Source organism: Streptomyces sp. SS8, assembly GCF_054072955.1.
Map to the genome: position 1 here is coordinate 1 of NZ_JBSVCZ010000004.1, position 55,401 is coordinate 55,401.

55 protein-coding genes, 1 tRNA gene and 2 pseudogenes (1 of these 58 only partly in view) are annotated in these 55,401 nt (G+C 73.3%); 35 read left to right on the forward strand and 23 right to left on the reverse strand.

All coding sequences use genetic code 11. From position 1 onward, the window contains the following. The first annotated feature begins 425 nt into the window (after positions 1–425). The 19 genes and pseudogenes from ACW69E_RS05285 to ACW69E_RS05375 all read left to right on the forward strand — a co-directional run bounded on the left by ACW69E_RS05285 (position 426) and on the right by ACW69E_RS05375 (position 19,034). Positions 426–1,718 (forward strand): annotated as a pseudogene (locus tag ACW69E_RS05285) (IS256 family transposase). Between the two features lie 219 nt (positions 1,719–1,937). Then, entirely contained in the window at positions 1,938–3,095 is a 1,158-nt protein-coding gene (locus tag ACW69E_RS05290) for a polymorphic toxin-type HINT domain-containing protein (protein WP_457497004.1), read from the forward strand. A 1,936-nt stretch (positions 3,096–5,031) separates the two neighbouring features. Then, on the forward strand, positions 5,032–5,952 hold the full coding sequence (locus ACW69E_RS05295) for an alpha/beta hydrolase (RefSeq protein WP_457497221.1): 921 nt from the start codon (positions 5,032–5,034) through the stop codon (positions 5,950–5,952). Between the two features lie 340 nt (positions 5,953–6,292). Beyond that, a complete protein-coding gene (locus ACW69E_RS05300) occupies positions 6,293–7,072 on the forward strand; it encodes a serine/threonine protein kinase (RefSeq protein ID WP_457497005.1) in 780 nt (259 codons plus the stop codon). Positions 7,073–7,077: 5 nt separating this feature from the next. After that, positions 7,078–8,448, forward strand: a complete 1,371-nt coding sequence (locus tag ACW69E_RS05305) for a serine/threonine-protein kinase (RefSeq protein ID WP_457497006.1) — start codon at positions 7,078–7,080, stop codon at positions 8,446–8,448. Between the two features lie 26 nt (positions 8,449–8,474). Further along, a pseudogene (locus ACW69E_RS05310) lies at positions 8,475–9,334 on the forward strand (IS630 family transposase); the annotation flags it as partial. An 834-nt stretch (positions 9,335–10,168) separates the two neighbouring features. Continuing rightward, complete coding sequence (locus ACW69E_RS05315) at positions 10,169–11,296, forward strand: DUF4185 domain-containing protein (protein ID WP_457497007.1); 1,128 nt, start codon at positions 10,169–10,171, stop codon at positions 11,294–11,296. 85 nt (positions 11,297–11,381) lie between these two features. Further along, complete coding sequence (locus ACW69E_RS05320) at positions 11,382–11,819, forward strand: tyrosine-type recombinase/integrase (RefSeq protein WP_457497222.1); 438 nt, start codon at positions 11,382–11,384, stop codon at positions 11,817–11,819. A gap of 433 nt (positions 11,820–12,252) precedes the next feature. Next, on the forward strand, positions 12,253–12,762 hold the full coding sequence (locus ACW69E_RS05325; RefSeq protein WP_457497008.1) for a DUF6907 domain-containing protein: 510 nt from the start codon (positions 12,253–12,255) through the stop codon (positions 12,760–12,762). After that, on the forward strand, positions 12,759–13,067 hold the full coding sequence (locus ACW69E_RS05330) for a hypothetical protein (RefSeq protein WP_457497009.1): 309 nt from the start codon (positions 12,759–12,761) through the stop codon (positions 13,065–13,067). Before ACW69E_RS05325 ends, ACW69E_RS05330 begins: the two co-directional genes overlap by 4 nt. Next, positions 13,064–13,267, forward strand: a complete 204-nt coding sequence (locus tag ACW69E_RS05335; protein ID WP_279948210.1) for a hypothetical protein — start codon at positions 13,064–13,066, stop codon at positions 13,265–13,267. The genes ACW69E_RS05330 and ACW69E_RS05335 overlap by 4 nt, the downstream gene beginning before the upstream one ends. Continuing rightward, the gene (locus ACW69E_RS05340; protein WP_457497010.1) at positions 13,264–14,283 is read left to right on the forward strand and encodes a conjugal transfer protein; all 1,020 of its coding nucleotides are present in this window, start codon (positions 13,264–13,266) and stop codon (positions 14,281–14,283) included. Before ACW69E_RS05335 ends, ACW69E_RS05340 begins: the two co-directional genes overlap by 4 nt. After that, positions 14,280–14,603: a hypothetical protein gene (locus ACW69E_RS05345; protein ID WP_457497011.1), complete on the forward strand. Its 324-nt coding sequence runs from the start codon at positions 14,280–14,282 to the stop codon at positions 14,601–14,603. Before ACW69E_RS05340 ends, ACW69E_RS05345 begins: the two co-directional genes overlap by 4 nt. Positions 14,604–14,688: 85 nt before the next feature. Next, a complete protein-coding gene (locus ACW69E_RS05350) occupies positions 14,689–14,898 on the forward strand; it encodes a hypothetical protein (RefSeq protein ID WP_457497012.1) in 210 nt (69 codons plus the stop codon). Positions 14,899–14,966: 68 nt separating this feature from the next. Continuing rightward, positions 14,967–15,170 carry a hypothetical protein gene (locus tag ACW69E_RS05355; protein WP_457497013.1) on the forward strand — a complete coding sequence of 68 codons (204 nt, stop codon included), beginning with the start codon at positions 14,967–14,969 and terminating at the stop codon, positions 15,168–15,170. 33 nt (positions 15,171–15,203) lie between these two features. Continuing rightward, positions 15,204–15,365, forward strand: a complete 162-nt coding sequence (locus tag ACW69E_RS05360) for a hypothetical protein (RefSeq protein WP_457497014.1) — start codon at positions 15,204–15,206, stop codon at positions 15,363–15,365. Beyond that, positions 15,362–15,685 (forward strand): hypothetical protein, encoded by a 324-nt coding sequence (locus ACW69E_RS05365; protein ID WP_279948205.1) that lies wholly within the window; start codon positions 15,362–15,364, stop codon positions 15,683–15,685. Before ACW69E_RS05360 ends, ACW69E_RS05365 begins: the two co-directional genes overlap by 4 nt. An 86-nt stretch (positions 15,686–15,771) precedes the next feature. Then, on the forward strand, positions 15,772–17,967 hold the full coding sequence (locus ACW69E_RS05370; RefSeq protein WP_457497015.1) for an FtsK/SpoIIIE domain-containing protein: 2,196 nt from the start codon (positions 15,772–15,774) through the stop codon (positions 17,965–17,967). 242 nt (positions 17,968–18,209) lie between these two features. Next, entirely contained in the window at positions 18,210–19,034 is an 825-nt protein-coding gene (locus ACW69E_RS05375; RefSeq protein ID WP_237876158.1) for a GIY-YIG nuclease family protein, read from the forward strand. On the opposite strand, the gene ACW69E_RS05380 is transcribed toward ACW69E_RS05375, so the two are convergent. The 12 genes from ACW69E_RS05380 to ACW69E_RS05435 form a co-directional block, all read right to left on the reverse strand. Next, positions 19,031–19,333, reverse strand: coding sequence for a hypothetical protein (locus tag ACW69E_RS05380; RefSeq protein ID WP_237876156.1), 303 nt, complete (start codon positions 19,331–19,333; stop codon positions 19,031–19,033). The two genes, ACW69E_RS05375 and ACW69E_RS05380, sit on opposite strands and share 4 nt — an antisense overlap. After that, a complete protein-coding gene (locus ACW69E_RS05385; RefSeq protein WP_305853118.1) occupies positions 19,333–19,731 on the reverse strand; it encodes a phage terminase small subunit in 399 nt (132 codons plus the stop codon). Before ACW69E_RS05385 ends, ACW69E_RS05380 begins: the two co-directional genes overlap by 1 nt. 209 nt (positions 19,732–19,940) lie before the next feature. Beyond that, a complete protein-coding gene (locus ACW69E_RS05390; protein WP_457497016.1) occupies positions 19,941–20,315 on the reverse strand; it encodes a holin in 375 nt (124 codons plus the stop codon). 191 nt (positions 20,316–20,506) lie between these two features. Then, complete coding sequence (locus ACW69E_RS05395; protein WP_237876153.1) at positions 20,507–21,292, reverse strand: hypothetical protein; 786 nt, start codon at positions 21,290–21,292, stop codon at positions 20,507–20,509. After that, positions 21,289–21,429 carry a hypothetical protein gene (locus ACW69E_RS05400; RefSeq protein ID WP_237876151.1) on the reverse strand — a complete coding sequence of 47 codons (141 nt, stop codon included), beginning with the start codon at positions 21,427–21,429 and terminating at the stop codon, positions 21,289–21,291. Before ACW69E_RS05400 ends, ACW69E_RS05395 begins: the two co-directional genes overlap by 4 nt. A 9-nt stretch (positions 21,430–21,438) precedes the next feature. Next, complete coding sequence (locus tag ACW69E_RS05405) at positions 21,439–21,837, reverse strand: helix-turn-helix domain-containing protein (protein WP_237876149.1); 399 nt, start codon at positions 21,835–21,837, stop codon at positions 21,439–21,441. Beyond that, complete coding sequence (locus ACW69E_RS05410; RefSeq protein WP_457497017.1) at positions 21,834–22,358, reverse strand: DUF6009 family protein; 525 nt, start codon at positions 22,356–22,358, stop codon at positions 21,834–21,836. Before ACW69E_RS05410 ends, ACW69E_RS05405 begins: the two co-directional genes overlap by 4 nt. 285 nt (positions 22,359–22,643) lie before the next feature. After that, positions 22,644–24,401 carry a DUF927 domain-containing protein gene (locus ACW69E_RS05415; protein WP_237876146.1) on the reverse strand — a complete coding sequence of 586 codons (1,758 nt, stop codon included), beginning with the start codon at positions 24,399–24,401 and terminating at the stop codon, positions 22,644–22,646. After that, positions 24,398–25,246, reverse strand: a complete 849-nt coding sequence (locus ACW69E_RS05420; RefSeq protein WP_457497018.1) for a bifunctional DNA primase/polymerase — start codon at positions 25,244–25,246, stop codon at positions 24,398–24,400. Before ACW69E_RS05420 ends, ACW69E_RS05415 begins: the two co-directional genes overlap by 4 nt. Continuing rightward, positions 25,243–25,491 (reverse strand): hypothetical protein, encoded by a 249-nt coding sequence (locus ACW69E_RS05425; protein WP_237876141.1) that lies wholly within the window; start codon positions 25,489–25,491, stop codon positions 25,243–25,245. The genes ACW69E_RS05420 and ACW69E_RS05425 overlap by 4 nt, the downstream gene beginning before the upstream one ends. After that, complete coding sequence (locus tag ACW69E_RS05430; RefSeq protein ID WP_237876139.1) at positions 25,488–25,718, reverse strand: helix-turn-helix domain-containing protein; 231 nt, start codon at positions 25,716–25,718, stop codon at positions 25,488–25,490. The genes ACW69E_RS05425 and ACW69E_RS05430 overlap by 4 nt, the downstream gene beginning before the upstream one ends. Then, positions 25,715–25,924 (reverse strand): helix-turn-helix transcriptional regulator, encoded by a 210-nt coding sequence (locus tag ACW69E_RS05435; RefSeq protein ID WP_237876137.1) that lies wholly within the window; start codon positions 25,922–25,924, stop codon positions 25,715–25,717. Before ACW69E_RS05435 ends, ACW69E_RS05430 begins: the two co-directional genes overlap by 4 nt. A 142-nt stretch (positions 25,925–26,066) precedes the next feature. Here ACW69E_RS05435 and ACW69E_RS05440 point away from each other — a divergent pair, with 142 nt between their 5' ends. Together ACW69E_RS05440 and ACW69E_RS05445 are read left to right on the forward strand one after the other, a co-directional pair. After that, positions 26,067–26,600, forward strand: a complete 534-nt coding sequence (locus ACW69E_RS05440) for a helix-turn-helix domain-containing protein (RefSeq protein WP_237876136.1) — start codon at positions 26,067–26,069, stop codon at positions 26,598–26,600. Continuing rightward, the gene (locus ACW69E_RS05445; RefSeq protein ID WP_237876134.1) at positions 26,593–27,792 is read left to right on the forward strand and encodes a site-specific integrase; all 1,200 of its coding nucleotides are present in this window, start codon (positions 26,593–26,595) and stop codon (positions 27,790–27,792) included. Before ACW69E_RS05440 ends, ACW69E_RS05445 begins: the two co-directional genes overlap by 8 nt. Before the next feature lie 122 nt (positions 27,793–27,914). Here ACW69E_RS05445 and ACW69E_RS05450 read toward each other — a convergent pair. Then, a tRNA-Pro gene (locus ACW69E_RS05450) sits at positions 27,915–27,988 on the reverse strand. A 339-nt stretch (positions 27,989–28,327) separates the two neighbouring features. On the opposite strand from ACW69E_RS05450, the gene ACW69E_RS05455 reads away from it, so the two are divergent. Continuing rightward, positions 28,328–29,647 carry an NAD(P)/FAD-dependent oxidoreductase gene (locus ACW69E_RS05455; protein WP_457497019.1) on the forward strand — a complete coding sequence of 440 codons (1,320 nt, stop codon included), beginning with the start codon at positions 28,328–28,330 and terminating at the stop codon, positions 29,645–29,647. Positions 29,648–29,656: 9 nt separating this feature from the next. On the opposite strand, the gene ACW69E_RS05460 is transcribed toward ACW69E_RS05455, so the two are convergent. Beyond that, positions 29,657–31,096, reverse strand: coding sequence for a lipase maturation factor family protein (locus ACW69E_RS05460; protein ID WP_457497020.1), 1,440 nt, complete (start codon positions 31,094–31,096; stop codon positions 29,657–29,659). 95 nt (positions 31,097–31,191) lie between these two features. Continuing rightward, positions 31,192–32,388 (reverse strand): thiolase family protein, encoded by a 1,197-nt coding sequence (locus ACW69E_RS05465; protein ID WP_457497021.1) that lies wholly within the window; start codon positions 32,386–32,388, stop codon positions 31,192–31,194. Positions 32,389–32,560: 172 nt separating this feature from the next. On the opposite strand from ACW69E_RS05465, the gene ACW69E_RS05470 reads away from it, so the two are divergent. The 4 genes from ACW69E_RS05470 to ACW69E_RS05485 all read left to right on the forward strand — a co-directional run bounded on the left by ACW69E_RS05470 (position 32,561) and on the right by ACW69E_RS05485 (position 35,996). Continuing rightward, on the forward strand, positions 32,561–33,670 hold the full coding sequence (locus ACW69E_RS05470) for an NAD-dependent epimerase/dehydratase family protein (protein ID WP_457497022.1): 1,110 nt from the start codon (positions 32,561–32,563) through the stop codon (positions 33,668–33,670). Positions 33,671–33,796: 126 nt separating this feature from the next. Then, the gene (locus ACW69E_RS05475) at positions 33,797–34,462 is read left to right on the forward strand and encodes a glycosyltransferase family 2 protein (protein WP_457497023.1); all 666 of its coding nucleotides are present in this window, start codon (positions 33,797–33,799) and stop codon (positions 34,460–34,462) included. A gap of 50 nt (positions 34,463–34,512) precedes the next feature. Beyond that, entirely contained in the window at positions 34,513–35,172 is a 660-nt protein-coding gene (locus ACW69E_RS05480) for a TIGR04282 family arsenosugar biosynthesis glycosyltransferase (RefSeq protein ID WP_457497024.1), read from the forward strand. Continuing rightward, positions 35,169–35,996, forward strand: a complete 828-nt coding sequence (locus ACW69E_RS05485) for a methyltransferase domain-containing protein (RefSeq protein ID WP_457497025.1) — start codon at positions 35,169–35,171, stop codon at positions 35,994–35,996. The genes ACW69E_RS05480 and ACW69E_RS05485 overlap by 4 nt, the downstream gene beginning before the upstream one ends. Before the next feature lie 64 nt (positions 35,997–36,060). Here the strand turns inward: ACW69E_RS05485 and ACW69E_RS05490 are convergent, their stop codons facing one another. Then, positions 36,061–37,467, reverse strand: coding sequence for a hypothetical protein (locus ACW69E_RS05490; protein ID WP_457497026.1), 1,407 nt, complete (start codon positions 37,465–37,467; stop codon positions 36,061–36,063). 182 nt (positions 37,468–37,649) lie between these two features. Here ACW69E_RS05490 and ACW69E_RS05495 point away from each other — a divergent pair, with 182 nt between their 5' ends. Beyond that, positions 37,650–38,630 (forward strand): acetylxylan esterase, encoded by a 981-nt coding sequence (locus ACW69E_RS05495; protein WP_457497027.1) that lies wholly within the window; start codon positions 37,650–37,652, stop codon positions 38,628–38,630. Positions 38,631–38,858: 228 nt separating this feature from the next. Here ACW69E_RS05495 and ACW69E_RS05500 read toward each other — a convergent pair whose 3' ends face one another. Further along, positions 38,859–40,124 carry a sugar ABC transporter substrate-binding protein gene (locus ACW69E_RS05500; RefSeq protein WP_457497028.1) on the reverse strand — a complete coding sequence of 422 codons (1,266 nt, stop codon included), beginning with the start codon at positions 40,122–40,124 and terminating at the stop codon, positions 38,859–38,861. Between the two features lie 274 nt (positions 40,125–40,398). On the opposite strand from ACW69E_RS05500, the gene ACW69E_RS05505 reads away from it, so the two are divergent. From ACW69E_RS05505 to ACW69E_RS05525, 5 genes are read left to right on the forward strand one after another with little or no spacing between them, the layout of a single operon-like run. Beyond that, the gene (locus ACW69E_RS05505; RefSeq protein ID WP_457497029.1) at positions 40,399–41,997 is read left to right on the forward strand and encodes an ABC transporter substrate-binding protein; all 1,599 of its coding nucleotides are present in this window, start codon (positions 40,399–40,401) and stop codon (positions 41,995–41,997) included. Positions 41,998–42,032: 35 nt separating this feature from the next. Continuing rightward, a complete protein-coding gene (locus ACW69E_RS05510) occupies positions 42,033–43,001 on the forward strand; it encodes an ABC transporter permease (protein ID WP_206349543.1) in 969 nt (322 codons plus the stop codon). Next, positions 42,998–43,912, forward strand: a complete 915-nt coding sequence (locus ACW69E_RS05515) for an ABC transporter permease (RefSeq protein ID WP_457497030.1) — start codon at positions 42,998–43,000, stop codon at positions 43,910–43,912. Before ACW69E_RS05510 ends, ACW69E_RS05515 begins: the two co-directional genes overlap by 4 nt. Beyond that, complete coding sequence (locus ACW69E_RS05520) at positions 43,909–44,877, forward strand: ABC transporter ATP-binding protein (protein WP_457497031.1); 969 nt, start codon at positions 43,909–43,911, stop codon at positions 44,875–44,877. The genes ACW69E_RS05515 and ACW69E_RS05520 overlap by 4 nt, the downstream gene beginning before the upstream one ends. A 16-nt stretch (positions 44,878–44,893) precedes the next feature. Beyond that, entirely contained in the window at positions 44,894–45,589 is a 696-nt protein-coding gene (locus ACW69E_RS05525) for an ABC transporter ATP-binding protein (protein WP_457497032.1), read from the forward strand. Between the two features lie 54 nt (positions 45,590–45,643). Here the strand turns inward: ACW69E_RS05525 and ACW69E_RS05530 are convergent, their stop codons facing one another. After that, the gene (locus ACW69E_RS05530) at positions 45,644–46,240 is read right to left on the reverse strand and encodes a LysE/ArgO family amino acid transporter (protein ID WP_457497033.1); all 597 of its coding nucleotides are present in this window, start codon (positions 46,238–46,240) and stop codon (positions 45,644–45,646) included. A gap of 70 nt (positions 46,241–46,310) precedes the next feature. On the opposite strand from ACW69E_RS05530, the gene ACW69E_RS05535 reads away from it, so the two are divergent. Next, a complete protein-coding gene (locus ACW69E_RS05535; RefSeq protein ID WP_457497034.1) occupies positions 46,311–47,222 on the forward strand; it encodes a LysR family transcriptional regulator ArgP in 912 nt (303 codons plus the stop codon). A gap of 55 nt (positions 47,223–47,277) precedes the next feature. On the opposite strand, the gene ACW69E_RS05540 is transcribed toward ACW69E_RS05535, so the two are convergent. After that, entirely contained in the window at positions 47,278–47,940 is a 663-nt protein-coding gene (locus tag ACW69E_RS05540) for a GOLPH3/VPS74 family protein (RefSeq protein ID WP_457497035.1), read from the reverse strand. Between the two features lie 126 nt (positions 47,941–48,066). Between ACW69E_RS05540 and ACW69E_RS05545 the strand changes: the two genes are divergently transcribed. Beyond that, entirely contained in the window at positions 48,067–49,107 is a 1,041-nt protein-coding gene (locus ACW69E_RS05545; protein ID WP_457497036.1) for an MsnO8 family LLM class oxidoreductase, read from the forward strand. Between the two features lie 96 nt (positions 49,108–49,203). Here ACW69E_RS05545 and ACW69E_RS05550 read toward each other — a convergent pair whose 3' ends face one another. Together ACW69E_RS05550 and ACW69E_RS05555 are read right to left on the reverse strand one after the other, a co-directional pair. Then, entirely contained in the window at positions 49,204–50,613 is a 1,410-nt protein-coding gene (locus ACW69E_RS05550) for a carboxyl transferase domain-containing protein (protein ID WP_457497037.1), read from the reverse strand. Then, positions 50,606–52,090 carry an acyl-CoA synthetase gene (locus tag ACW69E_RS05555; protein ID WP_457497038.1) on the reverse strand — a complete coding sequence of 495 codons (1,485 nt, stop codon included), beginning with the start codon at positions 52,088–52,090 and terminating at the stop codon, positions 50,606–50,608. Before ACW69E_RS05555 ends, ACW69E_RS05550 begins: the two co-directional genes overlap by 8 nt. Before the next feature lie 116 nt (positions 52,091–52,206). Here ACW69E_RS05555 and ACW69E_RS05560 point away from each other — a divergent pair, with 116 nt between their 5' ends. Beyond that, a complete protein-coding gene (locus ACW69E_RS05560; RefSeq protein WP_457497039.1) occupies positions 52,207–52,776 on the forward strand; it encodes a hypothetical protein in 570 nt (189 codons plus the stop codon). A 58-nt stretch (positions 52,777–52,834) separates the two neighbouring features. Here the strand turns inward: ACW69E_RS05560 and ACW69E_RS05565 are convergent, their stop codons facing one another. Together ACW69E_RS05565 and xylB are read right to left on the reverse strand one after the other, a co-directional pair. Further along, positions 52,835–54,091 carry an ROK family protein gene (locus ACW69E_RS05565; protein ID WP_457497040.1) on the reverse strand — a complete coding sequence of 419 codons (1,257 nt, stop codon included), beginning with the start codon at positions 54,089–54,091 and terminating at the stop codon, positions 52,835–52,837. Between the two features lie 98 nt (positions 54,092–54,189). Beyond that, positions 54,190–55,401 carry the 3' portion of a xylulokinase gene (xylB, locus tag ACW69E_RS05570; protein WP_457497041.1) on the reverse strand. Its footprint extends 216 nt past the window's final position, so only the last 1,212 of its 1,428 coding nucleotides appear in the window; the start codon falls outside the window, past its right edge; it ends in the stop codon at positions 54,190–54,192.

The window sequence follows — 55,401 nt, forward strand, 5'->3', positions numbered from 1 at the left end:
GCGCGACTTGGCCGACTTCATCGGCTGAACCCGAGTGCCGGTCGCGGAACGCGACCGACCGAGCACCCCGGCTCCGCCGTGAACCGGCCTCGGCTGAATTTCAGCGAGCGTCGGGAAGCACCGGCGCTGTTCGGCGTCCCTGACCGGTCCCGCGCCGTGTGTCACGGCCGCAGACGGACGCGCCTCCCCCGACGGACCTGTCCGCCCGGCCTCCGGCCCCTCAGAGGGTCTGTCAAACGTTCGGCTCTGGCCCGTAGTCGGTGGTGACACCGAGTAGCTGTCAGGACAGGAGGATGCGGTGCCGGAGGAGGTCGAATCCGGCGCGTTTGTGTATCTGTCTCATGATCCTCTTGGTGCGGGTGTTGGCGCCTTCGGTGGGGACTGCAAGACGTTCGGTGTAACTCCTGATCAAGGAAGATGCACCGATGACCAGTGAGAGCGTGACCGAGCCCGAGACCGTCAGGGCCACTGAGCCGCAGCCGTCGAAGGCCGTGGACGACCGGCTGATCGACGAGCTGGTGGGGCGGGCCCAGGCCGAGGGCCTGCGGCTGACCGGCGAGGGCGGGCTGCTGCAGCAGCTGACCTAGCGGCTGCTGGAGTCCGCCCTGGAGGGCGAGATCACCGACCACCTCGGCCACGACAAGCACGAGGCGGCCGGGAAGAACGGCGGCAACTCCCGCAACGGGACCCGGGCCAAGACCGTGCTGACCGATGTCGGCCCGGTGGAGACAGCCGTGCCCCGCGACCGTGAGGGCTCCTTCGAGCCGAAGATCGTCAAGAAGCGGCAGAAGCGCCTGACCGGCGTGGACGAGATGGTGATCTCCCTGTCCGCGAAGGGTCTGACCACCGGCGAGGTCCAGGCCCACCTGGCCGAGGTCTACGGCGCCGAGGTCTCCCGGCAGACGATCTCCACGATCACCGACAAGGTTCTGGACGGCATGGCCGAGTGGCAGAACCGGCCGCTCGATGCCGTCTATCCGGTGGTCTTCATCGACGCGATCCACGTCAAGATCCGGGACGGCGCGGTGGCCAACCGGCCGATCTACGTGGCCCTGGCGGTCACCGCCGAGGGTCGGCGGGAGATCCTGGGGCTGTGGGCCGGCGACGGCGGCGAGGGCGCCAAGCACTGGCTGCACATCCTCACCGAGCTCAAGAACCGCGGCGTGGGCGATGTCCTCATGCTCGTCTGTGACGGCCTCAAGGGCCTACCGGACGCGGTCGAGACCGGCTGGCCGAAGACGATCGTGCAGACCTGTGTGGTCCACCTGCTGCGGAACTCCTTTCGGTACGCGGCCCGCCAGGACTGGGACAAGATCGCCAAGGTGTTGAAGCCGGTCTACACGGCGGCGACCGAGGAGGCCGCGCTGGAGCGGTTCGCCGAGTTCGCCGACACCTGGGGCCGGAAGTATCCGGCGATCGTGCGGCTGTGGGAGAACGCCCGGGAAGAGTTCACGCCGTTCCTCCGCTTCGACACCGAGATCCGCCGCATCGTCTGCACCACCAACGCGATCGAGTCGGTCAACGCCAGGATCCGGCGGGCGGTCAAGGCCCGCGGACACTTTCCCGAACGAGACCGCCGCACTGAAGTGCGTCTACATGGCCGTCATGAGCCTGGCCCCCACCGGCCGGGTCAGGCCCGCTGGACCAGCCGCTGGAAGACCGCACTGAACGCCTTCGACATCACCTTCGACGGCCGACTCTCCGCAGCCCGCCGGTAACCCCAACCACCCTGGTTGCACCGCTCGTTCGACAGACCCCGGGCGGCCTCTTCGAGGGGGGCATGGACTGGCTCGGCCAGCGGCTGTCCGGCCGCAAGGTCGACTGGGGCAGCGTGGCGACCTCGGCGGCCACGGGCTGCGCGTTCGGCATGCTGGGCGCCCGCATCGGACCCAAGCAGTGCCTGCGCCAACAGCTTCACTCCCGACACTCCGGTCCTGATGGCCGACGGCACCCGCAAACGCATCGAGGACGTGGAAGTCGGCGACGAGGTCCTCGCCATCGATCCGGAGACCGGCGAGAGCGGCCCCCGGAAGGTCACCGCCCTGATCGAGGGCACGGGGGTGAAACACCTGATCGACCTCACCGTCGACACCGACGGACCCGCCGGCACGGCAACCGGCACCCTCACCGTCACCGACGGCCACCCCTTCTGGGTTCCCTCCCTGCACCGCTGGGTGGACGCCGCCGATCTCCGGCCGGGGCAGTGGCTGCGGACCTCCTCCGGCACCTGGGTCCAGATCACCGGGGTGAGTGCCCGGACCCAGCGGACCACGGTCCACAACCTCACCGTCGACGATCTGCACACGTACTATGTGCTGGCGGGCGCCACACCGGTCCTCGTCCACAACTGCAACGCATCGCTGGCGGAGTACGCAGACAGTCTGCGTCCGGGGTTCAATAAGGTAGACGGTCCTTTCTTTGCGGCGAAATACACCTCTCCGTCAGGGCGAACCTATTTCGGTCATTCAGGTCATGGCCTGACTCCAACTCCTGGTGGGGAAGTGGATTCGCTTGTTCGGCGGTTCACGCCGGAAGGCGGCCGTTACCATGCGGGATGTGCTGAGACGATGTGCCTCATTCAGGCTGAGGCCGCCGAGGGTGCCGCTGGGGTCAGAGGAGGGGCGTTCGAAGTGGTGAAGGTCAGAGGATTGAACTCTCCGCCGGGGGCGCCCACGGCACTCCTGCCAGCCCGTGCCCAGCGGTCTGCCGCCCCAGACTGGATCATCAGGGAATCAGCTACTGAGGGAAATGATGTGAGTAGGCGGCACCTCCGAGTGAATCGCTTCGGTTTCGCCGAATACGAAGATATGATTGAGATTTCCAGAAATGTGGACATCTCTGAACTGAAAGGCGTCCTCGAATCAATCGTCGAGTTCGCCCTCTCGGAGGATTCCGATCTTATAGATTCACTATCGGACGGCGCTCAGTCGGACTTCATGGTTCCTTTGGGGGTGTCCGCGAGAATGCTGTCAGGTGGAGACTGTTCGGAGATTGAGTTTCTCTCTGCCGTCTGCACTGTGAGGTACTGCGCCGAGCCGCACTTGTCGGAATTTCCTGATGAGCTCGTGCAGATGCTATCTCGGCTGCCTCGGTAGCGACAGAAAATCGAAAGCGTCGTCAGGTGTGTTCTGGCGGGGCCTTCGGGCGCTGGGACGGCAGTAGTTCGCCGCCATTGCCGTGTGTGGGTCAGGATCGGTCGAGGGCGTTTTCGAGGGCAGTCATGACTCCGCATTGGAGGCGGGGGCGTACGTGGACGTAGACGGTGGCAGTGATGCCGATGTGGGTGTGGCCCAACAGTTGGGTCTGGCAAACGTTCGGCTCTGTCTCACTTCCGGTTATTACGGAGCGTAAGAGTTGGGCGGCGTTGCTTGCAGAGAGTGCGGCCGGCACTCCGACCTCGGCAGTTCGAACGGAGGGCAGCACGCTGAGGTCGCTGAGCTTGGCGCGCCTCCCTCACGGACAGACGCCGAGCCGATCAGCCGGACCGGAGAACGACCGCTACGGTGCGCGGACCCGCAGGTTCTGGCCGACGGCCTGCTCATCATCACGGTTCCTGTCCGTCATCACCGGAAGTGAGACGGAGCGGAGGTGCTGCGACCACCCTGCGACCACCAGGGCCCGGAAACGGCGAAGGCCACTCCCGCCGTCCGGCGGAAGTGGCCCTGCGACCTGCGATATCGCTGGTCGGGACGACAGGATTTGAACCTGCGACCCCTTGACCCCCAGTCCAGCCGAAGGCCGCTTTTCCAGGGATGATCGCCGCTTTCCGGCCCGGCGCTGCGTGAGGAACGCCCCGGTCGTTCGGGTGCGCGCACACCGTGTGGTCCCCAGCCGGTCCCCAAGGAACCGTTGTACGAGGGCAGTTGGGGCCACGGCTCTGGACGCACTCTCCTGTGTGTTCCTCACAAGGAGCCTTCACGGTCCGGGTATGGCGCGAACGATGGACCCGGGCATCCCGCTGCGGTGGTGTTTCGGGCCTGAGCAATTTCAGCGACCGCAGCCGCTCCTCGCCCACCACTGGCCCTGGATCAGGCAGGTGTTCTCTCTCCGTCCAGGCAGACTGTGGGGGCTCCGCCCACCCCGTTTTCGAGCCCCCGCCGAGCCCCCGCCGAGCCTGCGTAGAGCCACGGCGTCTCCTCGCTCGAGGTCGACGATCGCCTGAACGGCCCCGAGGGATGCCTTGCAGCCGACCGCGACAGTTGACGCTGAGCTTGCGCAAACACGCACAGCGAAGCGTGCTGCCATGTGCCCGGGCCTGCCGGAACTGCGAGTTCGTGTGGATGTGAGCCCTCGAAGTCCCGGAACGTGAGGTGTGGAGGAAGCCCGGCGAGCAATGGGGTGGTGGAAGGAGACTGTTCGGCTGTGGCGCGGGTGAGTGGCGATTCCGTATCGAAACGTTGCTGTTCGTCCGGAGGATCGTGCTCCTCGGCAAGATGGAAGCTGGACGATCCGTAGGGAGCGGGTCGTGGTCAGGGGCGGACATGTATGGCAAGTACCCGGCGGCGTGTGGTCATCGCACAGGAACAGCGGGGCGTGGAGCTGGCGTACGAGTGCCTTGAACGGCGGCGGTCGGAGGAATCCGCGGTCGATGCGGCCTACCGCACGCACAACGATCGGCATCGCGCATGCCGCCCGGTCCCCGGAACGCAGACCAGGCCCAGCCCCCACAGCCGAGCGCGGGCCGATAGCCGCTCGCTCGGCTGTGCCAACCCCAGGGGCACTTCAGTGGCCGACGTTACCGTGAGAGATCAGTCGGATCGGCCCGTGGCCTCGGAGGGTGGCAGGCATGGGGGAAAGATCCAGAGACCAGCACAAACCGCGTGGTACGAGTGAACGCCCTTCGCGAGGCGAGCCTGTCAGTCCGTAAGGTTCCGGATTCCCCGCGGGGAAGCCCGCCGCTATTTTCCGAACCGCCCGTCACACCCCGGTCGGGCCGTTCTTCGTCATGCTTCCCCGCAGGAGGTCCCGTTGGTCGCACATCTCCCCACCCGCAGAAACATCCTCAAGTCCGCCGGCGGTCTCGGCGCCGCGATGGCGCTGGGCGCCGGAGGCGTACTCGCGGCGGCCTCGCCGGCCGCTGCGGTCGGCGACGGCTTCGGCCTGCGCATCGTGGACCGCAACGAGAGCGACCCCCGTTTGCGGTACTACCGGTTCCAAACCGAGGCCATCGGCTGGAACCCCGGCGTCAACGTGTTGCTGCCGGACGACTACCACCACAGCGGTCGCACCTACCCCGTCCTCTACCTCCTGCACGGCGGCGGCTCGGACTTCATCCAGTTCGACCGCCTGGGCATCCGGAACTGGACCGCGGGCAAGCGGCTCATCGTCGTCATGCCCGACGGCGGTAAGGCGGGCTGGTACTCCAACCCTGTCAGCTCCTTCGTCGGCCCCCGCAGCTGGGAGTACTTCCACATCAACCAGCTGCTGCCGTGGGTCGAGGCGAACTTCCGCACCTACGCCGAGTACAGCGGCCGTGCCGTGTCCGGGTTCTCGATGGGCGGCTTCGGCGCGCTCAAGTACACCGCCAAGTACTACGGCCACTTCGCGTCCGTCAGCTCCCACTCCGGCCCGGCCAGCCTGCGCCGCGACGCCGGACTCGTCACCCACTGGGCCAACGTCTCCTCCGCCGCCGTGGAGCTGGGCGGCGGCACCGTCTACGGCGCGCCGCTGTGGAACGAGGCCCGTGTGAGCGCCGACAACCCCGTGGAGCGGATCGAGAGCTACCGCCACAAGCGGATCTTCCTCGCCGCCGGCGTCAGCCCCGACCCGGTCAACTGGTTCGACACCGTCAACGAGACCCAGGTGCTCGCCGGACAGCGGGAGTTCCGCCATCTCCTGAACCGCGCCGGAATCCCGCACGAGGCACATGAACTGCCCGGCGGTCACTTCGTCCGCGAAGAGATGATGCGACGGGACATCGACGGCATCATCGGCCACCTGCGCAAGGCGTGACGGCGAGGCGTCCGGTGTTCCCGGGGTCCGGCGGCGCGTCGTGCTCGCGGCCGTCCCGGCCGACCGGGTCCACATCGCCCTCGCGGTGACCGTGGCCCGGCCGGAACCGGACGTGGACCCGGTTCCGGCCGGGCCACGGCAGGCAGACGGACCGCCCGGGCCGCCTGTGGCGACCGGGCCGTCGTACCCCTGCGACCGAGTGCGCCGTCCGGTGACCGGTCACCGCCCGACGCTCGTTGCTCCCGCCACCGAAGTGATCCACGTCACTCGACACGCCCCCGTATGCAGGAAGTAACGTTCAGTGTGTCTGGCAGTGGTCGGCACACGGAACGGGGGAGTGGTGAGCGGGATCGTGGTCCATTCGCCGGAGGGGGACGACGGCGGCCCGGTGACCCTACGACTCGGCCCGGGGGAGCGCGTGCTGTTCGGCCGCGGCTCGCCGGCCTCGCCTGTCGACCTCCGCCTCGCCGACGAGGCGGTCTCCCGCCTGGCCGGGGAGATCTGCGCGATCGATGACCACTGGCAGCTGAGCAACCTCAGCACTACCCACGGCTACCTGGTGGAGAATCCCGAGGGCGCGGGCGAGTACCTCCGGGTGCCACCACGCCGCGTCGGGGTGCCCATCCCGTTCGAGTTCTCCCGGGTGGTACTGCCCTCGCGTAGCGAAAGCCCTGTGTCCTTCCAGGTGTTCGCGCCCGACCATGTTTACCTGGATCCGCACGCGCTCGGCGGCTCCTGGGAGAGCCGCACCCTCACGGCGTACTCACTGGACGAGACCGCCACCTACTTCCTCGTGCTCATCGCGCTCTGCGAGCCATGGCTGCGGGACCGTTCACCGGTCGCCGTGCCGACCACGCCCCAGGTCGTCGAGCGACTCCGCGGACACACAGCCTGCACCAGGCTGACCGCCCGCGCGGTCAGTTCACACATCGACTACCTCGCGAACGAGAAGCTGCGGATCAACGTCCCCACCCCGGTCGGAGCCGACCGGGCGCGACGCAGGAACGGCAAACGCGAGGCGGTCGTCGGACTCGCTCTGAAGTTCGGGATCGTACGAGAGGAGCACCTCGCGCTGCTGCCGCCGCGCATCGGCCCCGCCGCGACGGACGGCGGGGTGTGACTCGGATGGTGCGCGACCGGGCCGCCTCGTGGGGCAGCGACTGGTCCGAACCACTGCCCCGGGGCTATCGGGTGGGGAGCTGGATCGTCGACGAGCCGATCGGTGCCGGCGGCTGGGCGACCGTCTACGCTGGACGCCCCGCCGACGCGGAGCGGGACGACGGGACAGCGGTCGCGCTCAAGGTCATGCCGACCGCCGGACTCGCGCCCCGCCAGGCGCGCAGGGTGGCCGAGGCGGCCCACCGCGAGGTCGTACTCGGCCGCACGGCCCGGCATCCGAGGCTCGTCGATGTTCTCGACTCCCTCGTCCTCCACACCCCGGACCGGCCATCCCTGGACGGCGCGATCGTCCTTGTCATGGAACGTGCCCGGTGCAGCCTGCGCGAACTGCTCGACACCAGGATCGACGAGGCCGAAGGCGCCCGAATCATCACCGGGATCTGCGAGGGACTCGCCCATCTGCACCGGTCCGGCTGGGTACACGGCGACCTGAAGCCCGAGAACATCCTCATCGGCCGGGACGGCGAGGTGCGGCTCTCGGACTTCGGGTTCGCCGTCGAACTGACCGGCACTCACGGTTACTCGGCCCCCATGGGCACCCTCGGCTACCTCCCGCCCGAACGCTGGAAGGAACCGCTCGGCGAACGTGGCGTGCTGGTCCGGCCCACCGCCGACATCTGGGCGCTCGGAATCGTGATCCACGGGGTGTTCGCCGCCGGCGCCGCGCCGTTCGGCGGTGCCACGCCGGCGGCGCGCGAAGCCGCCGTGCAGGAGTATGCCGAGGGGCGCACGGCCCTGCGGATGGACCCGGCCGTCCCGGAGTTCTGGCGCGCCCTCGCCGCCGACTGTCTCGCCCCCTGCCACGCCGCCCGTGCCCCGCACACGGCCGAGCGCCTCCTCGAGCGGATCCGTGGCCGGGATACGGGCCACGTCACACCTCGGCGGCCCCGCCTCCGCATCGCCCTCCCCACCCTCGCCGCGTGCGTCGTTGTGGCGGGCGGGACCGCGCTCTGGCCGTACGAGGAAGGCGACCGGTCCAGTGAAGGGACCACTCGGATCCGGGTGTTCAACGCCGAGCCGGAGTGCCAGAACCGCGCGGACCGCGACCGGCAGTGCAGCCTCGGCCTCGCGATCGACCCGCTGCTTCCGTACACCCCGGAAAACGTCGTACCGACTCGGGTGTGGCACGGTGACGTCCTCGACGCCGACTGCCGGCTGACGGACGGCCTGCCCATCGTCGACGAGGCGAACCTCCGTTCCACGGCCTGGTTCCGGGTCCGCGTCCCGCGCGCGGCCCCGACGGACACCGCGTGGCTGCCGGCCGTCCGCGTGATGGACCATCCGGAACTCCCGCGCTGCACACACCCCGCGCGCTAGTGTCCTGAGTCTTTGGTCCGTCGTTGATCAGGACATGGGGCGTCCGGGGCCGGTTCGTGCGCCACCGTCTGGACGACCTCGGGGACGCACCCCGGCCGGGGCGGGCGCGCACGGTGGCCGACGAGCGGGTGGCCGAAGTCGTCAAGGCCACGCTGGAGACGGAGCCGAAGAACGCCACCCACTGGTCGACCCGGTCGCCGGTCGAGAGAGTCGGCCTCTCCCAGTCGACCGTTTCGCGGATCCGGCGGGCCTTCGGCCTGGCTCCGCACCGGGCCCAGTCGTTCAAGCCGTCCACCGACCCGTTCTTCAACAAGGTCCGACGACGTGGTCGGGCTCGGCCTGGACCCGTCCGAGCGGGCCTTGGTGTTCTGTGTGGACGAGAAGTCCCGGAGCCAGGCGCTGGACCGGTCGCAGCCGGTGCTGCCGATGATGCCCGGGGGGCCCGAGCGGCGCGGTCACGACTCCGTCCGGGCCGGCACCACCACGCTCTTCGCGGCGCTGGACGCCGCGACCGGCAAGGTCATCGGCTCCCGGCACCGCCGGCACCGCACAGCCGAGTTCAAGAAGTTCCCGGCCAAGCTCGACCGCGAGGTGCCGGCCGACCTGGGCGTGCACCTGATCTGCGACAACCACGGCACCCACAAACCGAGCCGATCAAGAAGTGGCTGCCGGCCCATCCCTGCTTCCACCTGCGCTTCACCCCGACCGGTTCGTCCTGGCTGAACCTGGTGGAGCGGTGGTTTGCCGAGCCGACCGCCAAGAGGCTCCGTCGCGGTGTCCACCGGTCCGTGCAGGCCCTCGAGCGCGACATTCGTGCCTGGATCGCCGACTGGAACGACGCCCCCGGCCGTAGGTCCGGACGAAGACCGCCGACCGGATGCTCTAAGTTCTCGCCGGGTACTGCCGACGGATCAAAGACTCAGGACACCAGAAGACCCATGAAGATCTTGGGCTCCGGCCCCGCCGTCCAGGCGGCGGGGCCAGACTCCTTCTTGCGGTGATGGGGGAATGGGCCGGGGAGAGTGTCTGTCCGTGAGAGCGTGGCGCGACAGACTCGGCGACTCCGATGCGCCGCATCAGCCTCGAAGCATCGAGGTCAGAGCACCGACCGCACCCTCTGCAAGGCAGAGGTGCCCCACGCTCACAATCTGTCACCACCGAATGTGAGACAGAGCCGCTCATGTGACAGTCCCTTCCCCCGCTTACTTCGAAGGCACTCTTTACACGCGTAGACCCCCTGTGCCTAACTGATGACGCGCGCACGTCAAAGCACGGAACAGCGCGGTTCTGCTCAGGCGGCACCGGCCGACGTCACCTCCTCCCCTCGTCCTCACATGCGTACCGGAGGCAGTTCATGCTCTCGTCCCCAGCCGTTCGACCGGTACCCGCAGACGGGCGCCCAAGGCGCTCGGCGTCCTCGTCGCGGCTCTCGCACTGACGGCGACCACCTTGTCCGGCGCCGCCGCGCCCGGCCCGACAAGGACCGCGTCAAGGTCAAGCCGGGCCAGGCGTACATGGACGTGGGCGCCCAGGTCCACGGTGACGCCCCGGCGGAGCCGCCGTCGATGGGCATCACGGCCCCGACCGACGGCGTCGTCGAGCCGGACTTTGAACTTCCTCCACAGTGACAACGACGTTCCCGTGGTCGCGCGCGGGGCGTCTTCGGTCCCTGGCTCCATACCGGACCGAACACTCATCCCCACGCCCAGAAAGGGCCCCCATGGATCTCAGCAGCCGCAGCGGCGCTCCCCTCGTCCCACAGCCTCATGACGGCATGTCCGGGATGAGCCGTAAGACCTTCCTACGGACGGCGGCCGGTGCCGCCCTCGGGGGCGCCGCTGCCCTGGGGGGCGCGGCGACCGCCCATGCCGGAGTGCAGGCCCTCCAGGTCACCAAGATCAAGAATCTCACCGGTCCGGGACTGACAACGGACTTCCGGATGGAGGCCACCGACCTCGGAATTCCGGTCCGCACCCCGGACGGTCGCACCCTGTGGATGTTCGGCGACACCTTCGAGCACGCCTATGTCGGCGGAGGTTGGTGGCGTTCTCCCGTAGCCTTGTGGTCGAGGACTTCGGACCTGAACACGGGTGTCACCTGGTCCGGTGCCGTCGGTGGTTCGGCGGCGCAGCAGTTGTGGTATTACGAGCACAACAACCCCGTCTTCTCCACAGTGTTGCCCTCGGACGTGATCACCATCGGCCGCACGATGTATCTGCACGCGATGGTCAACAAAGGGCTCGGCAACGTCGTTTGGACAGAAATCTGGCGCTCGGACGACTCCGGCGCGACCTGGACTCACACGGGAGCCAAGTTCCCCGCCGACCACCGTGGCGGCCTGTTCCAACTGCTGACCTGGGGCCTGGGCAACGACGGCTACGTGTACGTCTACTCCACCGGATTCCAGCGGGACAAGCCGATCATCCTGCACAGGGTGAGGCAAGACCGCCTCACCGACCTGAGCGCCTACGAACCATGGGGTTGGCGTGACGGCGTCTGGGCCTGGGGTAACTACCCGACGCCCATCCTGGAGGGCCGTTTCGGTGAGCTGTGCCTGCGCCCTCTCGGGGGGAAGTGGCTGCTGACCTTCTTCAACGCGGGCGACTACCGTATCGACGGCATCCTCATGAACTACCCGACATCCAATCTGTACACGGCCCACCGCAGGACGTTGATCTGGGGAGGAGCGTGGGGCCGTGAGGACGACTCCCACGTGGCCCAGCTCTACGGGGGTTACATCATCCCCGGTTCGACCCTGAGCGATCTCCACCTGTCCGTCAGTCAGTGGAACACGTCCGTCGGCTGGCCGTACCGTGTCATGCAGCATCGGATCCGCGGCTTCGTCTGAGCAGGGCGAGCCGAGGTGAACGCGGCGAGCGGCGGTACCGGCCGGTGCCGCCCCAGCAACACCGGCCACTGCGACACCCAGTGGGCTGGCGGACAAGCGCACCAAGGGCAAGACCGCCCGCCGCGTGCCGCTGATCGAGGAGGTGCGGCCGCTGGTCGCCCGGCGCCTGCCGGCCGCCGGCCCGGATCCGGACGCCCGGCTGTTTACCGGCCCGCGCGGTGGGCGGATCACCACCGCGGTGCTGCGGGACGCCACCCACTGGGACGAGGTCGTCATCCGGCTCGGATATGAGCACCTCCGGCGTCATGATCTACGGCACACCGGGCTGACGTGGATGGCCGATGCCGGGGTTCCGCTCCATGTGCTGCGGAAGATCGCCGGGCACGGCTCGCTGGCCACCACCCAGCGCTATCTGCACCCGGATCTGCGGTCGATCACCGAGGCGGGCCGCTCGCTCAGCGCCCACCTGTCGGTGGCAGCCGGCCCGCCGAAACCGCCGGGGACGGTGCGGCGGGCGTTGTAGTCGTTCCACCATCGGGAAGAGGTCGCCCCCGATCTTGGTCCCGGGCACATGTGCTCTGATCTGGGGTTTCTTCCGGGGGCTGGTCCCCAAGCGGTCCCCGGAGGGACGGCGGCACCCTTGACGGCCTGGTGTGCCGCTAGACGACGAGAGGCGCTCCGGCCTGGGATTTCTCCCCGGTCGGAGCGCCTCTCGACACTGTCGGGACGGCGGGATTTGAACCCACGACCCCTTGACCCCCAGTGAACGAGGAATCGTCCACACGGTCCATGCAGTACAGAGAGAGCGGCTAAAGCCCAGGTCAGGACTCCAAAGACCGGCCCTCATCGCAGAGTCCGTGAGACATCTGTGAGACGGCGCCGCCCGGTGCACCACCACCGGTACGGCGCCTGTGGCCGGACCCCTTCCGAAGCGAAGACACAAGGGAGTCCAGACCATGAGCAACAAGGTACAGAGTGCCGTCAACTCGGCCGATGAGCCGATCCCGTTCTTCCTCACCCCGAAGTCCGAGGCGCTGGCCGCGCCGGCCATCCCGGGCCCGCGGTCCGAGGCCGCCGGCCGGATGGTGCAGGCCCGTATCGGCGGCGCCCTGGTGACGATCCCGTGCCCCACCTGGTGCGTGGTCGACCACGTCGCCGACGACGCGGCGTTCATCCAGGACGTCTCGCACCACAGCCTGCCGATCTCGCTGCCCGCGCCGACGTTCGGCGGCGGCCAGGAGCAGACGGAGGAGATCCTGACCGCGGACGTCTCGCAGTGGCCGTTCTCCAGCGGGCACACCGCCGAGCCGTTCGTGTCGCTGGACGCCAGCGGCGACTCGCTGTGCGCCGAGCTGGCGCCCGAGGCGCTGGAGGCGTTCGCGGACCAGCTGGAGGCGCACGCCGACAAGCTGCGGCAGCTGGCCCGCCTGGCCGCCGTCGCGCGTACCGCCGGCGGTGCCCGGTGAAGCGGCTCCCGGCCGTTCAGACGGCCCGCCGGGTCCTGGAGGACGCGGCCGCGCTGGACTTCGCCGAGGACCAGGCGGCGCCCCGCATGGTGGGCCGCATGTCGGTGGTCATCGAGCGGCTGCTGGAGCTGCTGGAGGAGCAGCCGGCGGCCGAGCGGCTGGCGGTGCAGCACGGCGAGGAGCTGGCGAACCTGAACCGCGCGGTCGACGTGGAGCTGGGCGCCATCAAGGGCGCGGCCGAGCGGCTGGCCCGCTTCGAGACGGCCCGCCGGGTGCTGCTCGCTCCGAAGGGGGAGCAGCGGTGAGCGTGTCCCGCTACGTGGCGGTGCCGCGCCCGACCGAGTCCGCCGCCATCTCGGCGGCGGGCCGGTCGGCCCGGCCGCTGCCCCCGGTCGAGCTGCTGCTCGATGCCCTGATCACCGCCCACCGGTCCGGTGACCGGCACGGCGTGTGCCTGTCCGCGCACCGCGCGGTGCGGGCCGTCCTGAAGGAGGTGGGCGCGTGAACGCCCTGTCCGGCGGCCAGAAGGCCGTCCTGGGAATCGCCGGGGCCCTGATGCTGGCCACGGCCGGGATCGGCGCCTACGGCACGTACACCAACATCAAGGCCGAGTTCGGCAACGGCGCGACCGCCGCGGGCATGGTGGCGGCCGGTGAGGGGGCGACGCTGGTGCTCGCCCTGGTGATGGTCGGCGTGACCCTGCTGGGCCAGGGGTCGCCGGCGCCGGTTCGCATCGGCCTGTGGCTGGCCCCGGTGGTGGCCTCCATCGTGGGCCTGGCGGTCGCCGACAACGGCACCGAGGCGGTCATCTACGGGGTCTCCCCGATGGGCATGTGCGTGGCGGCCGAGGGGCTGGGGTTCTTGGCCCGGCGGATCGTGGTCTACCGCACCGGCACCGACGCCGAGGCGCAGCGCCGTAACGCCGAGGCCGTCCAGCAGCTCGCCTACCACCGGGCGGTGGCCGACGGGCACCCGGACGAGAAGGTCCGGCGGAAGGCGGAGAAGGCCGCGTGGAAGCTGGCGCGGAAGGTCGGTGTCGGTGATCTGGAGCTGGGGGCGCGGCTGGTGGCCGTGCAGCGGGAGCGGCTGACCGGCGGCGCCGACGCGGCGCTGGTGGGCATGTTCGGCGCGGCCGTGGCCCGTCCCGAGGTGACCGGTGAGGTGACCACCGAAGCGCCGGAGGTGACCATCTCGCGGGCCGACACCGAGCTGCCCGAGCCGGTCATGCCGCCGGTCGCCGAGCTGCCCGCGGTGCCGCTGCTGTGGGACGACATGGCCCGGCCCGAGGCGGCCGCCCAGGTGACCGCTTCGGTGCCCGCCGAGGCACCCCGGGAGGTGGTCACCGAGCGGGTCGTGCTCACCCCGGCCGACCTGCGCCGGGAGGCCCGGAAGCTGCACCGGGAGGCGGTCAGGTCGACGCGGCGGCCGGTGACCATCAAGGCCCTGCAGGACGCCCTGTCCCTCTCCCGCCGGGAGGCGACCGAGCTGCGCCGTGAGGTGCTGGGGGAGGAGCGGTCATGAGCGACGTGGAGAAGGCCGCCGCCGAGGCGGTGCAGGCCGCGCAGCAGTCGGAGCAGTACGCGCTGCTGCTGGCCGCCGTCCAGGCCGCCCAGGCGCAGCAGCAGGCCCCGTGCCAGCACGCGCACCCGGCGCCGGCGCCGCGCCCGTCCAGCGCGGGGAAGTGGGTGGCCGCCGGGGTCGGTGGCTCGGTCTTCCTGCTGGCCGTCGCCGTCTCGGCGGTCGCGGTCGCCGTGTCGGCCGTGGCGCTGACCGTGTGCCTGCTGGTGCTGCGGTCGGTGTGGCAGGACATCCGGGCCGAGCGGGAGGAGCGCCGCGGCTGACGGCTGCCTGTCCGGCCCGCGCCACCACGGGCGGGCCGGGCGGGGAGCTGGGACAGCCCCGGCCCAACCACCGAGAGGAACCCACATGTCCCGCATGAAGAGGCAGGCCGAGCAGAACCGCACCGCCGCGAAGGAGCTGCGGGAGCGCAGCCAGGGCAAGTCGACGGCCGCTCGCGACCGCGCCGAGCGGCAGGCCACCGACCTGGAGAACCGCGCCGCCGAGCTGGAGTCCGGCCGCGTCACCGACGTCACCGACCAGGTGCTGAGCCTGTGGTCCTGGGCCCGCGGCCGCTGACCATCCACCCCTGACCGGCCGGGCCCGCACCGGGCCCGGCCACCCCCACCACCGAGAGGAGCCCGCTGATGGGCCTGTTCCGCCGCAACAACTCCGCCCGGTCCGCGTACACCACCGAGGCCACCACCGACCCGGAGACCGGCCAGCCCGCCGTCGGCTTGCGGTCCGGCATGACCGGCGGTCACATCGTGTCCTTCCACGGCACCAAGGCCGAGGCCGAGAAGGCCGCCGACCGGCTCGCCGCCCAGTGGGACAAGCTGCCCCGCCGCTGACCACCCGACCACCCACATCTGAAGGAGACCGTCATGGATTCGCTCGACTACCGCGCCAAGGCCGAGGAGCTGCTGAGGAAGGCGCCCAGCGAGCAGGGCGAGCTGCACGACCGGTACGTGACCCGGGCCGCCGTCTGGGCCCAGCTCGCCCAGGCCGCCGCCATCACCGAGACCGCGGCGAAGGAGGAGCGGTGAGCACCCCGACCCGCATCTACACCCCGGCCGAGCGCCGGCGGCGGGCCGCCCTGGTGGCCCGCGGCACGCGGCAGGCGTTCGCCGACGCCGTCGACCCGCGCATCCAGCGGCAGCTGGACGCCATCGACGCCGCGGCCGCCGACCGGGCCGCCCGTGAGCAGGCCGCGCTGCAGCGGCAGCTCGAGGAGGCGAAGAACGACCTGGCCACCGCCCGCGCGGCCGAGAAGGCCGCGGCCCGTGAGGAGCGCACGGCCGCCAGGACCGCGCGGAAGGCGGCCGAGGACCGGCTGAGGCGCTGCGAGAGGGCGCTGCGCCGGTAGAGACCCCCGGGGCGGGCGCACGGCCTGCCAGCTTGCCGCCCGCCCCGGGCCCCGTTCCCCACTTTCGAGAGACGGAGGTATCCAGCATGACCGAACAGACCACGGCCCGCGTCAATGGGCACGCCCGGCCGAAGGTGTCCCTGCTGAAGTTCGACACCGACGCCGAGCTGGCCGCCCAGGCCGCCGAGCAGCCCCGGCCCGCCGACGCACCGGGGCCAGCGACGGTGGTGCGGGCCCCGGTGTGGGTGCGCTCGGGCCGGGCGGTGCGCACCGCGGCCACCCATGAGCGGACCCGCACCGCGGCCCGGCTGGCGGTCCGGCACAGCCTGTACGTGCTCGGCGGCACCCGGATCGTGGCCCGCCGCGCCTGGGACGGCCGCACCGCCGCCCGCTACGAGCGGATGATCCGGGCGGCCGAGGCCGCCGGGAAGTGGGAGGAGGCCAAGGAGTGGGAGGAGCGCGGCACCCGCTACCGGCAGCAGCGCCACCAGCGGCGCATGGAGCTGATCCGGGCCCCGCAGCAGCTGGCCAAGTCCGCCGCGGTCGGCACCGCCGCCGGCGCGGGCGGACTGCTCGCCCTGGGCGGCGCCCTGGCCGTGGCCACCGAAGACCCCACCTGGATTCTCGCCCCCACCCTGGCCGTGATCGAGGCCGTGCACTGGGCGGTCATCATCGGCTCGGTGGTGTGGGGCCCGCTGGTCATGCTCGGCCCGTGGCTGTGCCTGCTGGGCCTGTGGGACCTGGGCAGGCGCCGGCAGACCGCCCCCGCGTGGGCGATGCCGCACGCGCAGCGCAGCAGTGAGGGCGAGCCCATCACCCCGTCCATCGTGGTCAAGGCCCTGCGCGACCTGGGCATCGCCCCGCTGCGCAAGGCCATCGCCGAGATGGGGGACGCGGGCGCGTCGATGCTCTCGCCCATCACCATCGCCGGATGCGGCGTCGAGGTCGACGTCACCCTGCCCTCGGGGGTGTCTACCGACGAGGTGCAAGGCCGGCGGCGGAAGCTGGCGGAGAACCTCGGCCGCCACGAGCACGAGGTGTTCATCACCATCCCGCCCGCGGCCCGCACGGTGCGGCTGTGGATCGCCGACTCCGGCGCCCTGGACGAGCCGATCGGCCCGTCCCCGCTGGTGGTCGACGCCGACATGAGCGCCGACTACTACACCGGCAGCGCCCCGTGGGGCCAGGACCTGCGCGGGGACGCCGCCGCCGTCTCCCTGCTGCAGCGGCACCTGCTCATCACCGGCCTGTCCAACCAGGGCAAGACCGCCGCCCTGCGCGCCCTGGCGCTGTGGCTGGCGCTGGACGGGTCGGTGGAGTTCCGCATCGCCGACCTGAAGGGTGTGGGTGACTGGGCGATGTTCGAGGGCCTGGCCACGGTGCTCATCCAGGGCCCGACCGACGAGCACGTCATGGAGGCCACGCACATGCTGGAAGAGGCGGTGGGCGACATGGAGGACCGCAACGCGGCGCTGAAGGAGTCCGGCTCGGCGAACGGGGTCACCCGGGAGATGGCCCGCACCGACCCGCGGTTCCGCCCCCTGGTGCTCATCGTGGACGAGGCGCAGGTGGCGTTCATGTGCCCCATCAAGGGCGAGGACGGCCGCCCCTACGGCGGGAAGAAGGCCACCTCCCGGTACTTCATGGCCGCCCGCAAGCTGCACAACCAGGGCCGCGCCGTGAACGTCACGCTGTGGCAGGGCACCCAGGACCCCACCGACGAGAACCTGCCCAAGCTGGTCCGTGAGGGCGCCCACATCCGCGCCTCGCTGGTGCTGGGCACCGAGACGCAGGCGAAGATGGCGCTCGGTGAGACGGCCGTCGACGGCGGCGCCGCCCCGCACAAGCTGCGCCGCGGGCAGGACAAGGGCACGGTGGTGGTGGCCGGCGACGGCATCCCGCTGCCCAAGGGGCAGACGTCCATCACGGTGCGCACCCACTACATCGACGGCGACCAGGCCGCCGCGATCGCCGAGCGGGCCAAGGCGAAGCGGGCCGGGGTGACCACCGCCAGCCACGTGGCCGGCGGGCCGTCCGTCGACCCGCTGGCGGACATCGCGGCCGTCCTCGGCGGCGCCCCGCGGCTGCGCACCCAGGAGGTCCTGCAGCGGCTCGCCGAGCGGAACCCGGCCGAGTACCGCGGGTGGAAGTTCCGCGAGCTGCGGGAGGTGCTGGAGGCCGTCGACGCCGCCCCCCACAAGAGCGACGGGGTGATGGTCGTGGACCGCTCCAAGGTCGAAACCGCCCTCGGCCGGCGGGCCGAGAACGACACCGAAGAGTGAGGGAGGACCGCCAGGGCAAGGGAGTTCTCCCTGACCGGCTCCCTCGCCCCTCTTCCCTGCCCTGACCTGCACAGACCCCCTGCCAGGGAGGCAGGGACGACAGGGAAACCCCCCTCCCGGGGCCGCCTGGGAGGGGGGTTTTCGTGTGTCCGGGGTCAGTGTCAGCCGCTGCGGCTACGTTGCCGGCAGCACACCTGGCGCGGCCCGCCCGGGCCGCCTCGGAGACCGGCGAGGAGCCTCCCGTGACGACTGCGCAGACCAACGACGATCCCTTGCCGCCGAGCCGGGGGCGGGTGTCCCGGCGATGGGTGTACCTGATCGGCTCGCCCGTCGTCCGCCCCGTGAAGATCGGCGTATCCGACGATCCCGAGGAGCGCCTCGCCGACCTGCAAACCGGGTCGCCCGTGCCGCTGGTGCTGCTGTGGCAGGTCCTCGGCGGGCAGCGCCTGGAATCCCTGCTGCACGACCGGTTCGCGGCCTGCCGCACGCACGGCGAGTGGTTCGACTTCGGCGACGCCGACCCCGTCCTGACCGTGGCGGAGGAGGCCGCCCGCCTCGGCTACGGGCCGCTGCCCGTGGTCCCGCTGCCCCGGCAGCCCATCATCCCCGCGCCGCGGCCCACCTGGCGGGTGAAGCCCGACACGGTACGGGGGCGGCTGCTGGCCGCACTCGCCGACGGCCCGGCGGCCCCGCGCGAGCTGGCGCAGATGCTCGGCGTTCACTGGCGGGCCGTCTATCGGCCCATCGAACGGCTCGTGGGGCAAGGGCACGCCGTATGGCTGCCCGACGGACGCGTGACCACAGCCGAACCGCAGAAGCGCCCACAGTCGGTCTCGCGGCCCGAGAGCAGGCCGGCAGCGGAAGCACCCCGCAGCAGCGACCCGACGGCCGCCACGCTGGTGCTCGCCGCGCTCGCTGAGGGGGAAGCAGCGGCCGCCGAACTGGTGCGCGCCACGGGCCGCTCACAGTCGCAGGTGTACGCCGCGCTGCGCGTCCTGGTCGAGCAGGGCCAGGTGCGCAAGCCGCGCCACGGGCTGTACGCGGCCGTGGCCGGTGAAGACGTCTAAGCCGGTGGGCGCAGCACCCGGTGCGGCTCCTCCCGCTCGATCCGGCGGAACTCCGCCCACGACAAGCCCGGCATGGACCACATCACCAGGCCCCGGGACGTCAGCCACTCATGCCGTGCCCGCTGCCACTTCCGGCGGGCTGCCACGATCGCCGCGACCGCGGCCGGCTCCTCGGCCGAGGGCACACCAGGCAGGCCCCAGTCGGCGAAGCGGAACTGCCACAGCCACGCGGGCGGAGTGTCATCGGCCCCGGCGGCCCGGTGCAGCCCGGCCCGCGCCGCCCGCCGCTGCGACACCATCACGCACCCCTCAGCGGCACCACAGGCGCCGGCGGGGCAGCCGAATCCGGCAGCGCCCAGCCCAGCGCCGCCATGCCCTGCGGCGTCAGACCCAGGCGATCCGACAGATGCCGGGCCTCCTGCGCCATCCACGCCGACGCCCGGCCCGCCAGGATGGCCGAGCAGTGGCAGACGAACATCGCCACCACCGGGATGAACGAGTCATCCCACTGGTTGGCCTGTGGGCCCGTCCACAGCTCCTCCCAGGTCTGCCGCTCGGCCTCGGACCACTCCCGCCCAGGCGGCAACGGCGGCACCGGCAGGTCACACGTCGGCGGCAGCAGCACCAGGCCGCCGCGGGTCTCCTTCGGCCGGTGGCGGCTGTACGGCTTCGCCGGATTCGGCCTCGGACCGGGCATCTAGATCACCTCGCTCCTTGATCGTTTGGTTGAGTCCATCCGCTTGAGCGGATCTTCCGAGCCCTCTCCGGCGGTCTGGCTCGGGGTGGATCATGGTTCATGCCCACCCCTGGTGGCCTCCCGCGCAAACGGCTTCACCTGCGGCGCGCTCAATTCCTCTCCTCCCCGGTCCGCCTCGGTGCCCTCTTGGGAGTCGTGCCCCACCCCGGTCACTGCTCGGCGTACCAGCCGCCGCGCTGCTGCGGGTTGGCGGCTGTGGCCTTGCCGTGGCACGGGTGGCACAGGCCGCGGCCGTGCTTCGGGTCGTTCGGATCGAGTCCGAGTTCGACCAACTCGCGGCGCGACCGGGGCCAGTGGTCTGCCACGGTGGCAGGGGCGGCCCTGCATTCGACGCACACCGGGTCGCGGTCGAGGACTCCGCGGCGGAAGCGGTCGCGGTGCTGCGTGCCGTAGCCGCGGCGGTGCGCGCTGCCCCGAGTTCGCTCGGCCTTGCGCCTGCAGTCGGGGCAGCGGCCGGCCTTGCCCGGCGGTACCAGCTCGGGGCAGCCGGGGGTGCTGCACGCCTTGTGTGCCCTGCTCGGCATGTGCTGTCTCCTGTCTGTGCGGGGTGTGGCTCCGGCCCGCACCCTCATGCCCAGGGGGTGCGGGCCGGTCGGCGCTGGCCGGGTCGGTGCGAGTGAACGAAGGAGAAGCCTCGCTCTCCGGCCATGGCTCCCGCTGTGTGGCCGGCCTGCGTACTCCACACGCGGGTGGCTTTGACGCCGGACCTGTTGCCCTACGCCGTGATGCGGCGGGGGAAGCTCTGCCCGATGTGGGTTTCGTCGGCGACGGCCTGGGCCTGTTCGTCGGGAGTGGGCAGCCACAGCTGCCCGCCGTGGTCGTGCATCCAGATGAGGAAGTCACGGGTGCTCAGGCCGTGCCAGGGGGCGCGGGCCATGGCCAGCCGCACCGGGTGCAGCGCGTGGTAGTTGCGCACGGCCCCGTACTTGTTCTGCGGGTCCTCGGTGCAGCGCACGCCCTTGCTCCACAGGGCGGAGCGGGCGGCGTGGATGCGGTCGTACCGCTCGGCGAGGACGTCGAGCTGCTCGGCGGCCTTGCGGACCTTCGGCGGCGCGGTGAGCAGGTGACGGGGGCGGATCTCCCCGTGTGCCCGCAGCACGGCCAGGGCGTCGCGGAACGCTTCCACGGTCTGGTCGTGGGCGGGCCGCAGATGCTCGGTGATGATGTCCTCGGCCATGGTGTGCAGGGCGCTGGAGACGCGCCGGGCGGCGATGTCCAGGCACTGCTGCAGCATGTCCAGGACGTCCTGGTGGACGCGCTCGGCGGCCCGGGCGGCTTCGATCTGCGCCGGGTCGGGCAGCGGCTTGCCGTGGTGTACGGCGTCGACGGTTTCCACGGCGACGCGTTGGATGACCTCCCACGGGTTCTCGGGTGGCTCGGGGTAGGGCTGGGCCTGCACCGCGGTGTAGGTGTCGCGCAGCTTGGTCAGCTCGTCGGGGAGGGTGTAGGCGCCGGCGGTGTGCCCGTCGAACAGCGGGGGGCAGGGGAGCTGGGCGGTCACTGCTGCTGCCCCTTCCTGTTCCAGCTGCCGCGGATGGCGTCGGCCAGGGCGCGGCGGGCGCGGACGGGGGAGGTGGCGCGGATGAGGCGGCTCATGCGCCGCCCGGGGGTCTCGGGGGTCTGCTGCTGGTCGGTCACGGGTGGCTCCTATGCGGCGCGCTGCTGGCGGGCCGCCTGGTAGTGGGCGACCGCTTCGCGGCTGACGCGCCACCGGCCGCCGATGTTCTCGGCGTCCAGGCGCCCGCTGGCGATGGCGAGACGGACGGCCCGGTCGGTGATGCCGAGGAGTCCGGCGGCCTCGGTGGTGCTCAGCCACGGTGAGCGTGGCCCGGCTTCCGGCTGCTCGGCCACGGGGCTTCCGGTGGCGGTAGCGCGCCAGTGGCGGCCAGCGTCGCGGATGGCGCACAGCACGGCGTCGAGTTCGGGGTCACGGCCTCGGACTTGGACGCGCACCCGGTCGAGCCGGGCGAGGAGGTCGAGCAGGGCGCAGACCCGGGCGGGCACGTGCACGCCCGGGCCGTGCGTGTAGGCCGAGGGGGGCTTCACGCCGCGTCGCCGCCGTCGTCCTGGCGCTGCCAGCGGCGCAGCTTGGCGGCGTGCCGGGCGGTCAGTCCGTACTCGCGTGCTTCGGCGAGCTCGGCGCGCTGCCGGCGGCGGCGCTCCTGCTTCGCCCGGGCCGCTTCTATCCGCTCGGCCACCGCGGCCGGGGTACGAGGGGCGCCCCAGGCCCGGTCGGTCATCCGCCCCCAGGCGCCGGGGGCGACGGTGCGCGGGTCGACGCCTTCGCTCGGGGTGCCGGTGGCGTACACGCCGTCGGGCTGCTCGCTGCGGTCGTGGTCGTTCACCCAGAACACGCGGCGGGTGAACATGCCGGGCTGGCCGTTGTTGGGGGCGTCGGGGGCGAGGACGGAGTATCCGACGCGGCGGCCGGCCCCGCGCCAGGGGACGGGTCGGCGGCGGCTGGTGGCGGCCTGGTCGACGTACTCGCGCACGTAGTCCAGGTGCTCGGTGTCCTCGGTCCAGACGATGCCGTCCTCGTGGCGGAGGTCCGCCGGATCTTTGATCACGGAGTGTGTCCCTTCTGGCGCGTGCGCCGAAAGTTCAGGCTCTCTGTCCGCCGGGGGTGCGTACCCCCACCGGGCAGGAAAGGGGAAAGCCGTCTGATCTGCGGTGACGCATGATCGCCAGGGGGTACGCACGGCTGCGTACCCCCGGTCCCGCCCCGGCGGGGGTACGCACGGCTGCGTACCCCCGCGATACCGCCTCCGACCTGCACATACGCCCCAGCAGGCCGGGGGTACGCACTTGGGCCGGAGAGAGGGAGTGTTTTCCCCTGCGGCTGGGGCGTCACGTCACTCTCCGTCCTCGTCGTCGGCGGCGAAGACGGACGGAGCGAAGACGTACATGCGGACCTTGGGACCGTTGAGCTTCTTCGCCAGCAGGTAGGGCGGCCGGTAGGACGGGCTCTCCACCAGGGCGCCGCTCTCCCGCCAGCTGGGGATGACGGACTCCAGCTCGTATCCGGCCCGGCGCAGCGCCTCCTTCAGCCGCTCGGGCAGCAGCGCCATGGTGGTCTTCCCGTCGACCTGGAGTTCCCGGCCGATCCAGCCGCTGAACGGCTGCTCGTCGGCCGTGTGCGGACTCCACACCTCCCGCCGGTGGGAGGCGACGTACTCGCGCACGACGTCCAGCGCCATCTCGCCGCGGTTGTCGGTCTGGTCACTGGCCGCGAACAGCTGCGCCCACACGTCGTGCTGCGGCGGCGGGAAGGGCACGATGCCCCAGGAGTGGGCGAGTTCGGCGGCCAGCGCCAGGCAGGCCACCATCGGCGCCCGGCGGGCGCTCATGTCGCTTTCGTACCGGTGAGCCTCGGTCAGCTCCCGGTGCCGGGCCAGGAGCCGGGCCTTCCCGCCGTCGGCGAGCAGGGCGAGCAGCTTCTCGATGAACTGGGGGCCGGCCACGCCGTAGTTCTCGCTGCACCCGTCGCGCACCTCGATGGCGGCCGCGGCCGACTCGGCCCCGCCGGTGCCGAACGGCGCGGCCTTGAGCTGCAGCACGCGGGCGGCGGCGCCCTGGTCGGTGGTGAACGTCAGCACCGACTGCTCGCCGGTGGAGAGCACCACTGTCCGCCAGGGCAGGCCGGACGGCCAGCCGCCGCCGCGGGCCTGCCCGTGGTTCTTCGGGATCTGGTACAGCAGCGCGTGCACCATCTCCGGGTCGCGCACCAGCTTGGTCTCGTCGAACACCACCGGCAGGCCGTTGACGAGGTTGAGCCGCTTCTCGGCCGCGAGCATCGTGGTCCGCCACGAGTACATGCCGTCGGCCTTCTCGCTGGGATCGGCCCACACGCTCATGCCGCCCATGGCGGCCGTGGTCTTGCCCCGGGTCGACCGGCCGCTGATGTCGACGGTGAAGGAGTTCACCCCGACCGGCTCCAGCAGCGGCGCGGCCAGACAGGCGTACAGCGCCATCTGCGCCACCGGGTAGGCGTCCATCGGCTTGATGGCCCGCTGCCAGCCCTCCAGCGTCCCGCAGGGCACGTGAGCGGCCAGCGCGGACTTCTGTTCCTCGTACTTCACCTCCACCCGGTTCGGGGTGTCCTGGGAGGTGACGAACGCGCCGTTCTTCTGCCAGCCCAGCTGCCGGGCCAGGTCGACACGGGGAATCGCCTCATAGTTAGCCGACTCCACGGCGGCCAGCCACCGTTCGGCCTGCTTGGCGTCGGCCTCGATGACCGGCAGCCCGGCGTCGCCGAGGGTGGCGACCAGCAGCCGGCCGCGCCGGGCCACCGACCGGGGCACGGTGCGGGTGACCGGCCGCCCCCGGTCCATCCAGGCCAGCTCGATGTTCTGGTCTCCGGCCGGGTCGACGTAGACCGTGGCGACCAGCAGCGGCGCCCACGCCACCCGGGTCAGGATCTCGCCGTCTTTGGTCTCCCGGACGGCCCACACTCCCGAGTAGTCGACCCGGTACCCGGCCGGAACCCGGTAGGCCGGTCCGTCGGTGGAGCGGACGAGCGCCAGCAGCGCCGGCGGAAAGCCGGTGAGCCCGTTCTCGTCCAGGATCTTGCGGGCCGTCTCGTCGACGGACTCGCCGCGGTCATCGGTCACCGGGCGCCCCTTCGGTATGCGGAAGTGATGGTCTTGCGGGCCTCGGCCTCGGGAAGCCCGGCATGGGTGGCGGCGTCGGCGAGCGCGGACGCCACGGCGCGCGGCTCCAGCTGGCCGCTGCGGCAGTGCTCGAACGCCCGGCAGGCTGCCCAGTACAGGCGGTTGTTCCGGGCGCCCTGCGGGCTCTCCAGCACGACGCGCACCAGGGCGAGCAGCGGACCGCTGCCCCGGGCAGGAGCGCTGGCCGCGCCTCGGGGCGGCTGCTGCGCCGACGGCTGCAGCGCGGTCACCAGCCACGCCGGTGCGGAGGCGGGCGGCTGCTCGGGATCGGCCAGCTCGTACACGGTGCCGGTGGCGTGTACCGAGCCGGGGCCGATGACGTAGCCGCGGCTGCCGCGCACGTCGCCGTCGAACTTGCCGCGCAGCTGCCCCAGTCCGTTGCCGAGCTGCGCACCCGCCGGGGCCCAGTAGTAGTCGTGGGCGCCCTTGGCGGTGTGCACGCGCATGGTCGGGGTGTGCCGGTGGCCGAACGCACTGGCGGCGTCCTCAATGGCGCCGGGCCGGTCGGAGTCGACGACCAGGAGCCGCGCGCCGCCGGGGCCGGCGCAGGCCCCGACCGCGACGGCGACGTTGCGCAGCTGGCCGTCGAACCAGCGGTGCACCTGCCGCTCGTCGAGCGTGTGGACACGGGTGAACGGCACACACGGGTGCTTGCCCCGGTCGGTGCACGTCTCGGGGTCGTGGCCGCGGCCGATGCCGGTGCACTGGCCGGCGCCGGGATGGTCGGCGGGGAAGACTGAGAAGCCGTGACGGACAAGCCAGAGGGCGGAGTCGAGCGTGCTCATGGCGTCCACTCCTCACCCATGGCGGTGATGGCGGCGCACCAGCGGCGGGCGGCGGCCCGGCGCGACTGGCGGCTGGGCTGCTCGTCCAGGTGGGCGCGGATGCTGCCGAGGGTGATGTGCCACCGGGCTTTCTCGCGGTTGACCTCGGAGCGCGCTACAGTGCACGTGTCAGACCCGCCACCCAGCAGGTTTGCTTTCAAGGCCCCGGGGCGCCCACCCCGGGGCTTCTTGCTGTTCTGGCTCATGCCGCCTCACTTCCTCCGGACAGGACGGTGACGAGGTCTGCGGTTACAACCCGCTGACAACGCCCGAGGGGGAGGGTGCGCACGGGCGCCTCGCCGCGGCTGATGAGCGCGTGCAGGTGGGACTTGGAGATGCCGAGCGCGGTCGCGGCCTGGGCGACGCTGACAGTGGCCGGCCACTTCCTGACCTCCGCCAGGGTCGGCTGCTTGGTCTGGCGCTTCGTCGTCATGCGGCGGCGCCTCGCTCCTGGGCGGCGAGGCGCTCGGCCTCGTACCGCTCGACATCGGCCAGCCGGTACCGGACTCGTCCGCCCCGCCCGGGGCTGAGCTTGTAGTAGCGCGGCCCGGTCTTCTGCCACCGCCACCGCTGGAGCGTCCGGACGCTGACGCCCAGCCGCTCGGCGAGCTGCCCCTCAGTGAGATTCATCTGCGTCATCACACTTCCTGTCTACTTTTTAGAGACAAGTACTTGCGTCACCGAGCGAAAGTCGGTGATGATGCAGAGCGTAAGGCGAACAGCCCGATACGGCAAGATCCAGGCAATCGTCTGCGTTATGCAGACTGATAGCGTCAGGATCATGGCGACAGGACGGATTGAGTTGGGACCGACAGGGAAGATGGTGGCCGCGAACATCAAGCGGCTCAGAGAAGCGCAGGGGCTGAGTCTCCGAGCTCTCGCCAAGAGGGTGGAGGAGAGCGGTCGCAAGATCAGCGCGGACGCCCTGAACAAGATCGAGAATGGGCGACTGGTTGACGAGCCGGACTACCAGGAGAAGCCCCCGAACATCCGCCGTGTGGACGCCGACGACTTGGTCGTTCTGTCCGTCGCCCTCGGCGTGAACCCCTCCGCGCTGCTGCTGCCGGACACGACAGACGGCAGCGCTCACCTGACCGGCGGCGGAAGCGTGGACGCCGAGACGGCATGGGACTGGGCAGACGGAAAACGCCCACTGCGAGTCCCGGAAGGTGACGACGGAACAGCGCTTTTGGACTTCACTCGCTGGTCCCGCCCCCGCGGCCGGCGTCGTCGTTACAACCTGATGACTCCGGCGGGCCGCCAGGCGGCGCTTGAAGACCCGCACCGCGAGCACGACAGGAGCGGAGATGGGTGACCCCATCAAGAAGATCACGCTGCGGGACGGGACTGTGCGGTACCGGTTCGTGGTCGACGCGGGCCAGACCCCCGAGGGCAAGCGGAAGCAGCTCACCGTCACCAAGGGCACCAAGGCCGAGGCCGTTGCCGAGCGGGCCCGCATCTTGCACCAGCGCAGCGCGGGAACCCTGATCGTGCCCAGCAAGATGACGGTCAACGAACTGCTCGACATGTGGCTGAAGACAGCGACGCGCGACGTAGAGGAGGCGACCGCCTCCAACTACGAGAACGCCATCCGTCCCGCCCGTGCCCGCCTCGGGCACCAGCGCGTCCAGCAGCTCACTGAAGAGGACGTTGAGGAGTTCATCGACTGGATGGTGACCGAGGGCCGGCGCCGCGGCGGCAAGCCGGGCACCGGGCTCAGCGTCCGGTCGGTGCGGCTGACCCTCGGTCGCCTGCGGTCCGCCCTGAACCTGGCCGTCCGCCGCGGCATCGTGACCCGGAACGTCGCCGAGCACGTCACCGTCTCCCGGGAGGCGAAGCAGAAGGCCGAGGGCAACAGCCGCAAGGGCAAGCCGTGGAATCAGGATGAGGTGCGGCAGTTCCTCGAAGGCATCCACGGACACCGGCTGTTCGCTCCGATGCTGCTCGCCCTGATCGCCGAACGGCCGGCCGAGGTCTGCGGCGCTCGGTGGGCTGAGGACGTCGACCTGAACGGCGCGGGCACCATCGCCATCGGAAACACCCGAACCATCGTCTACGACCGGGCCCTGCCCGCAGGGCAGCGGAACAAGGTGGTGGAGAAGTCGACCAAGACCGAGGCGGGCAGGCGTGTTCTGCCGCTGCCCGCTCCGGTCCGGGCCGCGCTGGTGGTCTTCCGGGCGTTGCAGGAGAGAGAGAAGGCGGCGGCCGGCGACGGCTACGAGAACAGTGGCTACGTCCTGGTGGACGAGCTGGGGCGGCCGTTCAAGACGGACAAGCTACGGCGCGAGGCGTACAAGCTCATGGAGGCCGCCGGGGTCCGGCGGGTGCGGCTGTACGACGCGCGGCACGCCTGCCTGTCCTGGATGGCGAACAACGGCGTACCCGACACCGTGGTTTCCGCGTGGGCGGGGCACAGTGACCTGTCGTTCACCAAACGGGTCTACGTGCACCCCGACCCGCAGAGCCTCAGAGTCGGGTCGGAGAAGCTGAGCGAACTGCTCGGCTGAGCAAGATCCAAAACTGCATAGTGAGAAATCGTGAGACAACAGGCCCCGAGAACGATCAAAGGGCCCTGCCTCACCGAAGTGAAACAAGGCCCTGACCTGGGCACTAAGCCCGTGTTCCTCTGTCGGGACGACAGGATTTGAACCTGCGACCCCTTGACCCCCAGTCAAGTGCGCTACCAAGCTGCGCCACGTCCCGATGCCCTCCCGGTCCGGGATCTTGTCCCTCGCCGTTCGCGCACAGAAACCATACCGCATTCCGGGGAGTGCTCGCTCACCCCTCGGGGGCCGGGGCCGGAAGATCGTCTTCGTTCCCGGCCCGGCCCCGGGAAGTCGGCTTCGTCACCCACCGTGTGCGGCGGTGTGCCCCGTCGGCCGGGAGGAAGGGTGCGTACGAGGGGGCGGCCCCGTCGGTGGCGGGGAAGGGGCGGGCGGTGGCGGAAGGCCGGGGCCGGGGCCGGGGCCGGGACGGGTTTGCCGGGACGCAGGCGGGAAACGCGGTTGCCCTGGTCGTTGGTCCCGAGGGCTGGAGTCGCACGTGAGCCGTTCCCGGATTGTGATCGTCGGAGCCGGGTTCGCCGGTTACCAGACCGCCAGGACGCTGTCGCGGAAGCTCCGCGGGGCGGCCGAGATCGTGCTGGTGAACCCGAACGACTACTTCCTGTACCTGCCGCTGCTGCCCGAGGTGTCGGCCGGGCTCCTGGAGGCCCGCCGGGTCTCGGTGTCACTGGCCGGGACGCTGCCGAAGGTGCGGCTGGTGCTGGGAGAGGTGCACGGCGTGGACCTCGACGGGCGTTCGATCACCTACACCGACCCCGAGGGGGCCGAGAAGAGTCTGGGCTACGACCGGCTCGTCCTCACCGTCGGAAGCGTGAACAAGCTGCTGCCCATCCCCGGAGTGGCCGAGCACGCGGTCGGGTTCCGGGGCATGCCGGAGGCGCTGTACCTGCGCGACCACATCAGCCGGCAGGTCGCCCTCGCCGCCAACGCCGAGGACCGGGAGGAGTGCCGGGCGCGCACCACCTTCGTGGTCGTCGGCGCGGGCTACACCGGTACCGAGGTGGCCGCCCACGGCAAGATGTTCACCGACTCCCTGGCCCGCCAGCACGCCCGCAGCGCCACGGGGATGCGGGCCGATGCCCGGCCCCGCTGGATGCTGCTGGACATCGCGGACCGGGTGCTGCCGGGGCTGGACGAGAAGCTGGCGCGGACCGCCGACCGGGTGTTGCGCAAACGCGGGGTGGAGGTGCGCACCGGGACCTCGGTGAAGGAGGCCACCAAGGACGGTGTCCTCCTGGACACCGGGGAGTTCGTCCCCACCCGGTCGCTGATCTGGTGCGTCGGAGTGCGCCCCGACCCGCTGGTGGAGCAGCTCGGTCTGCCGACCGAGAAGGGGCGGCTGATCGTCGACGAGTACCTGAACGTCCCCGGCCACCCCGAGGTGTTCGCCTGCGGCGACGCCGCGGCGGTGCCGGACCTGACCAACCCCGGCCAGTACACGGCGATGACCGCCCAGCACGCCCACCGGCAGGGCAAGACGGCGGCGAACAACGTCATGGCCTCCTACGGGGTCGGCGCCCGCCGCCCGTACAAGCACAGCGACCTGGGCTTCGTCGTGGACCTGGGCGGGGTTCAGGCCGCGGCCAACCCCTTCGGCATCCCGCTGTCCGGCCCGGTCGCCAACCTCGTCACCCGCGGCTACCATCTCGCCGCGATGCCGGGCAACCGGATCCGGGTGGCCGCCGACTGGGCGCTGGACGCCGTACTGCGGCGGCAGGCCGTCCAGCTCGGCGTGCTGGACGCCTGGTCGGTGCCGCTGGACACCGCCTCGCCCGAGACGGCCCGGCTGCGCGGCTGACGGCTGCCCTCACGGTGCCTCCGCGTCCGTGTCCGCGGGCCGCCGGGAGACCGGCGGCCCGTAGGGGCCGATCAGCTCGCGGTCCCACCACGCCCCGGTGGAGCGCAGCTCCCGCCAGGTGGTGAAGCGGTAGCGGTACAGCAGGGCCCGCACGTGGACGGGAGGGGCGCCGGGGAAGGGGTTGGAGCGCAGCAGCCGCAGGGTGTCGGGGTCGTTCTCCAGCAGCCTGTGCAGCAGCCGGGTGAACCAGGGGGCCGCGTAGGAGGGCGAGAGCGCGGCGAACCACATCAGCCAGTCCAGCCTCAGGTGGTACGGCGCGTACTGGCGCGGCAGCCGGCGCACGTCCCCCGGCTTGCCCCTGAAGCCGTACTCCCGCCAGCGCGTGGCATCGGTGATCCGCTCCTCGTCGGTGCCCTCGATCACCACCTCGTGCCGCACGCGCGTCACGCTGCCGAAGGCGCCGTAGGTGTTGACCAGATGAAGCCGGTCGAAGGAGGCGTTCATCCGCTGGCGGCGCGAGAGCAGATTGCGCGCGGGCCGGTGGCTGAGCACCGCCACCAGCGCGGTCACGGCGATGACGGCGGCACCGAACCACAGGGGCGTGGGGCCGTGGTCGGGGGCGCCGGCGACCGCGGAGCCGTCGACGGCGGAGAAGGCCAGCAGGACCGTCAGCCAGTTGAGCCAGGCGAAGTTGCCGGACGCCACCAGCCACAGCTGGGTGACGACCACGGCCAGTCCCGCGGCGCTCGCCACCGGCTGGGGGAGGAACAGCAGGAAGGGGACGAGGAGCTGGGTGACGTGGTTGGCGGCCGCCTCCACCCGGTGCAGCGGGCGCGGCAGCCGGTGGAAGAACCAGCTCAGCGGGCCCGGCATCGGCTGGGTCTCGTGGTGGTAGTCCAGGCAGGTCAGCCTGCGCCAGCACGCATCGCCGCGCCACTTGATCAGCCCCGCGCCGAACTCCACCCGGAACAGCAGCCAGCGCAGCAGGACGAGGGTGAGCAGCGGCGGGGCGACGTCGGCGTTGCCGAGGAAGACGGCCAGGAAGCCGGCCTCCAGCAGCAGCGACTCCCAGCCGAACGCGTACCAGGTCTGGCCGACGTTCACGATCGACAGGTACAGCACCCACAGCAGCGCCCACATCGCCATGGACACCGCCAGCGGCACCCGGTCGGCCGCGCCCAGCAGCACCGCCGCCGACAGCGCCGCGCCCAGCCAGGCCGCGGAGGCGAAGAGCCGGTCGGAGTAGCGCAGGTGGAACAGGCTGGGGGAGTCGCGGAAGGACACCCGGCGCAGGAAGTCCGGCACCGGCGTCAGACCGCGCTCGCCGAGCAGCGCCCGGAACTGCAGCGCCGCCGAGACGAAGGCGGCGAGGTAGACGGCGGCCAGGCCCCGCTGGAGGACCAGGCGGCTCAGCCAGTAGTCGGGTGCCGCGAACCATTCCCACTCCATGGCGGCCACGTGTACCACCGGGGCCCGCCGTCATGCGGCGGGCCCCGGTGACCGCACGCGGCCGTGCGGGTGGCCGTACGGCCGTACGGGCCCGCTCAGCGCTCCAGTACGAGCGCCTGCCCCTGGCCGACGCCGATGCACAGGGCGGCGAGGCCGGTGCGGGCGCCGGTGGCGGCCAGGTGGTGGGCGACGGCACCGGCCAGACGGGCGCCGGAGGCGCCCAGCGGGTGGCCGAGGGCGATGGCGCCGCCGTGGGGGTTGACGACGGACGGGTCGAGGTCGGGCCATTCGGCCAGGCAGCCCAGGACCTGGGCGGCGAAGGCCTCGTTGAGTTCGACGACGTCCAGGTCGGAGAAGGCGCGGCCGGCCCTGTCCAGCGCGCGGGTCACGGCCTGGACGGGGCCGAGACCGAAGAGGTTGGGTTCTACGGCGGTGGTGGCGGAGGCGCCGATGCGGGCCAGAGGAGCGCGGCCGGTGGCCTTCAGACCGGCCTCGTCGGTGAGCAGGAGTGCGGCGGCGCCGTCGTTGAGGGGAGAGGAGTTGCCGGCGGTGACGGTGCCGCCGTCGGCGCGGAAGGCGGGCTTGAGCTTGGCCAGCGCTTCCGTCGAGGTGGTCTCGCGGATGGACTCGTCACGGGCCAGGTCGGTGCCGGGGACGGGTACGGTCTGGGCGTCGTGGGCGCCCTCGGCCCAGGCGGCGGCGGCCTTGCGGTGGCTGGCCAGCGCGTAGGCGTCCTGGGCCTCGCGGGTGACGGCGTGCTTGTCGGCGACCTGCTCGGCGCCCTCGCCCAGGGAGACGGTCCACTCGGGGGGCATGGCGGGGTTGGTCATGCGCCAGCCCAGGGTGGTGGAGTACATCTGCTGGTGACCGGCCGGGAAGCCGCGTTCGGGCTTGGGCAGCACCCAGGGGGCCCGGGACATGGACTCCACGCCGCCGGCGATGGCGACGGAGGCGTCGCCGCAGGCGATGGCGCGGGCCGCGTGGAGGACGGCCTCCAGCCCGGAGGCGCACAGCCGGTTGACGGTCACACCGGGGACGGTGACGGGAAGGCCGGCCAGGAGGGCGGCCATGCGGGCGACGTTGCGGTTCTCCTCGCCGGCGCCGTTGGCGTTGCCGAGGACGACGTCGTCGATCCGGGCGGGGTCGAGGTCGGGGGTGCGGTCCACCAGGGCGCGGATGACGTGGGCGGCCAGGTCGTCGGGGCGTATCCCGGCCAGTGCCCCGCCGTACCGGCCGATCGGAGTGCGTACCGCATCGACGACATACACATCACGCAGGAGATCGTTGGCCATGGCAGGGATCCTGGCAGGACCGCACCCGGATGGCCAGAAGCGGCCGGCGGGCATGGTCGATCACACACCCGTTGCTCCGGACGGGTGGGCATGGGCACCGGCTCTCCCGCGGATCGCTGACGCGCCCGGCCGGTGACGGGCGCCGCGCCGGAAGCGGTCCTAGCGTGCCCTCATGCGCGTACTGGTCACCGGAGGAGCCGGCTTCATCGGCTCGCATGTCGTCGAGGCCCTGCGGGACGCCGGCCACGAACCCGTGGTGCTCGACACCGCCGCCGGCACCGCCTGCGGCATCACGGCCGGCGGGAGCGGGGTGAGGGCGGACGTCCGCGACGCCGATGCGGTGGCGCGTGCCCTGCGCGGGGTGGAAGCGGTCTGCCACCAGGCCGCGATGGTCGGCCTGGGCAGGGACTTCGCGGACGCCCCCGCGTACGTGGGCGCCAACGACCTGGGCACCGCCGTGCTGCTGGCGGAGATGGCCCGGGCCGGGGTGGGGCGCCTGGTGCTGGCCGGATCGATGGTGGTGTACGGCGAGGGGCGGTACCTCTGCCCCCGCCACGGGGAGGTGCGGCCCGGGCCCCGCCCGCCGCGCGACCTGGAGGCGGGCCGCTTCGAGCCGCCCTGCCCGGAGTGCGGCGCCGCCCTGGAGCCCGGCCTGGTCGGGGAGGACGCCCCCGCAGACCCGCGCAACGTCTACGCCGCCACCAAACTGGCTCAGGAGCACCTGGCGGCGGTGTGGGCACGCGCCACCGGCGCACGGGCCGTCAGTCTGCGCTACCACAACGTCTACGGCGACGGGATGCCCCGCGACACCCCCTACGCGGGGGTCGCCTCCTTCTTCCGCTCCGCGCTCGAGCGCGGCGAGCCTCCCCGGGTGTACGAGGACGGTGCCCAGCGCCGGGACTTCGTCCACGTCGGCGATGTCGCGGCGGCCAACGTCGTGGCCCTGGAGGCGCTCGGCGAGAGGCCCGGGGGGTCGCTGCGCGCGTACAACACCGGCAGCGGTCAGCCGCACACCGTCGGCGAGGCCGCCCGTGCGCTGGCGGCGGCCTTCGGCGGGCCCGAGCCGGTGGTGACGGGGGAGTACCGGCTGGGGGACGTACGGCACATCACCGCGTCCTCCGAGCGGCTGCGCCGGGAGCTGGGCTGGAAGCCGGAGGTGGGTTTCGCCGAGGGGATGGCGCGCTTCGCGAAGGAGCCGCTGCGGAGGCCGTCGGGAGGAGCGCCGGAGCAGGCGACGGCGCGGGTGCCGGGGGCGGCCGCGGTCGGCACGGTGACCACCTGAGGCGGCGGCCCCTTGGGCCGACGACGCCGGGCCGTCCGCGGGCGCGCGGCGCGGCGGTGGGCGGCGATCGCGTTTCGCCGGGCCCGATGACCGAAATGACCGTATTGCTCTCGTAAGGTGAGGCGGATGACCCACCCCACAGCCCTCCGCGGGGAGATCGTGCTGCCCTGTCTGAACGAGGCCCGGGCGCTGCCCTGGGTGCTGTCCCGGATCCCGGACGGCTGGCGGGCCGTCGTCGTCGACAACGGCTCGACGGACGGCTCGGCCGAAATCGCCCGCGAGCTCGGGGCGCGTGTGGTGCGCGAGCCGCGCCGCGGCTTCGGCGCCGCCTGCCACACCGGACTCCTCGCCGCCGAGGCCGAGATCGTCGCCTTCTGCGACTGCGACGCCTCGCTCGACCCCGGCGCGGCCGAACGGATCGCCGCGCCCGTGCGCAAGGGCGAGGCCGACCTCGTACTGGCCCGCCGCAGACCCGTCGGACGCGGTGCCTGGCCGCTGCACGCACGGGCCGGGAACCTGGCGCTGGCCCGGATGGTGCACAGGCGCACGGGACTTCGGCTCCGTGACCTGGGCCCGCTGCGGGCGGCCCGGCGCCCCGCCCTGCTGGAGCTGGGCCTGACCGACCGGCGCAGCGGCTATCCCCTGCAGATGGTGGTGCACGCGGCCGACGCCGGATGGCGGGTGCGGGAGACGGAGGTCCCCTACCGGCCGCGCACGGGCCGCTCGAAGGTCACCGGCACCTGGCGCGGCACCTGGCAGGCCGTCCACGACATGCGGGAGGTGCTGCGGTGACTCCGGCGCCACCCGTGCCGCCCACGCCCCCGGCGAATCCGGCGGGCCCGGTGAGCCCTCCCCACCGCGCCCCGGAGACGGGTACGACGCTGCTGGTGATCGCGAAGGAGCCGGTGCCGGGCCGGGTCAAGACCCGCCTCACCCCGCCCTTCACCCCCGCCGAGGCGGCCCGGCTGGCCGAGGCGGCGCTCGCCGACACCCTGGCGGTGGTGGCGGCCCTGCCCGCCCGCCGCCGGGTGCTGGTGCTGGACGGCCGCCCCGGCCCCTGGCTGCCGGACGGCTACGAGGTGCTGCCCCAGTGCGAGGGCGGGCTGGACGAGCGGATCGCGGCGGCCTTCGGCGCATGCCGCGGTCCCGCCCTGCTGGTGGGTATGGACACCCCGCAGCTCACCGCCGGTCTGCTGGCCCCGGCGCTCGCGCCGGACGCCTGGGAGGGCCGCGCCGCCTGGTTCGGCCCGGCCGCCGACGGCGGCTTCTGGGCGCTGGGCCTGGCCGACCCCGATCCCGGACTGGTGCGCGGCGTGCCGATGTCCACCGACCGCACCGGTGAGCTCCAGCGGCGGCGGCTGCTGGAGGCCGGGCTGGCCGTACGCGACCTGCCGGTGCTGCGGGACGTGGACACCGCCGGGGACGCCGCAGAGGTCGCGGCCCGCACCAGGGGCCGCTTCGCCGCCGAGCACGCCCGGCTGCGGCAGGCGGTGGCCCGGTGACCGCCTCCCCGACCCCTCCGGCCTCCCCGGTCTCGCGTCCGCGAGCCGGGCAGGCCGCGCGGGCCGCGCAACCGGCCGGGGCCGCCGGGCCCGCCGGAGCCGTGCCGGTCCGGCACCCCTGGCGCGCCGACCCGTACACCCGCGCACTGCGCACCGGACGCGGCCCCCTCTTCCTGCGCGGCCCCGGCGGCCGCCGGCTGCCGCTGGACGTCGAGCGCTGGTGCGCCCGCGCGGACGAGGCCGACTGGACGGTGCTGCGGCGCTGCACCGGCGCCGTGCTCGACATCGGCTGCGGGCCGGGGAGGCTGGTCGCCGCCCTGACCGGGCTGGGCCGGCCGGCCATGGGCGTCGACACCGCGCCGGCCGCCGTCGTCCGCACCCGCGAGCGGGGCGGGACCGCGCTGTGCCGCTCGGTGTTCGACCCGCTGCCGGACGAGGGGGGCTGGGGCAGTGCCCTGCTGATCGACGGCAACATCGGCGTGGGCGGGGACCCGGCCGCCCTCCTGGCCCGGGTGCGCGAACTGCTGGCCCCCGGTGGGCTGCTGCTGGCCGAGGCGGCGCCGGCGGACGTCGAGGAGCGGTTCCGGGCGAGACTGGACGACGGGAGGCGGACGCACCCCGGGCGGCCCGCGCCCTCCTTCCCCTGGGCCCGGCTGGGCCGAAGCGCCCTGCGGGCCCGTGCGGAGGAGGGGGGCTGGACGGTGGAGGAGGAGTGGAGCGCCGACGGCCGTGTCTTCCTCGGCCTGCGCGCCGCTGCCCGGGCCCCCGCCGCCGACACCCCGCCGCCCGGCCGCGAGCGCACGCGGCCGGGCGGCGGAACGTAGGGCGACCGGGGGCGACGGCGGTGCGACGGGAGCCGGACCGGACCGGGGCGAAGGTTCCGCGGTGTCACCAGCCGGTGAACAGCAGGTGGTTGACGGCCAGTGACACGGCCGCCTGGGCCGCCAGCCACCAGCGGCGGCCGGAGGCGGGCAGCAGGGCCGCGGCCGGCAGCAGCCACAGCGTGAACGGCAGCCAGATGCGCTCGGTCTCGGCCTTGCTCATCCCCGACAGGTCCGCCGCCAGCACCGCGCACACCGCACCCGCCAGCAGCACCACCAGCGTGCCGCGCCGCAGCTCGGCGGCCCGCCGCAGTCCGGCCACCACGGCGAGCCCCACCACCGGCACCTGCGCCGCGAGGTTGGCCCACACGTAGTAGGCGTACGGCCGCACTCCCGCCGCGCCCTGGTAGTAGCGCTCGACCAGGGTGGTGTAGCCCTCGTACCACCAGAAGCCGGCGGCGGTGAAGACCACCGCGCAGGGAACCGTGCCCAGCAGGACGTACGGCACGGGCCGGGCGGTGCGGGCCGCGACCAGTACGGCCAGCGCGACCGCCGCCATCAGCGTCAGCCCGTAGGAGAGGTAGACCAGCCAGCCGAACAGCACGCCCGAGCCCAGCGCGGCGGCGCGCGGCGCGCGGGAGGCGCCGGTGGCCGACAGGGCCAGCAGGGCGACGGCCCAGGCGGCGACGGCGGTGAAGTAGCCGTCCGCCGAGACGGCCGTCCACACGGCGGACGGGGCGAGGACCAGGAAGGGCGCCGCACGCCGGGCCGTCCCCTCCCCGCACAGCGCCCGCAGCGCCACCAGCACCGCCACCGCGGCCGACGTGCCGATCGTGACGCACCACAGCGCGGCCCAGGCACCGCCGCCGAGCCCGATCCGGTCCAGTCCGACGAAGGTCAGCAGCGCGCCCGGAGGATGGCCGGCGACATGGGCGGGCCAGTTGTCGGGGGAGTCCATCAGGATGCGGTCGGTGAAGGTGCGCAGCGTCACACCGATGTCGTGGACGTCGCCGACGGACCGGAGGTACTCGTACTTCGTCGTCAGCCGCCCGGCCGCTCCCCGGTCCCAGCCGTCGACCAGCGCCAGTGACCACGCCCAGGCCATCGCACCGCCCCAGGCGGCCGGCAGCAGGTGCCGCCAGGGCAGCCGGCGGGCCAGCGGCGGGCCGTAGGCGACGGTGAGGACGGCCAGGCAGAGGGCGGCGGGCGTGCCCGGACCGGTGTGGGGCAGCCAGCGCGCGTACAGCGGGGGCCACCGCAGCCGCAGGATCTCGGAGTCGTACAGGAGGTGGCCGACGAGCGCGGCCAGGGCGAACAGGGCCGCGGCCGCGCCGGCCGCGTACAGGTCCCGGCGCGGGCCGCGTGCTCCGGGGCGCCGGGGCGGCTCCGGGGCCGGGTCCGGTTCCGGGTAGGGAGCCGGAACCGGGGCATCGGGTGCAGGAACGCTTTCCGGACGGGCGGGAGGGGTGCTCATCCCGGTCACGCTAGGCCGGGGCCGGGCGTACGGGGCCGTGTCGCGGCCGGAGGTCACCGGGCTGCCGGACCCGTCCGGCCCGCGGTGGGCGGATACCGTTGACCGGAGTCCCGGCGGAACGTAGGTTCTCCGGGGAGAAAGCGCTTTCTATCGCCTGCCGCTACGAGGGGACGGACATCCGCATGCCGCTGACCGATCTTCCGCTGGAGGAACTGCGCGCCTACCGGCCCGAGGTGGCCGAGCCCGCGGACTTCGACGCCTTCTGGTCCAAGACGCTCACCGCCGCCCGCGCCGCGGCGACCGGGCCGGCGGAGTACCGGCGGGTCGAGGACGCGCCGCTGAGCACCGTCGAGGTGTTCGACGTGCGTTTCCCCGGCTGGGACGGCCAGCCCGTGGCGGCCTGGCTGATCCTGCCGCGCGGCGCGGACGGGCCGCTGCCGGCGGTGGTCAACTACATCGGCTACAGCGGCGGCCGCGGCCTGTACATCGAGCACCTGCTGTGGAGCGCCGCCGGATACGCCACCCTGGTCGTCGACAGCCGGGGGCAGGGCCATGACACCCCCGATCCGGACCCGGCCACCACCCCGCAGTACGTCGGCGGCTTCATGACCCGCGGCCTGGACGACCCCGCCCACCACTACTACCGGCGGCTGATGGCCGACTGCGTGCGCGCCGTGGACGCAGTGCGCGAGCACCCGGCGGTGGACCCGGACAGGGTGGTGGCCGCCGGCGGCAGCCAGGGGGGCGGGCTGGCCCTGGCCGTGGCCGGGCTGGCGCCGGAGAAGGTGGCGGCGGCGCTGGTGGACGTGCCCTTCCTGTGCCACTTCCGGCGCGGCGCCGAACTGGCCGCGGCCGGCCCGTACCCGGAGATCGCCCACTACCTCGGTGTGCACCAGCGCACCGACCCCGAGGCCGTATTCGCCACGCTGAACTACTTCGACGGCCTGCACTTCGCGCGCCGCGCCACCGCTCCCGCGCTGTTCAGCGTGGGCCTGATGGACCCGGTCTGCCCGCCGTCGACCGTCTTCGCCGCCTACCACCGCTACGCGGGGGAGGACAAGGACATCAGGGTGTGGCACTTCGGCGACCACGCCGGGGGCCGCTCCTCGCAGCAGCGCGAGCAACTGCTGTGGCTGCGCGGGCGCGGCCTGGCGTCCGCCTGACACCCGGTCGCCCGACTCCGTCGCTCCGTGACCCCGGGCGGCGAGCCCGGTCCCCCGTGACCGCCGGCGACACGGCCGCGATGCCGTGACCCCGGCGCCGCGCCGCCGGCGGCCACGGGCCGGCGCCCCGACTCCGGCACCCGACTCCGGCACCCGGCTCCGGTGCGGAGCGGGGCGCCGGGGGTGTCGGCGGCCGGTGGTGCCGGTCGGCGCGCGGCCGGCCGTACGTCAGCCGCGCCCGCCCAGGACCGCGGTGATCCGCCGGGACGCCTCGCGCGCCGCCGTCTCCGGGTCGGCGCCGCGCAGCACCCGCGTCTGGTACGCCTTGATCGGGTTGTCCGCCTCCAGACGGCCCCACCGCGGCGAGTTGGGGGTGGCGCGGCCGTTGCGGGCGCCCTCGGCCATCGCGGCGGCGCCGGGGTCGTCCTCCAGCGCGTCGGCCAGTTCGGTGCTGTTGGGCACCACGCTCATCGTCTGGGCCAGCTTGCGCTGCCACTTCTCGCCGGTCAGCAGCTTGACGAAGGAGTACGCCGCGTCCGGCTCGGCGGCCCGCTCGGGGATGATCAGCACCGAACCGCCGGTGAAGACCGCCCCAGGCTGCCCGGCCTCCTTGCCGGGGATCGGGAAGAAGCCGAGCCTGTCCGCCAGCTCCGGGTTCTTCTCGACGATCAGCTCCGCGGCGCCGGGCACGTCGATGATCTGGGCGATCTCGTTCCCGGCGAAGAACTCGCGCTGCTCCGGCCTGGACTCGTCGGAGTCGACGGGGCCGCCGCCGTGGGACTGGAGCTCCTTGTAGAACTCCATGCCGCGCAGCGCCTCGGGGGTGTCGAGCGTGCCGGCCCACCGGCCGCTGCGCTCGACGGCGAGGTCGCCGCCCTCGTCCCAGATGAAGCCCGCCAGCACGTACCAGTTCTGCCCCGGCAGGTAGATGCCCTGCTGCCCGGGCCCGTCGAGCCGGGAGGTGGCCTCGATCCACTCCTCACGGGTGGCGGGCGGCTCGGTGATCCCGGCCCGGTCGAAGAGGTCCTTGCGGTAGATGACGACGCGGTTGGCGGCGTAGAAGGGGACGCCGTACTGGTATCCGTCGATCTTCCCCGGCTCCTCCAGCCCGGGGACCCAGTGGTCGCCGCCGAGGTCGAAGACCTTGATGGTGAGGTTGGAGACCCCGCCGGTCTCCACGTACTGGGCGACCTGGGTGTTGCCGACCTCGATCACGTCGGGCGCGTCGCCGGAGCCGAGGGCGGCGGTGACCTTCTTGTCGATCCCCGGCCAGTCCTGGACGGTGACCTTCACCTCCACGCCGGGGTTGCGCCGCTCGAAGTCCCGGACGGCGGCGTCGGTGAGTTCGCCGGAGAGGCTGCCCCGCATCAGCCAGACGTCGAGGGTCCGGTCCCGGTCCTGGTCGCCGGTGTCGGCGAAGGCGCCGCATCCGCTCAGCAGCAGTGCGGCGGACAGGGCGGACGCGAGGAGGCGGAAAGGGCGACGGACGGGCATGGCGGTCCCCTGGAAGGTTGCCGACGGTACGGGCGTGGGGGGAGCGAGCGTGGGGTCTGCACAGATTTGGCACAGACCAAGTAGGGAGTCAAGGTCTAGTCCACAGAAGCATCGGATAAACCGGTTCGGAAGGCCTTTCGTGATCACGGGGTGATCGAAGCGCCGGGTGCGGGGCGCCGGGTCCGGCCGGAGGGGAGGGGCGGGGTGGCGCGCGCCTGCGGTTTAATTGCAAGCTGTTTGCAACAACGTTTGATCAGCAGCAGGGGTGTGGAGCATGAGACTGCGGGTGACACGGGCCGCCGCCGCCATGACGGCCGGCGCGGTGCTGGCCGGAGCGGCGGCCTGTTCCGCGCCGTCCGACGGGAAGGGCGGCGCGGACGGAGGTACGGGCGACTCCCTGGTCGTGGGCATCGCCCAGGAACCGGACACCCTCAGCCCCCTGCTCGGCTACGGCAAGGACGGCAACTCCAAGATCTTCGACGGGCTGCTGAGGCACGACGCCGGAATGGAACTGCGGCCCGCCCTCGCCGCGAAGCTTCCCGAGATCGGCGACGGCGGCCGGACGTACACCTACACCCTGCGCGAGGGGGTGACCTTCAGCGACGGCACCCCCTTCGACGCCGAGGACGTGGTCTTCACCTACGAGACCATCCTCGACGAGAGGACCAACAACCCCTCCAGGGGCGAGCTGGACGCCCTCGACAGCGTCACCGCCGAGGGCGAGGACACCGTCGTCTTCCGCCTCAAGTACCCCTACGCCGCCTTCGCCGAGCGCACCGTGCTGCCCATCGCCTCCAAGGAGGCAGCCGCCGGACAGGACGTCAACACCGGCCCCTACAACACCGAACCGGTCGGCACCGGCCCCTACGTCCTCACCGGCTGGAGCCGCGGCGAGAAGCTCACCTTCAAGGCCAACCCCGACTACTGGGGCGGCGCGCCGGAGGTGGAGAAGCTCACCATGGCCGTCATCAAGGACGACGACATACGCGCCACCCGGCTGCGCTCCGGCGACCTCGACGCCGCGGTCCTGCCCCCCGCGCTCGCCGGCACCTTCGCCGGCGACGAGGGCCGGCGCGTGATCCGGGCGAGGACCGCCGACTTCCGGGCCGTCACCCTCCCCACCGCGGACCCCGTCACCGGCGACCGCGCGGTGCGCCGCGCACTGGACACCGCCGTCGACCGAAAGGCGATCGTCGACAGCGTGCTCAGCGGCGCCGGCCGGGCCGCGTACGGCCCCGTGCCCACCGACAGCCCCTGGTTCGCCAAGGGCACCGAACGCCGCCACGACCCAAACGAGGCGCGGGAGATCCTGGAGGAGGCGGGCTGGAAGGCCGGCGAGGACGGAGTGCGCCGCAGGGACGGCCGCCGTGCCGCCTTCACCCTCTGGTACCCCTCCGGCGACCGGCTGCGCCAGGAGCACGCCCTGGCCTACGCCGCCGACGCCAAGGAGATCGGCATCGACATCACCGTCGAGTCCGGCACCTGGGAGGTCATCGAGCCGCGCATGGAGGACGACGCCGTCCTCTCCGGCGGCGGCAGCCCGGCCGACCCCGACTTCGACCTCTACCCCCTGCTGCACTCCTCCCTCGCCCTGGACGGCTTCAACAACATGGCCGCCTACGACAACGCGGACGTCGACCGGGCGCTTGAGGAGGCGCGCCGCACGAACGACCGCGCCGCCCGCGCCGAGGCGTACGCCACCGTCCAGCGCGAACTGGCCGCCGACCCCGGCTACACCTTCCTCACCCACATCGACCACGTGTACGTGATGGACGACGCCTGGCAGGACGTCACCACCCAGGTCGAGCCCCACGACCACGGTCTGGGCACGGGCCCGTGGTGGAACGTCGAGGACTGGCGGCCGAAGAAGTGAAGACGGAACCGCGCACGGGCCCGCCCTGGGCCCCGATGGCGCGCCTGGCGGGACGGCGGGCGCTGGCCGCCGTCCCCGTCCTGGCCGCCGTGACCCTCGGCGTCTTCGCGCTCGCCGCGGCCTCCCCCTTCGACCCGGTGCGCCAGTACGCCGGGAGCGCCGGGTTGCGCGCCTCCCAGGAGACCCTCGACCGGCTGCGTGAGAACCTCGCCCTGGACGGCCCGTTCACCGAGCAGTGGTGGAGCTGGCTCACCTCAGCCGCGACCGGCGACCTGGGCCAGTCGGTCTCCCTGCGCCAGCCGGTCGCCCAGGTCGTCGGCGAGCGCCTGGGCTGGTCCGTGCTGCTGTGCGCGCTCGCGTTCCTGATCGCGGTGGTGCTCGGCACCGTGCTCGGCGTCGCCGCCGCGCGCCGCCGGGGCGGGTGGCTCGACCGCTGCGTCACCGGCGGCTCCTACGTGCTCCAGGCCGCCCCGCCGTTCTGGCTCGGACTGCTGGCGGTCTGGTTCTTCGCCCTCCAGCTCGGCGTGCTGCCCGCCGGCGGGCTCACCGACAGCGGCGAGGACACCGTCACCGCCGGCTCGCTGGTACGCCATCTGACGCTGCCGGTGGCCGTGCTCGCCCTGTCCCAGCTGCCGTGGTTCGCCCTGTACGTACGGCAGGGAGTGGCCGACGCGCTCCACGAGGACCCGGTGCGCGGCGCCCGCGCACGCGGTCTGCGCGAGCGCACCGTGCTGCTCGGCCACGCCCTGCGCTCGGGGCTGCTGCCGGTGCTCACCCTCATCGGCACCCGCATACCCGAGCTGATCACCGGCGCCCTGCTGGTGGAGACCGTCTTCAGCTGGCCCGGCATCGCCTCGGCCACCGTCCGCGCCGCCACCGCCACCGACTTCCCGCTCCTGGCCGCCGTGACCGTCCTGGCCACCGCCGCCGTACTCGCCGGGAACCTGCTGGCCGACCTGCTCTACGTGCTGGCCGACCCCCGGATCGACCCGGAGGAGATGTGACCGCCCCCGCCCCGGCACCCGCCGAAACCCCCGCCGAAGCACCTGTCCCCGCCGCCGCTCCGCGGCGCGGCTTCGGGTGCCCGCCCGGCGCACGCGCCTGGCGCACCCGCGTCTCGGCCGTCCTCACCGCCGCCACCGTCCTGGCCGCGCTGCTGGTGCCGGCGGTCTTCCCCCTGGACCAGCAGGCCGTCGACCTCGCGGCCAAACTCCGGCCCCCCTCCTGGGAGCACCCCTTCGGCACCGACGAACTGGGCCGCGACCTGCTGCTGCGCTGCGTCCACGGGCTGCGCGTCTCGCTGCTGGTCGGCGTGGTCGCGGCGCTGGTGGCCACGGTCGTCGGTATCGCCGTCGGCGGTCTGGCCGGGGCGCTGGGCGGGCGCACCGACCGGCTGGTGATGCGGGTCGTGGACGTCTTCGCCTCCGTGCCCCACCTGCTCCTGGGCATCTTCGTGGTGGCCATGTTCCGGCCCGGGATCTGGCCGGTCATCGCCTCCGTCGGCCTCACCCACTGGCTGTCCACCGCCCGCATCGTCCGGGCCGAGACCCACTCCCTGCGCAGCCGCCCGTACGTGGACGCCGCGATCTCGGGCGGCGCCTCGCGGTGGCGGGTGGCCGTACGCCATCTGCTGCCCGGCGTCCTGCCGCAGGCCGGGCTCGCGGCGGTGCTGATGGTGCCGCACGCCATCTGGCACGAGTCCGCGCTGTCCTTCCTGGGCCTGGGCATCCCCGCCCACCAGGCCAGCCTCGGCACCATGGCCGAGGCCGCGCGCGGCTCGCTGCTCGCCGGCGCCTGGTGGCCCACCCTCTGGCCGGGCCTGTTCATCGTCGTACCCACCCTCGCCATCGCCGGACTCGCCGGCGCCTGGCGCGAGCGGATCAACCCGCGCGTCCGATCGGAGCTGACGCTGTGACGGCCCGACTGTCCGTACAGGAGCTGTCCGTACGCTTCCCGCTGCGCGGCGGGCGCACCGTCGCCGCCGTGACGGGGGTCTCCTTCGACCTGGACCCCGGCGAGTGCCTGGCCCTGGTGGGGGAGAGCGGCTGCGGCAAGTCGGTGCTGGCCTCGGCGCTGCTGGGGCTGCTGCCCGGCAACGCCCGGGTGGGCGGTGCTGCCCTGCTGGACGGCCTGGACCTGCTCACCGCGGGGGAGAAGGAGCTGGCCCGGCGCGTGAGGGGCCGCCGTATCGCCCTAGTGCCGCAGAGCCCCGCCTCGCACCTCACCCCCGTGCGCACCATCCGCTCCCAGATGGAGGAGACGGTGCGGGAACTGACCGGCACACAGGGACCGAAGCTGCGCGGGGCCGCCGAGGCCGCCGCCGAGCGCGCGGCGTTCCCCACCGGCCACCTCGACCGGTACCCGCACCAGCTCTCCGGTGGCCTCGCCCAGCGCGCCGCCACCGCCCTCGCCCTCGTCGGCGAGGCCCCGCTGCTGATCGCCGACGAACCGACCACCGGCCTGGACCGCGATCTGGTGGACCGCACCGCGGACGAACTGCGCCGGCACGTGGACGCCGGCCGCGGCCTGCTCGTCATCACCCACGACCTGACCGCCGCCGAGCGCATCGCCGACCGGGTCGCGGTGATGTACGCCGGGCGCATCGTCGAACTCGCCGATGCCGCGGACTTCTTCGGCACACCCGGCCCCCGGCACCCGTACGCCCGCGGGCTGCTGGAGGCGCTGCCCGAGCGGTCCTTCACCCCCATCCCCGGCATGCCGCCCGAGCTGGACGACCTGCCCGGCGGCTGCGCCTTCGCCCCGCGCTGCGATCGCGCCACCGGCGCCTGTGCCGCCGTGCCCGCCCTGGCCGGGTCCCGCGCCGGAGCGGTGGCCTGTCACCACGCGTACTCCCACGCCCCGGAGACCGCCGATGCCTGAGCCGACATCCGAAGCGATGCCCGGACCGACGCATGAGCCGGAGCCCGGGCCCGCGCTGGAACTGCGCGGCATCACCGCCGGATACGACCGCCGCGCCCCCGTACTGCGCGGGGCGTCCCTGACCGTGGGCGACGGCGAGGCAGTCGGGCTGCTCGGCCCCAGCGGATGCGGCAAGTCCACCCTCGCCCGCGTCGCAGCCCTGCTCCACCGGCCGCGGGCGGGCACCGTGCGGCTGGCCGGACGGACGGCGTACGGCTTCCGTCACCGCGCCCCCCGCGAGCTGCGCACGACCGTCGGCGTCGTCTTCCAGCAGCCCCGCCTCGCCGCCGACCCCCGCCTCACCCTCGCCGACCTGATCGCCGAGCCCCTGCGCGCCACCGGCCGCCGGGCCGAGATCCCCGGCCGGCTGCCCGCGCTGGCCGCCTCCGTCGGCCTCGGCGGCGACCTGCTCGCCCGCCGCCCCCACGAGGTCAGCGACGGCCAGCTCCAGCGCGCCTGCCTGGCCCGCGCGCTCGTCCTGCGCCCCCGGCTGCTGGTCTGCGACGAGATGACCGCCATGCTCGACGCCTCCACCGCCGCCGCCCTCGTCGCCGCCGTGGAGGAGTACCGCCGCGAACACGGCACGGCACTGCTCGCGGTCGGCCACGACCGGGTGCTGCTGGAGCGCTGGTGCGACAGGACGGTGGACTTCGACGCGCTCCCGCGACGGTGACGCACCGCAGCCGCACGGCCCGCCGTGCGCCGCGGGCCGTGCGCCGCGGAGGCGTCACCCCAGGAGGAGGCCGACCGCCAGGACGAGCATCACGACGCCGATCACCAGATCCACCACCCGCCAGGTGCGCGGACTGCTGAGCACGCCCGACAGCGCCCGGGCGCCGTAACCGAGGGCGGAGAACCACACCACGCTGCCCGTCACCGCCCCGACGGCGAAGACCCACCGGGCCTCGGGGCCCTGCTGGTTGGCGAGGCTGCCCAGCAGCACCACGGTGTCGAGGTAGACATGGGGGTTGAGGAAGGTCAGGGCCAGGGTGGTGGTGACCACCGACCTCCGCGACCGGGCGGCCTCGGCCTTCAGCGAGGCGGGTCTCACCGCGGAGACGAAGGAGCGCACCGCCCACCACGCCAGATAGGCGGCTCCCGCCCACCGCAGCACCTCCAGGGCGCCGGGGAAGCGGGACACCAGCGCCCCGATCCCCGCGGTGCCGCCGAGGATCAGCACGACGTCGCCGGCCGTGCACAGCGCCACCACCGCCCCGACGTGCTCCCGGCGAATGCCCTGCCGCAGCACGAAGGCGTTCTGCGCGCCGATGGCGATGATCAGAGCCAGGCCGGCCGCGAGCCCGGCACTCCAGGTACCCCACATGGCCCTGACGCTAGCCAGCCTCCTGAATACAGACAAATGAAAAGAATAACGGATGCATTAGATTTGCTTCATGAACTTCGAGCATCTGCGCGCCCTGGCCGCGATCATCGACGAGGGGACCTTCGAGGCCGCCGCGGACCTGCTCAGGATCAGCCCCTCGGCCGTCAGCCAGCGCATCAAGGCCCTGGAGAACTCCGTGGGCCAGACGGTGGTGCGCCGGGGCGTGCCGTGCGCTCCCACCGAGGCCGGAGCGGTGCTGCTGCGCATGGCACGCCAGGTACAGGTGCTGGAGGCGGAGACCCGGCGCGCGCTGGGCAACGGGGTCTCCTCCCGGGCGGTGACACCGGTGGCCGTCAACGCCGACTCCCTGATCACCTGGTTCGTGCCCGTCCTCCACGAGGCCGCCGGCTGGACGGACACCACACTGGACCTGCACGTGGAGGACCAGGACCACAGCAGCCGGCTCCTGCGCCAGGGGGACGTCATCGCAGCCGTCACCGCCGACCCCGCACCGGTCAACGGGTGCCGCGTCGAGCGGCTGGGCTTCATGCGCTATGTGCCCGTGGCCGCCCCCGCGCTGCACCGGCGGTTCACCACGGCAGCCGGTGTCGACTGGGCGGGCATGCCCATGCTGGAGTTCAACGCCAAGGACGACCTGCAGCGCCAGGTGCTCCGCTCCCGCAGCGTCGACCTGCTCCCGCCCAGGCACACCATCCCGTCGTCCGAGGGGTTCCTCGCGGCCCTGAGGGCGGGCCTGGGATGGGGCATGATCCCGGAGCTCCAGCTGGGCACGGAGCTCGCCGACGGGACGCTGATCCTGCTCGAGGAGCAGGCCCACCGCGACGTCGCCCTCCACTGGCAGACCTGGTCTCTGGAGTCCGAGCGGCTGAACCGCATCACCGCGGCCGTCCGCGCGGCCAGCCGGCGGCAGTTGCGCACCGCCCGGCAGGACGACCGGACCACCGCGCAGGGAAGGCCGTGACCGCCGACGCGCCCGGCACCGTGCCCGGACCCCGTCCCCCGGCCCGTTCCCGGACTCAGGACGCGGCCGCGACCACGGTGATCGTCGTGGCCACCGCGACCGCCGCCCGCACATCGCGGATCGCCCGGCGGACGCTGTCGCCCACCCGGTTGCCCTCGGCGATCTCGGCCATACGCGGCTCGACCCGCTTGCGGGGCAGGCCGGGGAAGGCCTGCCGGTACAGCCCCGCCGCGTGCAGCAGGGCGACCAGGGCGGCGGTACGGTCGTCGGGATCCGCGCCGCCGACGACCGCGGAGGCCGGCCGCTCGCGCGCCTCCCGCTCCACCGAGCCGTCCGCCTCCGGATAGCGCCGCACGGGGAAGAGGCCGAGGACGCGGACCCGCTCCTCGGCGACCAGGCCGCGCCCGCACAGGCTCTCCACCGCCGCCCGGACGGACTTGGCCTGGTCCCTGGCCATCCAGCCGGAGGCCCTCCTCCGCTTCCCGCCACCGGTCCAGCCGGCGATCAGCCCCAGGCGCCCGTCGAGCAGGGGGACACCGGTCGGGGTGCGGTCGGCGACCTCCAGCCGTCCGCCGTGGACGGCCGCCCGCTCCGCCATGACCAGGTCCGGCAGGATGCCGCCCGCGACGCCCCAGCCCGTGGAGGACAGGGCCTTCGTCGCACCGGAGACGCCGTCCAGCGACAGCAGCGTGATCTCCTCGCCCAGAGTGACACCCACCGGCGGCCCCCGCTCCCCGTGTCGACTCTCCGTGCGGGTCCTCTCGGTGGGGGACGCGCCCGCGCGCACGCGCGGTTGCCCGGCGCGGTGGGGGAATCGCCCACGACCGCGTTTGTTGGGACGTACATGGTCAACGAAGCGCTGCGCACCGTCCGCCTGTCGGTCCTGGACCGCTCCCTGGTCCGCAAGGGGGAGGGAGCGGACGAGGCCCTGCGCGCCACCGTGCGCTTCGCCCGGGAGATCGAGGCGCTGGGCTACCACCGCTTCTGGGTGGCCGAGCACCACGGGGTCCCCGGTGTGGCCGGCTCCGCACCGACCGTGCTCGCCGCCGCCGTCGCCTCGGCCACCGGCCGTATCCGGGTCGGCACGGGCGGGGTGATGCTGCCCAACCACCGGCCACTGGTGGTCGCCGAGCAGTTCGGGGTGCTGGAGTCGCTGTTCCCGGGACGGATCGACGCGGGCCTGGGCCGCTCGGTCGGCTTCACCGGCGCGGTACGGCGGGCGCTGGGGGCGCGGAAGGAGGCCGCCGAACGGTTCGGCGAGGACCTGGACGAGCTGCTGGGCTGGTTCGACGGCGATGGCGACGGCGACGGCGCGCGGGACGTACGGGCCGTGCCCTCACAGGGCCTGAGGGTGCCGGTGTTCGTGCTGGCCACGGGCTCGGGGGCACGGGCGGCCGCCGAGCGCGGACTGCCGCTGGTGATCGCCCCGGTACGCGGCGAGGAGCGGATGCTGCGCGCGATCGAGGACTACCGCGCGGCCTTCCGGCCCTCCGCCGCGGGCCCGGAGCAGTACCGCAGGCCGTATGTGATCGTCTCGGTGAGCGCGGCGGCGGGCGCCACCACCGCCGAGGCGGAGGCGCTGCACGCCCCGGAGGCGTGGGCGACGGTCGTCTCCCGCACCCGGGGCGTCTTCCCGCCGCTGGAGCCGGCGGGCGAAGTGCTGGGGCGGGAGATGACCGACCGCGAGCGCACCCTGTTCGCCGAGGCCCGCCGCTCGCGGATCGGCGGGACCGGGCAGGAGGCGGCCGAAGCGCTGGCCGGGCTGGCCCGGCGCAGCGGCGCCGACGAACTGCTGATCACCCTGGGCACCCATGACCACGGGCGGCGACTGGACTCCTACCGCCGGCTGGCCCGGTCGGCGGGCCTGGGCCCCGCCGACCGGTGACCGGGGCACGGCGCCGGGCCCGGAAGCGGCGGGTCCGGCGGCCGGGACGGCGCCCTGCCCGCACGGCGCGACGCCGCTCACTCCGGCGCGCCGGCGCTATGCCCGCACGATGCCGCGCGCCACGCCCAGCTCCACCAGGTCCTGTGGGCGCAGCCGCAGTTCGCCGGCCGTCTCGCGGACGTGCTCCGGGCCGCGCTTGAGGATGGCCGCGGCCGACTCCGGGGCGATGACGGAGAAGTAGCAGTCCGGGGTGACCCAGGTGTTCTCCGGCGCCGCCAGCGCCAGCGCCCCGCCCGAGCCGCCCTCGCCGACCACCAGGGTCGTCACCGGGACCCGGGCCTCGGCCACCGCCGCGAAGAGGTCCGCGATGGCCGCGCCCGCGCCGGAGCGCTCGGCCGTCTCGTCGTTGGCCGCGCCCGGGGTGTCCACCAGGGTGAGCACCGGGATGCCCAGCCGGTCGGCCAGCCGGATCAGCCGGGTGGCGGTGCGGAAGCCCGCCGGCAGGGTCGGCGTGCCGCACTGGGCGGCATAGGCGATGGTGCGGCCGTCCCTGCGCCCGAAACCGCAGCGCATCCCCGGGTCGGTGCCGCCGCAGCGGTCGCCCGATATCTCCTCGCGGACCTCGAAGTAGGCGTCCAGATAGGCGTCCGCGCGCGGACGGTGGGTGGAGCGGGCCCGCTCCACCGCCTCCCAGCCGGTCCCCGGCAGGCCCGGCGCTCCGCCGCCCAGCGCGCGCGGCGGCTCGGCGGGACCGCCCTCGGCACCGGGGGAGCCGTCGGGGGAGGAGAGCAGGGACAGCCAGCGGCCCAGGACGCCGGGCAGCTCCTGAGGCGCCACGACCCGGTCGATCTGCCCGGCCGCCAGCTTCTCCTCGGCGCCGTACGCGGCCGGGTCGGCGTCCGGCGGGCGTACCCGCGAGCCGGCGAAGGCGACCTGGGCGCCCGGCAGGGCCAGCACCACGTCGGAGCCGGCGCCCAGTGTCGCCCAGCCGCCGCCGGTGGTCGGGTCCCGTACGACGGCGATCTGCGGCAGGCCCGCCGCCCGGGTCAGCGCCGACTGGCGTGCCACGCGCTGGAGTTGGACCAGGGCCCGCATGCCCTCCTGCATGCGGCTGCCGCCGGTCGCCGTCAGGGACACCACCGGCAGCCGTGCCCGGCGGGCGTGCCGGTGGGCGGCCTCGATGCGGTCGCCGGTGCGCTGCCCGAGGGAGCCGCCGAGGAAGGCGAACTCGAAGGCGATCAGGACCGCCGGGACGCCGCCGACCGTGCCGGTGCCGCACACCACCGACTCGTGCTCGCCGGTGCGCTCGTGTGCGCGGGCCAGTGCCCGGCCGTAACCCTCCCAGGCGATCGGCCCGTCCCCGTAGGCGGCGACGGCGCCATCGCCATCACCGCCTACGGGGACGGGCAGCTCGGCGAAGCCGGCGGCCACCGCGTCGATCACCGCACGGGCCGGCAGCCGCCCACCCGGCTCCTTCGGTCCCCCTCCGGCCGGCCGCTCAGCCACGGCCCAGCTCCCGCTTCATGACCTTGCCCATGTCGTTGCGGGGCAGGGCGCCGGTGAACCGCACGACCCGGGGCCGCTTGTGCGGCGTGAGCCGCCGCGCCACATGGTCGACCAGCTCCTGTTCGGTGGGCGGCTGCCCGCCGGCCGGCACCACCCATGCCGCGATCCGCTCGCCCAGATCCGGGTCGGGCTCGCCGACGACCGCCGCCTCGGCGACGCCGGGATGGCCCAGCAGGCAGTTCTCGATCTCCCCGGCGCCGATCCGGTAACCGCCGCTCTTGATCAGGTCCGTCGCCCTGCGGCCCACGATCCGGTAGAAGCCGTCGGCGTCCCGGGTGGCCATGTCGCCGGTGCGGAACCAGCCGCCGGCGAAGGCCTGCGCGGTGGCGTCCGGCCGGTGCAGGTACTCGGTGAACAGGTTGGGTCCGCGCACCTGGACCTCGCCCACGGTCTCGCCGTCGCCGCCCTCGATGCGCCGCCCCTCGTCGTCCACCAGCCGTACGTCCACGCTGGGCAGGGGCACGCCCACGGTGCCGGCGCGGCGCTCGCCGTCCGCCCGCACGCTGGTGATCATCAGCGTCTCGGTCATCCCGTAGCGCTCGACGACGCGCTGCCCGGTCGCGGCCGTGATCCGCTCGTGGTCGTGCAGGGGCAGCGCGGCCGAGCCGGACACCAGCAGCCGGGCCCCGCGCAGGGCCGCGGCCAGCCGGCCGCCCGCCTCGCCGTCCCCCTCGTCAACCGCCCCGCCGCCCGCCTCCAGGGCCTCGGCCAGCCGGTGGTACATCGTCGGCACCCCGAACACCATGGTGCCGCCCTCCTCCAGCGCCGCCGCGACGGCCTCGGGCGAGAAGCGGCCCAGATGGCGCAGCGTGCCGCCGCGCCGCAGCGGGCCCAGCACACCCAGGACCAGCCCGTGCACATGGAACAGCGGCAGCGCGTGCACCAGCACGTCGTCGCCCGTCCACCGCCAGACGTCGGCCAGGTCGTCCAGCGTGCTGGCGATCGCGCGGCGCGGCACCACCACGCCCTTGGGCGGTCCGGTGGTGCCGGAGGTGTAGACGATCAGCGCCGGACCGTTCTCGTCGGGCGCGGCCGTGGTGCCGTCGGGGCTGGGATCGGCCCCGGGCTCCAGTGCGACGTCGGTGCGCGGCAGCGCGTCCAGGGCCGGGGGCAGCTCGTCGCCGGGAGCGGCCAGCACCCGGGTGGGCGTGCTGTCGGTGAGTATGTGGGCCAGCTCCTCCTCGCCGACGCGCGGGTTGACGGGGACGGCGGGGACCCCGGCCAGCAGCGCGGCCAGGACGCCGACGCAGGTGTGCGGCGAGGGGGTCGCCCACACCGCCACCCGGTCGGCCTCGGCGATCTCCAGGGCGAGCGCGTGCGCGGCCCCGGCCAGCCGGCCGTAGTCGATCACCCGGTCGCCGAAGTGCAGCGCGGGCTTGTCCGGCGCCTGGTACAGGCTGGGGAAGAGTGCGGGCACCCGGGGCTCCTCGTCTGGTTCACGGCCGTGCGGTCGGTCTCCAGGGTGCCTACCCATCCGGCCGTACGCAGCCCGGGGCGTCCGGTGTGATCTCGGTCGCCCGTCGCCGTTCCCGGATGATCACCCCGCCCGGCGGGCGGGCCGGCCTCTTCGCCGGCATCCCGCGAGGCCGCCGTATGGAGGAGCTGGGGTGCCGGGGGCGGTACCCCGATCCGGACGGTCTCCCGCCGGTGCCCGAATGGGAGCAGGCACCGCGCGAGGGGCCGTGCGCGGTGGAGGGGGTGGAGCTTCCCGCCCGGGCGAAGGGGCCTCACCACCGGCGCGTCACCCCGGACGGGGACGGCCCCCTGCGCAGCTGCGACATCGCCACGGACCATTCCCAGGAGGTGCGGCTGACGACGGTCGTGCACCCCGGGCTGGCGGAGTTGTTCGCCCAGCCGTCCTGGTGGGGGTCGGAGAGGCTCGTCACCGGGGGCCGTTCGGCGGTGTCCGGCGGCGGTTCGCTGGGAGGGGACCTGTCGGTGCTCCGGGCGCTCTGTCAGACGGGCCGGGTCGCCTTCGTGGCCCGGCCGGTGGACAGCCCGGCGGAAAAGCGGTGGGCCCGTGACCTGCTGCCCGCGTATGTGGAGGCCGAGGCCGAGCGCGCCGGCTGCGGGAGGATCGAGGTGGTCCGGAAACCGGACTGACCGCGCTCCCTACCCGCGGGCTCCCGGGGGCCCGCCCCGGGCGCGGGCGCCCGGCCCGTCAGGCGCGGTGGGCCAGCGGGTCGTCCAGGACCGCGCGGACGACGGAGTGGGCCGCGCCCAGCAGCGGGCCTTCCGCGCCGAGGCGGGAGACCGACACCGGAGGGGGTCCGGCCAGGCGGCGGCCCAGCTCGTGCTCCAGGGAGGGCAGCAGCCAGGGCGCCAGCCGCGCGAGGGCGCCGCCCAGGACCACGGTCTGCGGGTCGAGCAGGTTGACCGCGCCGGTCAGCGCGGTGCCCAGCGCGCTTCCGGCCTCGGCCAGCGCCCTCAGCACCGCGCGGTCGCCGCCCCCGGCGCGGGTGGCGAGCAGGTCGATACGGGCGCCGGGACCGGGGTGCTCGGCGGCGGTGGCGCGCGGGTCGAGTCCGGCGGCCCGCAGGACGGCCTCCTCGCCGGCGTACTGCTCCAGGCAGCCGATCCCGCCACAGGCGCACGGGCGGCCCTCCGGACGCACCGGCACATGGCCCAGCTCGCCGGCGAACCCGCGGGTGCCGCGCAGGAGTTCCCCGTCCACCACGATCGCGGCACCGATGCCGATCTCGGCCGATACGTGCACGAAGTCGCCGGGCGGCGGGGTGTGGCCGCCCAGCCACAGCTCGGCCAGGGCGCCGAGGTTGGCCTCGTTGTCCATGGAGCACACGGCCGTGCCCTCACCGACACCACCACCACTGCCACCGCCGGTGAGGGCGCCGGTGCCGAGTATGCCCCCGTCCAGGTGGGCAGCCAGATCGAGGTCCGTCCAGCCGAGGTTGGGGGCCTGGACGACGGTGGTGGTGCCGCGGGCGACCAGGCCGGGCACGGCCACGGCCAGCCCGGCCGGGCGCAGCCCCAGCCCGCGGGCCTCGTCCGCGACCTCCCCGACCAGGCGGGCCAGCTGCTCCAGCACCGGGCCGGGGTCGCTGTCGCGGTTGGCCGCGTCCATCGCGGTGCGGGCGCGGACCTCACCGCGCAGGTCGACGGCGCACACGGCGAGGTGGTCCACGCCGATCTCGGCGCCGATCCCGCAGGGGCCGCTGTCGCTGAGCGTCAGCGCGGTGCCCGGCCGCCCGACCGCGCCGGAACGGCCCGGCCCCAGCTCCACCAGCAGACCGGCGCCCAGGAGCTCGTCCACGAGGGTGGAGACGGCGGTGCGGGTGAGCCCGATCCGCGCCGCGACGGCGGCCCGCGACCGGGGGCCGCCGTCGGCCACCGCGTGCAGTACGCGCGCCAGGTTCCGCCGCCGCATCTCCTGCTGGGTGTTGGGCGCGGGTGCTGCCATCGGTGGCGTACTCCTCAAGGGCTGTGCGGACGGTGGTGCCGCTGGACGAACCTGTGCGGCGGGGCTGTGACGGACGTGCCGCGGGACGGCGCCGCCGGTCAGTGCCGCCGCAGCAGCGTATCGGCGTCGCTCAGGGTGGCCGCCAGGCGGGTCAGCGCCTCCTCGTCGCGCTCCACCGCCTCGTAGGAGGGGCCCTCGGCGGTGGACCAGCGGCGGGCGACCGCCGCCGCGTCCTCGCCCAGCACCAGGGCCGCGGCCTGCGCCGCGGCGCCGAGCGCGACCAGCTCCTGCGCGCGCGGCACGACCACCGGCCGCCCCGACAGGCGCCTCACCGTCTCGCGCCACGCGGTGCCCTTCGCGCCGCCGCCGATCAGCAGGATCGGGGCGTCCGGCTCGGCGTCCTCGTCCAGGACCAGGTCCAGGGCGGCCAGCAGGGCGTAGACCGCGCCGTCGTAGGTGGCCTGGAGGATCTGGCCCGCGCTCGTGTCGTGCCGCAGGCCGGTCAGGGTGCCGGAGGCGTAGGGGAGGTTGGGGGTGCGCTCGCCGTCCAGGAACGGCAGGACGGTCACGCCGCCCCCCGGCTCGACCGCCTCGCGCTCCAGGCCGAACAGGGCCGCGACGCGGTCCACGGCCAGGGTGCAGTTGAGGGTGCAGGCCAGCGGCAGCCAGTCGGTGCGGGCGTCGGCGAAGCCGGCGACGGTGCCGGTGGGGTCGGCGGGGCGGCGGGTGGAGACGGCGTAGACGGTGCCGGAGGTGCCCAGGCTCAGCACCGGCCGGCCCGGCCGGAGACCGAGGCCGAGGGCGGCGGCCATGTTGTCGCCGGTGCCGGTGGCCACCAGCGTGCCCTGGGGCAGCGGCAGCCCCTCCTGGGGCCGTACCGTACCGGCCGCCTCGCCGTGGCCCAGTACGCGGGGCAGCAGTTCGGGGGAGAGGCCGACCTTCCCCAGGATCTCCTGGTCGTAGGCCTCATCGGCCGTCGACCACCAGCCGGTGCCCGAGGCGTCGCCCCGGTCGGTGGTGCCCTGGCCGGTCAGGCGCTCGGTGAGGTAGTCGTGCGGCAGCCGCACCGCCTTCACCGCGGCGGCCGCCTCGGGCTCGTTCTCGCGCAACCACTGCCACTTGGTGACGGTGAAGGAGGCCGCCGGGACGCTGCCGAAGCGCTCGGCCCAGGCCTTCGGCCCGCCCAGTTCGGCCACCAGGCGGTCGCGCTGCGGGGCCGAGCGCACATCGTTCCACAGCAGGGCGGGGCGGACGGGGCGGCCCTGGCCGTCCAGCGTCACCAGCCCGTGCTGCTGGCCGCCGACCGAGAC

Excerpts from the sequence above, each read along its gene's own strand:
- ACW69E_RS05290 (WP_457497004.1), top strand. The coding sequence starts at position 1,938 with ATGGCCGACGGCACCCGCAAACGCATCGAGGACGTGGAAGTCGGCGAC.
- ACW69E_RS05295 (WP_457497221.1), top strand. The coding sequence starts at position 5,032 with ATGGCGCTGGGCGCCGGAGGCGTACTCGCGGCGGCCTCGCCGGCCGCT.
- ACW69E_RS05305 (WP_457497006.1), top strand. The coding sequence starts at position 7,078 with ATGGTGCGCGACCGGGCCGCCTCGTGGGGCAGCGACTGGTCCGAACCA.
- ACW69E_RS05315 (WP_457497007.1), top strand. The coding sequence starts at position 10,169 with ATGGATCTCAGCAGCCGCAGCGGCGCTCCCCTCGTCCCACAGCCTCAT.
- ACW69E_RS05325 (WP_457497008.1), top strand. The coding sequence starts at position 12,253 with ATGAGCAACAAGGTACAGAGTGCCGTCAACTCGGCCGATGAGCCGATC.
- ACW69E_RS05345 (WP_457497011.1), top strand. The coding sequence starts at position 14,280 with ATGAGCGACGTGGAGAAGGCCGCCGCCGAGGCGGTGCAGGCCGCGCAG.
- ACW69E_RS05350 (WP_457497012.1), top strand. The coding sequence starts at position 14,689 with ATGTCCCGCATGAAGAGGCAGGCCGAGCAGAACCGCACCGCCGCGAAG.
- ACW69E_RS05355 (WP_457497013.1), top strand. The coding sequence starts at position 14,967 with ATGGGCCTGTTCCGCCGCAACAACTCCGCCCGGTCCGCGTACACCACC.
- ACW69E_RS05360 (WP_457497014.1), top strand. The coding sequence starts at position 15,204 with ATGGATTCGCTCGACTACCGCGCCAAGGCCGAGGAGCTGCTGAGGAAG.
- ACW69E_RS05370 (WP_457497015.1), top strand. The coding sequence starts at position 15,772 with ATGACCGAACAGACCACGGCCCGCGTCAATGGGCACGCCCGGCCGAAG.
- ACW69E_RS05380 (WP_237876156.1), bottom strand. The coding sequence starts at position 19,333 with ATGGTGTCGCAGCGGCGGGCGGCGCGGGCCGGGCTGCACCGGGCCGCC.
- ACW69E_RS05385 (WP_305853118.1), bottom strand. The coding sequence starts at position 19,731 with ATGCCCGGTCCGAGGCCGAATCCGGCGAAGCCGTACAGCCGCCACCGG.
- ACW69E_RS05390 (WP_457497016.1), bottom strand. The coding sequence starts at position 20,315 with ATGCCGAGCAGGGCACACAAGGCGTGCAGCACCCCCGGCTGCCCCGAG.
- ACW69E_RS05420 (WP_457497018.1), bottom strand. The coding sequence starts at position 25,246 with ATGAGCACGCTCGACTCCGCCCTCTGGCTTGTCCGTCACGGCTTCTCA.
- ACW69E_RS05425 (WP_237876141.1), bottom strand. The coding sequence starts at position 25,491 with ATGAGCCAGAACAGCAAGAAGCCCCGGGGTGGGCGCCCCGGGGCCTTG.
- ACW69E_RS05430 (WP_237876139.1), bottom strand. The coding sequence starts at position 25,718 with ATGACGACGAAGCGCCAGACCAAGCAGCCGACCCTGGCGGAGGTCAGG.
- ACW69E_RS05435 (WP_237876137.1), bottom strand. The coding sequence starts at position 25,924 with ATGACGCAGATGAATCTCACTGAGGGGCAGCTCGCCGAGCGGCTGGGC.
- ACW69E_RS05440 (WP_237876136.1), top strand. The coding sequence starts at position 26,067 with ATGGCGACAGGACGGATTGAGTTGGGACCGACAGGGAAGATGGTGGCC.
- ACW69E_RS05445 (WP_237876134.1), top strand. The coding sequence starts at position 26,593 with ATGGGTGACCCCATCAAGAAGATCACGCTGCGGGACGGGACTGTGCGG.
- ACW69E_RS05460 (WP_457497020.1), bottom strand. The coding sequence starts at position 31,096 with ATGGAGTGGGAATGGTTCGCGGCACCCGACTACTGGCTGAGCCGCCTG.
- ACW69E_RS05465 (WP_457497021.1), bottom strand. The coding sequence starts at position 32,388 with ATGGCCAACGATCTCCTGCGTGATGTGTATGTCGTCGATGCGGTACGC.
- ACW69E_RS05470 (WP_457497022.1), top strand. The coding sequence starts at position 32,561 with ATGCGCGTACTGGTCACCGGAGGAGCCGGCTTCATCGGCTCGCATGTC.
- ACW69E_RS05475 (WP_457497023.1), top strand. The coding sequence starts at position 33,797 with ATGACCCACCCCACAGCCCTCCGCGGGGAGATCGTGCTGCCCTGTCTG.
- ACW69E_RS05490 (WP_457497026.1), bottom strand. The coding sequence starts at position 37,467 with ATGAGCACCCCTCCCGCCCGTCCGGAAAGCGTTCCTGCACCCGATGCC.
- ACW69E_RS05495 (WP_457497027.1), top strand. The coding sequence starts at position 37,650 with ATGCCGCTGACCGATCTTCCGCTGGAGGAACTGCGCGCCTACCGGCCC.
- ACW69E_RS05500 (WP_457497028.1), bottom strand. The coding sequence starts at position 40,124 with ATGCCCGTCCGTCGCCCTTTCCGCCTCCTCGCGTCCGCCCTGTCCGCC.
- ACW69E_RS05505 (WP_457497029.1), top strand. The coding sequence starts at position 40,399 with ATGAGACTGCGGGTGACACGGGCCGCCGCCGCCATGACGGCCGGCGCG.
- ACW69E_RS05510 (WP_206349543.1), top strand. The coding sequence starts at position 42,033 with ATGGCGCGCCTGGCGGGACGGCGGGCGCTGGCCGCCGTCCCCGTCCTG.
- ACW69E_RS05525 (WP_457497032.1), top strand. The coding sequence starts at position 44,894 with ATGCCCGGACCGACGCATGAGCCGGAGCCCGGGCCCGCGCTGGAACTG.
- ACW69E_RS05530 (WP_457497033.1), bottom strand. The coding sequence starts at position 46,240 with ATGTGGGGTACCTGGAGTGCCGGGCTCGCGGCCGGCCTGGCTCTGATC.
- ACW69E_RS05535 (WP_457497034.1), top strand. The coding sequence starts at position 46,311 with ATGAACTTCGAGCATCTGCGCGCCCTGGCCGCGATCATCGACGAGGGG.
- ACW69E_RS05545 (WP_457497036.1), top strand. The coding sequence starts at position 48,067 with ATGGTCAACGAAGCGCTGCGCACCGTCCGCCTGTCGGTCCTGGACCGC.
- ACW69E_RS05560 (WP_457497039.1), top strand. The coding sequence starts at position 52,207 with ATGATCACCCCGCCCGGCGGGCGGGCCGGCCTCTTCGCCGGCATCCCG.
- ACW69E_RS05565 (WP_457497040.1), bottom strand. The coding sequence starts at position 54,091 with ATGGCAGCACCCGCGCCCAACACCCAGCAGGAGATGCGGCGGCGGAAC.